Genomic DNA, 48,668 nt, shown 5'->3' on the forward strand with positions numbered 1-48,668 from the left:
TCGCCCTCGTCATGCTCTGCCTCGGCGGCAACCGACCCACCCTGCCCGGCCGCCAACCCGCGTGATCACACCCACAGGTACGTCAGAAGAGCCCCTTTTCGCGTCCGCTGGGCCTGTGGCCGGGGCGGACTCCTGTCCCACGGCAATGCTCCTGACGGTGCGTGCCGTCCTCCAGTCCCCATTCCCGCGTCACCAGGTGGTGTCGTCGGCCGTGCCGCCGAACCGGCGGCCCGCGCCAGCCGCACCCAGTGGCGGGACCACAGCCCCCGAGGGAAGGCCACGGCCCCAGCGGAGCCCACCCGGCGGGCTCGCGGCCCCTGGCGCGTCGTCAAGGACTTCCTGCAACCGGGGACCGTGCGTGAGCCGGTCGAGGAACCCACGTGAGGGCCGGAAAGCCTACGTGAGTTTCACGGATGTCTCGGTGCGCCCATTCACCGCAGGATCGTCCCGAACGGGGATCACCGACAGGGGCGAAACCATGACGACGATGACGGCGCCGGCTGATCTGTACGCCACCAGGGCGTACACCGAGTCGAGGTTGGAGCGGCTCTACGAGGCCAACGCCGCCGGACTGTTGCGCACGATGCTCAGCTGGACCAGGGGCGATCGGCAGGCAGCCGAGGACCTGCTGCAGGAGACCATGCTGCGGGCGTGGCAGAACCTCCCGCGCCTGCACGAGAACCCGAAGACGGTGCGGCCGTGGCTGCTGACGGTGGGGCGCCGGCTGTCGATCGACGCAGTACGGGCCAGGGCCGCCCGCCCGCCGGAGGTCGACGACGCCCCGCTGGCGCGGGTCCCGGCGGACGGCGAACCGTACGAGCAGGTGGTCAACCGGCAGTTGCTCGAAGGCCCACTGGCCGGGCTCAGCCAGATGCACCGTGACACGCTGTTCCAGGTCTACTACCTGCAGCGCTCGGTACGGCAGGCCGCCGAGGCCCTGGGGGTGCCCGAGGGCACCGTCAAGTCCCGTACGCACACCGCCCTGCGGGCACTGCGGGACGCGCTGGGGGAAAGTGCCCGCTGAGCCGGCCCGGCCACGGCCACGGCCACGGCGACGGCGACGGCGAGCAGGTTCATCCCTCTCCAGGGCTGGGGCTGGCCATCAGGTGCAGGGCCGGCAGGCTGCGGCGGCGGATCATCCACTCGGCAACCACCAGGTTCGGCAGCCAGCACAGGAACGGCAGCGGGGCGTAGGCGTGCGGCATGATCGTGTCGATCGGGTCGACGCCGTGCACGAACGGGATCTGGACCAGGATCAGTACGCCGTACCACAGACGCAGGGTGACCGCGGCGTAGGTGAGTGCGAAGTTGCGGATCATCCAGGCCTGGTGGCTGCGGACGTCGCGCTCGCGAATGGCCCGGTAGGCGCGCCAGGCGGTCCAGCCCCACAGCACCGCCAGCGTTCCGAAGCCGAAGAACCCGAGCAGGCCGACGGTGCTGAAGAACGACATCACGAACGCCGCCACCGCCCCGACCCCGACGCCGACCAGGTAGACCCGCCCGATCCCCCGGTGCACGGCCGCGCGCCGCACGCGCAGCCGGCGGGAGAACTGCCAGGGGCCCAGCGCCAGGGCCAGCCCCGCGAAGACGATGTGGAAGTAGAACGCCGCCTGGACCGGCCAGGGCTGGGTGGCGTAGTCGGGCGCCAGCCCGACGTGCTGCCGCCCGAGGGAGGACAGCGTGCCCTGGGCGTACTGGCCCACGAAGTAGCCGGCGATCGCCACCGACGAGAAGGTGACCCAGGCCCAGCTCCAGCGCCCTCGCCCCTTCCGGGGACGCGACCGCTGCTGGGGCGGTGCGGGCGGTGCGGGCGGCGCAATGGAGGCCATGCGTAACTCCCGGTTCTGGGTGACACCCGATGTAAGCGCCTCTAACATACACTGATGTTAGAGGTATTTACATAGCCGCGAGGCAGAACGCAGGTTCGACGTCGGAGGTGCCGGGGCGACGACAGGATGGGCGCGGATCGGAGCCGGCAGCCCGCCGTATCAGCGCCGTCCAACACCACCGGGCACCGCCCACAGGCGCGGCACCCGGTCGTTTTCCCTCGCCGGACCTCCTCGTCCAGCGCGCATCTCGTCGGCGCCGGCTCGAACTACCGCCAGATCAGAACGACGCACCCCCGGCCAGGGGGGCGCGCCACATTCCCCATCCCCCTCCCTGATCGAGGACCTGCCGGCACCCCGGTCACAGCCCCAGCATCGCCGACAGCGTGGCAGCGGCCAGCTCCTCGGGTGAGCCGTCCATCCCGAAGCGCTCGTGCGGCTGCCGCAGACTGAGCACCGCGAGGCCGTGCAGGGTCGCCCAGATGGACCTGGTCAACAGCTCCGCCGAAGGGACGGTAGTCACCACTGCGGCCCGCTGAGCCTCCTCGACCGCACACAACAGCACCTCGAACGAGTCGTGCCCGACCGGCTCGGCGCCCGACCGACTGCGGAACATCGTGACGAACAGACCCGGGTGCTCCTGCGCGAACCGCACGTACGCCCCGCCCAGCCGCAGCAGCCGTTCCGCCACGCCACCGGTGGCAGCGGCCACCTGCTGGAGATTCCGGTACAGCGTCGCGTAGCCCTGGTCGGCCACGGCCGCCAGCAGTTCGTCCCTGCTCTCGAAGTGGCGGTACGGCGCAGCCGTGCTCACCCCCGCCCGCCGGGCCACCTCGTTGAGGCTGAACTGCTCGTGCCCCCGCTCGGCCAGGATGTCCCGGGCCCCCTCGATCAGCGCCTGCCGCAGCGCCCCGTGGTGGTAGCCGGTACGCGACGCCTGCTTGGATTCCACCCGTCCACGCTACCGCCACGCCGGCACCCAACTCGCACGCGGCCCGGCTCGCCTCGGCTGCGAGCCGGGCCGCGGGGGAGCAGGCCGGGGGCGAGGGGCCCGCTCCGAGGCCCGGGGGAGGTGGCCTCACCGGTGAATTACGGGGAACCTGCCCGTTCGGTTCACCCACCACCGGACGGGGCGACGGGGGTGGCGTTCCTGACGGCCTGACCGGCCCGTCGACTCCCGGCCGCCGGCCAGTACGCGATGAAGGCGCGAAGGCACGCGTCGGCCCCGGTCATCGCACAAGCTCGTAGGCGATCTCGAGGGCGGCGTCCATGCGCTCAGCCGTGGAACCTCCCAGTTGTGCGCTGCGGGCGTTCGCCATGAACAGGGCGCTGAGGGCCAGGCGTCCTTTGATTCGGCCTTCGACGGTGTCGCTCGGACTCAGCAGGGTGCCGACGTCGTCCATCCGCTGGCTGAACTCGGCAGCGGCGGACAGGTCGCGCATCGCGGCCTCGCTCGCTTGAGCGAAGCGGGTGAAGATGCCCCAGGGCCCGGACATGAGCGCGTGCAGGCGGCGGAGCACCTCCTGGCGCGTGGCTCCGGTCGCGGGTTGCGCCTTCGCCCAGGCGAGGAGTTCATCGACGCTGTAGGCGAGATCGCGGTGGACGGCCGCGAGGATGTCCTCCTTGCTGCGGTAGTGGTAGTAGAGCGCCGGGCGGGTGATGCCCAGGCGGTCGGCGATCTGCCGCATCGTCGTGCGTTCGTAGCCGAGTTCCGCGAACAGTTCCAGGGCCACCTCGTGGATGCGGGTGCGCGTGTTGGTGCGCCTGCCGTCGGCCTTGCCCTCTGCTCCGGCCCGGACGGGGATGCCTTGACCTGTCATGCCGACTAGCTTACGTTGGCGTCAGCTATTTAGCTTACAGTCACGTAAGTCAGTTCAGGAGTGGCATGCCATGAGATACCGGCTCTTCGGGCGGCGCTCGGGCCTGAGGGTCTCCGAGATCGCGTTGGGCACCGGCAAGTTCGGCACCACCGTGCCCGCGCAGCAGGCGGCCGCAGTCCTGGCCGGATACGCGGATGCCGGGGGCCGCTTCCTCGACACGGCCCCCGGCTACCAGGGCGGGCAGGCCGAGCTCCTGGTGGGGCGCTTCCTCGGCCGGGAGCGGCAGCAGTGGGTGATCGCCACGAAGTACGGGATCGGCACCGAGCGCACCGAGGGATTCGTCGAACGCGGCAACGGCCGCCGGGTGATGATCCGCTCGGTCGAGCAGAGCCTGAAGCGGCTGGGCACCGACTACATCGACCTGCTCTTCACGCACGGCTACGACGCGCACGTGCCGGTCGAGGAGACGCTCGCCGCCTTCGACTCCCTGGTGACCTCGGGGAAGGTCCTCCACGTCGGACTCGGCAACTATCCCGCGTGGAAGATCGCACGCGCGGCGACGATCACCGAACTGCGCGGCCTGACCGCCCTGGCCGGGATCACCACCGAGTACGGACCGGCCGAGCGCGACGCCGAGCGCGAGATCCTGCCCGCCGCCGAGGCACTCGGCCTGGGGGTGACGGCCTGGTCCGTGCTCGGTGGCGGCTTCCTGGCCCGGGAGCCGGATCCCCCGGGCACCCCGCCCGCCTCCCATCTGCCGCACTGGACCGAAGCAGGCCGCCCGGGGCCGCGTGAGGCCGGGGTCCACGAGGCTGTCGCGGCCGTGGCCGCCGAGACCGGACTGCCCCGCGCGACGGTCGGCTACGCGTGGCTGCTCGAGCGTGCCCGCACATCCAGCACGGCCCTGATCCCGGTCCTGGGAGCCTCCAGCCCGACACAGCTCGCCGGGAGCCTCAACGCCTTGAGCGTGACGCTCTCCCCCGAGCACCTCGCGCGGATCGACGACGCGGGCACGCCGGCCCTCGGCGAACCGCACGTCCACAACTTCCACAGCGACCCACTGGTCGAGGGCGGGCCCTACCACCGTCCCGCGGTGCCCGTCGCCTAGCTCCCGCTCCGCTCCACAGCTCCCAGGAGTCCAGAAATGCAACAGCGCACCCTACTGATCACCGGCGCGAGCAGCGGGCTCGGCCTGGCCGTCGCCCACCGGGCACTCGCAGCGGGGCACACCGTCATCGGCACGGTCCGCACGGACGAGGCCGCCGCGAAGTTCGAGGCCCTCATTCCCGGGCGTAGTCACGCTCGCCTGCTCGACGTCAGCGACCACCAACACACCCAGGCCGTCATCACCGAGGTCGAGCACACGCTCGGGCCGATCGACGTACTCGTCGCAAACGCCGGATACGGCCACGAAGGCAGCCTCGAGGAATCGAGCATGGACGAATGGCACCGCCAGTTCGACGTGAACGTCTTCGGTGCGGTCGCCGCCTTCAGGGCTGTCCTGCCAGGCATGCGACAGCGCCGCGCGGGACACATCATCGCCATCACGTCTGTCGGGGGACTCATCCCTTCCCCCACCCTCACCGTCTACAACGGCAGCAAATTCGCCCTCGAAGGCATCACCCGATCGCTCGCCGCCGAAGTCGCCAGCTTCGGGATTCACGTCACCGCCGTCGAACCCGGCGCGTTCCGCACCGAGTGGTCAGGGCGATCCATGCACCGCGCCACCCGCTCCGTCCCCGACTACGACGAGCTCATCGATCCGATCAGCACTGCCCGTGCCGGCTTCTACGGCCGCCAGCCCGGCGACCCCGACAAGGCCGGCGAAGCGATTCTCAAGCTCATCGAGCTTCCCGATCCACCCACGCACCTCCTGCTCGGCTCGGACGCCCACCGCGCCGTCACCAGCGCGCTCGCCACCTTCAGCGCCGAGATCGAACAGTGGAGCGAGCTCACGCTGTCCACGAACTACGCCGCAGACCCCGGACGCGCCGGCTGAGGCTGCGCGGCCGGCGCAGCCGGTCACAACAAACGCCCTCTCGGCTCGTGCACGGCCAGTGGACGGTTGAGACCGTGCGCGTGATCCGCCCACCGGAGTGCCACTACGGCGGCGGGCGGGGCCTCAGCGCCTGGTGCCGGCCCGCCAACGCTTCGACCGTGAGCGGCAGTTTGCCGCCCCCGCAATCGTCTCGGACGCCGAGGTGATCTCGCCGCGACTGATCAACAAGGTGCGCGCACCGGTGGGTGTGCTGGGGCTTCAGCCCGCGGCGGACTTCGCCGCCCAGTGGGCGCGGCACGTACACGAGACCGCGCGCTCCGCCAACGCCCCTGGCGCCAGCCCCACAATCGCCGCCCGCCGCATCCACACCGCGAGAAACCTCGTCCGGAATCGTGCTGGCCCAGCGCGCCTCCCGCGCGCATCAGCGCGCCGCGATGTGACTCCCGCGCCGCCGTCTCCCGATGCCGTACGACCACTGCCGCCCCTGAGGGCGACGCGCCTGCGGCCCAGAAGCAAACACCACACAGCGTCACCACGTGACCGCACGACGATCACGAAAATGGCGAAACTTGAGTTCCGCTCAGCCACGGATGAGGGTGGCTGCCCGGTGTCCGATGACCATGCACGGCGCCATGGTGTTGCCGGAGGTCACGCGGGGCAGCACCGAGGCGTCGGCGACCCGGAGGCGCTCCAGGCCACTGACGCGCAGTTCGGAATCGACGACGGCATGGCGGTCGACGCCGATCCGGGCTGTTCCGCACTGGTGCCAGAAGGTGTTGGCCGCTGCGCGGATGTAGGCCGCGACCTCGGCGTCGGAGGCGTTCCCGGGGATCGCGCCTGGGCCCTGGTAGGGGCGCATCGCTTCCGAGTCGGCGATCGCCTCGGCGAACCGGTAGGCATCCACGGCGTCACGCAGGTCGTCGGGTTCGTCGAAGTAGCCGGTCTCGATCACGGGCGCACTCGTCGGGTCGGCGTCGGCGAGCCGCACCGAACCGCGGGAGCGCAGGCGCATGCCGAGCAGGAAGGTGGAGGCCGGCTCCGGCCTGCCGTACCGCGCCTGCGCCTCGGGGCTCATGAACGCGCTCGCGCCGGAGTACATGACGAACTGCGGCGACTCGGCGCGGCCGTCGCTGCCCCAGAAGCACACGGCCTGGGCGCGCGGCGGCGGGGGCAACTCCTGTGCGCCGGCCTCCCAGACGCAGCCGAAGAGCAGGTGGTCGTCGAGGTTGGCGCCCACGCCGGGGAGATCCTCCAGGACCTTGATGCCGAGCGGTTCGAGGTGCCCGGCGGGCCCGACGCCCGACTGCATGAGGATCTTGGGGGTCTGGACCGCCCCGAGGCTCAGTACGACCTCGCGCGCGGCACGGAAGCGGATCGGACGGCCCTGTGCCACCGCCTCGACGCCGACCGCCCGGTTGCCCTCGAACAGGACCCGGGTGACCAACGTGTGCGTGAGCACCGTCAGGTTGCGCTGTCCGCGCCGTGGGGCGACCAGCGCACGGTAGGGCGAGCGCCGCGTCCCGTCCTCGACGATCTCGTCCCGGACGGCGCACCCGCTCCCCAGCTCGGCCAGCTCCCCGTTCGGGCTGTCGTAGCGATCGAGGCCGACTGACTCGGCTCCCTCGAGCATCGCCGAGAAGAACGGATGGAGCGGCTGCGCCGGCCGGATGTGCATCGGTCCCGCGGTGCCCCGCCGGTCGGGGTCGGGAATGCCGTTCCAGGTCTCGAGTTCGCGGTAGGCGCCGAGTGTCGAGCGGTAGTCCCACCGTGGATCCTGGCAGCTCGCGGCGAGGTCGTCCCAGTCGCGCCGATGGCCGCGCGACCAGACCCCGACGTTGATGCTCGAACCGCCCCCGAGCCCCTTGCCCATCGAGTACGGCAGGCACCGCTGGTCGATGTGGCGGCCCGGCTCGGTGACGAAGCCCCAGTCGCGTTCGCTACCGAGATTCTCGAACCACCGGTCGGGATCGGACACCCGCTCGTCGACGTCGTCGGGACCCGCCTCCAAGAGCAGCACCCGCAGGTCCTCGTCGGCCGCAAGCATCCCCGCGACCGTCGATCCCGCCGAGCCCGCGCCGCAGACGATGACGTCGAACTCGACTGCCGGGGCTGCCCCGTTCGCGGCGCTGGTGAATCCGGCCTGCGTCACCTGTTGTTGCCGTTCGTCCACTGTCCGCGCTCCTCACCAAGGCCCGTACGGTCGGGCCATCCTCGTGGTTGTCCCCGCCCGATCACAGCAGCGGTTCCGATCGATCAGTTATTGACACAACGACAATGTGCCCCGCCCGGGCCGTTCATGGTGCCTTGAGCGCTGCCGGAGCGGGCGCTGCTGGTGGCCGTGCACGACTGCACGAACCTGACCATGCGGCAGTCGGCCCCGACTTTCGGCGTCCCGCCGGCGACGGTCTGCCGGGTCGTGCAGCGCATCGGGCCGGTGCTCCTGCCCGGCGGCCGGCTCACGGGACGATGCGGGGCTGTCCGCTCGCGGCGCTGAGGCCGCCGTCGACCGGGAGCTGAGCGCCGGTCACATAGCGTGCCTGCGGACCGGCGAGGAAGGCGACCACGGATGCGATCTCCTCGGGGAACGCGACCCGGCCGAGCGGGATGCGCTCCGCGAAGGCCTTGACCACCGGCGTCTCGGCGGCCAGGCCTGCGGTGATACCGGTGCCCAGCGTAAATCCCGGGTGGACCGCGTTGACACGCACCTGCGGGGCGTGGTCCAAGGCCATGGCCCGGGTCAGGTTGACCACCGCGCCCTTGGCCGCGTTGTAGGCAGCCATGCCGTAGTCGCCGCCCAGGCCGCCCGTGGAGCCCACGTTGACGATCGAGCCGCGCGCGGCCCGCAACGGCCCGAGCGCAGCCCGGCTGGCGTGGAAGACCGCGTCGAGGTTGAGCGCCATCGCGGCTCGCCAGGCGTCGGGGGTCACCGCGTCGACGGCGCCGAACGCGGGCGCGCCCGCGTTGTTGACCAGGACATCCAACCGCCCGAGTTCGGCCTTGATGGAGGCGAACAGCGTGTCGACCTGGTCGGGCACGGTGAGGTCGGCGGTCCGCGCGAGGACCTTCGCGCCCACGGGCGCCCCGGCAGCCGTCCGGTCGAGCTTCTCCCGCGTCCGACCGACCACCACGACCGTCGCGCCCTCGACGGCGAAGCGGCGGGCGATCGCCGCACCGATCCCCGACCCGCCTCCGGTCACCACCACGACCCGCTCGGTGTCCGCGCTCACGACTTCCTCCTCGGCACAGCTCTCGCGATCCGACCCTTCTCGCGGCAGGCAGGGAAATCCGGCCCGACCGGTTCGACTCACCCTAGGAAGGGCGCGGCCCCGTACGCTTGAACGGCAGTGCCACGTCGACAGGACTTCAGCGCCAGGCAGGGGAGGCGACGCGACGGTGTCGGGGACGAGCGGGGCAGGGAGCGGCAGGACCTTCGCGGTCGACGTCAGAGCCCCCGGCGCACCGGAGCGCGGCTTCGACCGGTTCCGGCGCGGCTGGGAGGCGCAGGTCGGCGAGGCCTACCCCGCGCCCGCCTTCACGCCCGGGGCCGCAGGTGAGTTCAGGATCAGCGCCCGTGCCGTCCTGGCGCACGAGTCGGTGGTCGCCGACGTCCGCAGCGAGTCGCTGGTCGGCACCAACGGCAGCGCCCTGGACCAGGGTGACGACCTGGTGCTGTTACACGCGGTGACGCGCAACGCCTGGGACTTCACCCGGCGGCGGGACGGCCGCCTCACCGTTCCCACTGGGGACTTCATGCTCCAGCGCAGCGGGCCGCCGACCTTCGAGGTGGCCCGGCAGGCCAGGGCGACGGTGCTGATCCTGCCCGCCCGCGCGCTCGGCCCGCTCATCGGCGACCGGCTGGTCACCGGCTCCTCGGCCGCGGCCGAGGCGCGGTTGCTGCTGGGGCACGCGCGGCTCGTGTCGCGGACTGCTCCGGACCTCTCCCCGAGTGGCGCGCTGGCCGCCCACCTGGCCCTGATCGAGCTGGTCCGGGGCGTGCTGCGGCAGCGGCCCGACGGCACCGAGCCCGCCCACGCGCCCGCCCTGGCCCAGGCTGCCAGGGATCTCGCGGACGCCCGGCTCACCGACCCGGAGCTCTCACCCGCCCTGCTCGCCAGGGAACTCAGCGTTTCCGTCCGGACCTTGCACCGGGCATTCGCCGGCGCCGAGGAGACCGTCGCCGGATACATCCGCCGTCGCAGGCTCGAACACGCCAGGACCGCCCTTCTGTCCACGACCGGCCGACCGAGCATCTCGGGGCTCGCCGCGTACTGGCAGTTCGCCGACAGCAGCCACTTCAGCCGGGCGTTCAAGCGCCACTACGGCCAGACCCCAGCCGAGTTCGCCCGCGCGTCGGCGAGTCACGCGGTGCCGGGCGGGCACGCCGTATGACGAGGCGGGGTGCGGCACCAGGACGCCGCTGCACCATCCCCCGTGGGGCGGCCGCGGAGTGAGCCGGAGCGGCAGGTCCCGGTGGTCCACCTCCCTGGCATGTCGGCCCGGGCCCGCACTGTCCCGTTCCGCTGGGAAAACCCGGATCCCTACGAGAGGAACAGACTCCCATGACCGGCGACCCGGCGGGCAGTGCCGCAGGCCACCGTCGGCCAGGGCGACGGCAGTGTGTCGGCTGTGCGCGGGGTCGGAGTATCCATGCGTCCTCCTCTGACAGAGCGTGTAGGTGCTTCACGTGGTGACGGGGACCGGGCGGGCGCGCGGCACAACCCAGCGCGGCGCCTTGTCTCGGCGAGGGGCCTGCGGTGTTCATCGCGCCGGGCTGCCGTTGACGGAGTTGGGAGCGGCGCTACGGCCGGATATTGGTACGGCCCCGAAGGCGGGTGGACCGTATCTGACCCATTGCCAGGGTGCTGAGGCCGAACATCATGACGCCCAGGGGGATATGGAGCGAGGGCGTGTGCGCGATGCCCAGCACGACCTGCACCGACGCGAGTACGAGGAAGCCGAAGGCGTACAGGATGGGACGGGGTGTGCCGCCGCCCGGCCGCCAGGCGAGGATCGCGGCGAGCACGTACAGCATGGACGCGCCGTACATCACGCGCGCTCCCACGCTGTACAGCGTCTCGCCGCAGGACGTGGACAGCAGCAGTCCGGCGGTGGCCGCCTGAAAGAAGACGGCCAGGGTCTGCAGGACGAGCATCAGCGCCAGCGACACGCTCTCGGCGAGCTCGACGTCCTCGGCCACGTCCGGCGTGGTGAGCAGCGGCTCGGGCAGCCACTGGCCCACGTACGCCTCCCTGCGGCGCTTCAGGGTGCGCAGTCGGTTGAGGGCCTGACGGGTGGTGATCCGGACCAGGTAGGCGCGCTGGTCACTCACCTGACCGAGGTCGACCTTGACCCATCGCAGCCAGGTCTCCTGGAGGACGTCCTCGGCGTCGGCGGCCGAGCCGAGCATCTCGTAGGCGACGGTGAACAGCAGGTTGCGGTGGGCGACGAACGTCTCGGTCGCCCTGTCCGTGGCGTGGTCGGTCATCTCTCGTGATCTCTCCTCGGCGGCCGGCCTGGCTCCAAGCGGCGTTCGAACATGTGTCAACGGCATGGTCTTTGGCCCGCCGTGCCGCCGGTCGGCCGGGCCGGCCACGAATGCCTGGCTACGCTGCCCGTTCAGCGGCGGCCGCCGCCTTGCCGCGCCTGGCCCGCAGCAGCTGCGGCCGGTGCTTGTCGTCCTTGGGCCAGGTGTGCGAACCGGGCTTGCGCGCCTCTTCCACCAGGTGCTTCACGCTGAACGCGCAGGAGAGTTCCTTGAGCTTCGCTCCAGGTCGGCCGGTGGCGTAGAGCCTCCTCGCGGTGTCGTCCTTGTGGGCGAGTTGGAAGACGGCGGCGTGACGACCCAGGCTGATGCACATGGCGGGGAACGACAGGTTGATGGGCGCAGGCCGCCCTCCCGCGATCCGGCTCAGCACCGTGTCGGCGGCGTGTGCGCCCAGGCAACCCGCGGTGTAGGCGCTCATCCGGAACGGCAGGTCCGACGGTGCTGCCGAGTCCCCGGCCGCGATGATGCGCTCGTCGTCCACGCTGGTCAGCGTCTCGTCCGTGAGCAGGCGCCCTGCGGCGTCGGTGTTCAGCCCGCTGCACATGGCCAGATCGGGCACGCCGAAGCCGGCGGTCCAGATGGTGACCTCGCTCGGCAGTTCGCGGCCGTCAGCGAGGTGCACGGCGTCTCGGGTCACGGCCGTGACCTTGGTGCCGGGGCCGTCGAGTACGGTCAGTCCGAGCTTGGCGAGCCGCTTGGAGGCCGTGCGTCGGGCCCGGGGGTGCAGGTGCGGGCCGAGCACGCCTCCGCACACCAGGGTCACCCGGCGGCCCTGCTCCGCCAGCTCGGCGGCGGTCTCGATGCCGGTCGGACCGCCCCCGACCACCGTTACCGTGGCCGTGGCGGGAGCGGCGTCGAGGATCGACCGCAGCCGCTGCGCCTTCTCCAGGGTGGCGATCGGGTGGGCAAACTCGGCTGCTCCGGGCACGCCCGGGTCGGCGCTGCCACTGCCCGCCGCGTAGATCAGGTAGTCGTAGCCGACCGTGCCGCCCGTCGCCAGCGTCACGCCGCGTTCGGCCGCGTCGATCCGGGTCGCGCTGTCGATCACCAGCCGGACGCCGTCGGCCAGGACGTCCCGGTAGTCGACGACCGCGTCGTGGGATCCGCCCACCAGTTGGTGCAGGCGCAGCCGCGGGACGAAGACCGGACGCGGGTTGATCAGCGTCACGGTCACGTCGCCGCGCTGCGTCAGGCGGTTCGCAGCCATCACGCCGGCGTACCCGCCGCCGATCACGACCACGTCGGTGCTGTCAGCCATGGTGTCTCCTCCGTCTCCAGGGGGGTTCGGCCTCAAGACACCGCGCTGTCGATGACTGTGACAGCATGTGGCGCAGATCACTTTACGGGTGTGGGCTCGGCGCTACGGTCGGTCGGCTGGAGGACAGCCCTCCTCCCCGGCAGGACGGACACTGCCGATGCGGCACCAGCCTGACGCGCTTGCACGCTCGCGGCGTTCACCGGTTGCGATGACGTCCGGTCGAAGCCTGGCCGCGGTCGGCGTCGGGTCACCACTGGGCGATGAGCGGCGTGTCCGGTTCGTGCTGCCGCCAGGCTTCGTTGAGGCGGGTGAGGCAGCTGGGGGCGGCGATGCCGCGCACGGTCGCGATCCTGTCGCCCGTGATGTCGAATGTCACGGCGCCGACGACCTGGTCGCCGGGCACGAAGAGGATGGCGGGGGCGCCGTTGACGAGCGCGTAGTGGACGGCGGACGTGCCGCCGGCGAGTCGCCGCTTCGCGGCTGTGGGTTTGAAGCCGGCCCGTGCGATGGCGGCGATGCGCTGCGCGGTGTCGTACTGCAGCAGCTTCTCGGTCAGGCCGGCGCCGTCGGAGATCGCGGTCGCGTCGTCGGTGAGCAGTGCCACCAGCCGTTCGGTGCGGCCGGAGGAGGCGGCGGCGAGGAATTCCTCGACGATCCTGCGGGCGGCTGCCGGGTCGGCTTCGCCGCCGCCACGGCGCGCGGTGGTGATGCGGCGCCGGGCCCGGTGAAGGTGCTGCTGGCTCGCGGACTCGGCGATGCCGAGGATCTCGGCGATCTCGGCGTGGCTGTAGGAGAACGCCTCGCGCAGGACGTAGACCGCCCTCTCGAGGGGTGACAGGCGCTCCATGAGAGTCAGCACGGCCAGGGAGACCGATTCGCGCTGCTCGAACGTGTCGGCCGGGCCGAGCATCGGGTCGCCGTCGAGGAGCGGTTCGGGCAGCCAGGCGCCCACGGCGCGTTCGCGGCGAGCCTGCGCCGAGCGAAGCCGGTCCAGGCACAGGTTGGTGACGACCTTGGTCAGCCACGCCTCCGGCACCTTGATCCGCTGCCGGTCGGCGGCCTGCCAGTGCACGAACGCGTCCTGCACGGCGTCCTCGGCGTCGGTGGCGGAGCCGAGGAGACGGTACGCCAGCGAGGCCAGCCGGTTGCGGCCGGCCTCGAACCGACTGGTGTCGAAGCGATCAGTGGCGGCGCTGTCCACGCGGACCACCCTAGGCGGCTACGCGACCGTCTTCGCGCCGGACGAGACTACGCTATCGGCAGTCGCGTCCGGAGCGGCGGCCAGGCGGTGCTTGCGCTTGGGCATGCCGAGGGTCGGGTGCGAGGTGGCCCAGCAGGAGAGTGCGACAAGGCGCACCTTGAGCCGCGCGGACTTCCGGCCGCCCATGTGCTTCGGCTTCGGCTGCCCTTCGTCGTCGACCCCCTGCCAGATCGCGTCCCCCTGCCCAAGGCTGATGTGGTTGTACGTGTAGACCAGCTTGGTGTTCGCGATCTTGCGGCCGGTCAGGCGCCCCAGGATCGTCTCGATGGCCTGCTGGCTGGTGCAGGCGGCCGAGGCGCAGGACATCGGCAGCGGTCGGCCGTTGTCGCCGATGGCATAGGCGCCGTCGCCGATGGCGTAGACGTTCGGGTGTGACACCGACCGCATGGTGCGGTCGACGACGATCCGACCGTTCCCGGTGACCTCCAGCCCGCCGGCGGCGGCGATGGGGTCGACCGCGAACCCGGCCGTCCACACGGTCGCATCGGACGCCACGGCGGTGCCGTCGGCGCACAGCACCCGCGTCGCTTCGACGACCTCGACCATGGTGTGCTCCAGGACGGTGACGCCCAGCCGGTCGCAGGCCCGGCGCAGGCGGCTGCGGGCTCCGACGGAGAGCCGGGCGCCCAATTCGCCGCGGGCGATGAGCGTCACCGACAGCCCGGGGCGGGATTCGGCGATCTCGGTGGCGGTCTCGATACCGGTCAACCCGTCGCCGACGACCACCACACTCCCGCCGTCGCCTCGCCTGCCCAGGCTGTCCAAGCGCTCGCGCAGGCGCAGCGCCGAGGGCCGGGCGGCGACGTCGAAGGCGTGCTCGGCCGCGCCGGGAACGCCGTCGACGTCGCCGTGGCTGCCGAGCGCGTAGAGAAGCGTGTCGTAGCCGAGCTCGCCGCCGCCGTCGGCGTCGGCCACGGCGACGACCTGGCGCTCGGGGTCGACGGCGGTGACCCGGGCCACGCGCAGCCGGATCCCCGTGCCCGCGAACACGCCGACAAGCTTCGGAGCCTCGACGTCCCGGCCGGCCGCCAACTGGTGCAGGCGCATCCGCTCGACGAAGTCCGGTACAGCATTGACCACGGTGATCTCGACGTCCGCCGGCGACAGCCGGCGCGCCAGATTCCCGGCCGTGTAGGCCCCAGCATAGCCGGCGCCGAGAACGACAATGCGGTGCTTCATGAGTAGCTCCTGTCGGTTCGCTTGCTCCCGGTGACTTGAGCGGAACAGCGCCCCGATCCCTGACAGGAACGGCATGTGACGCGAGTCACAGTGCGACGGGTGGCTTTGGATGCGTGACCGGACAGCACTCGAACCCGGGTCCGGGATGCGACCGGCGTACGCCGGTGAGTCGGTTCGTGAGCTTCGGCAGCACGGACACTCGCCGGAGCGCGGTCCCATGCGCTGGTGAGCTGGTCAGCCGGCGCGGCGGGAGCGGGTCAGCGCCCGCCCGCTGAGGGCTGTGCCGGTCAGTCCCGCCAGCAGGGCCACGCAGGCCCCGCCCAGGCCGTTTCCGGTGCCGAGGCCGCCGGAGGCGGTGGCCGCCACCAGGGCGCCGAGGGCCGTGCCGGTCAGTCCCGCCAGCAGGGCCACGACGGCTCCGCGTCGCCCCGGGCCGGCGCCGATCCGGCCGGTGGAGCGGGCCAGAGCCAGCCCGCCGACGACCACGCCGGTCAGCGCCGGCGTCGCGGCCGCGATCGCCCCGAGTCGCCCGGCGCTCAAGGTGTACACACTGACGGCGACCGGATGCACCGAGGTATGAGCGGCCGCCGGTTCGGCGAACACGACACCTCCGGCGTCCGGACCAACCTCGAAGTCGCCCGCCGGCAGGCGACGTGCTCGGCCGGGACCCGGCGGCCGGGGGTACCTGAGCCTTCATCCAGGCCGATGGATCCTCCCTCTACCACCCGCCGTCCCCGGCGAACGACCAGACTCCGCTCGACGTGGACTGCGCGATCGCGCTCAACGGTCCTGGCGTGGGCCCGAGAGGTGTGACCCTGCCGCGGCTGGAGAGCGGCCGCATCTACTTCTCCGTCGACGCCAAGCTCACCTTCCTGATGAACCGCGACGGAGGCCTGGTCCTTCCCTCCGTGAGTAACCCCGGCGACCCCAACACGAACGTCCGCCACGGCTTCTGCGAATTCACCTACAACAACGATCAGCTGTACGCCAACATCACCTTCGTGGACCTGGTCTGCCTTCCGATCGCCTTCCAGCTGGAGACCGGCCAGGCCACCCAGACGGTGCGCGGGCTACCCTCAGACGGACTGGCCCGGGTCGCCGACGCCCTGCGAGCCCAGTCCGCCGCCGACGGCAGCGACTGGAGCCGGCTGATCGTCAGCGGGGACGGCGGCGACCTGCGAGTTCTCAGCCCCAACCTGGCGATCACGGTTCACCACGTGCCCGGGACCGATTGCATGAGCACCCGTCAGAGTCCGGACTCGCCGAGGCGAGGTTCTCCTCGAGCAGGGCGGCGAACGGCAGACTGTCCGGTGCGGTTGGTCGGGTCGGCGTTGGCGCCCGAGCACCGGCGCGGGCACGGCGCTCTGAACCGGGGCCTCATCGAGATCGGCCGGCTACGGCGCTCCTTGGCCCGGGGTGTCGCTGCCGCGGGCTGCGGATGGCCGGCTGGTCCTGGCCGTGGACGTCTCCCACTCACTGGCTGCGGCCCGATGCCGCCACCAGCGACGAGTTCGGTCGATCGCACGAGGTGAATTCGGCCTCAGGACAGTTTCGCTTCGGGGGCGAAGGCGGGCAGCTTCTCAAGACTGCTGCGCACGGCCTCGGCGCCGTACTCGAACATCTGCCGCTCGTAGTCGTCGACCGCGCTGAGCAGATCCTGACGGCCTTCGTTGGCCTCGATCAGGCAGCGGCGCAGCAGGTCGGCGTCGCGCAGCGCGGTGTTCGCGCCGTTGCCGCCGGTCGGGGAGGTGGCGTGGATCGCGTCGCCGAGCATTGTGACCGGGCCGGAGGCCCAGCGCTCACCGGGCTTGACCGCCCGGATGGACAGCAGCGTGCTGTTGTCCGGGTCGGCCTGCTCGATCAGCGCGCGCAGCTCCGGGTGCCAGCCTTCCATCCTGGACAGCACGGCGTCCTGCGCGGTCAGGTATCCCAGCGAGCCGTTCGGCGGCAGGATCATGGCCCAGCGCACGTAGTCGCCGATGTCGGGCAGCGTGACTTCGGGGGCCAGTTGCTCGGCGGCCTGCTTCGGCGGGGTACGGAAGCGCATCGCGCCGAGCAGCAGGCTGACGCCGCAGCCCGTGATCTTCGAGCCGTAGGCCCTGGACAGGTCGGCGAACTCGTCGGTCAGCGGGGTGCGGCCGATGACGAACCGGACGCCGGTGTCGGTCGGGGTGGTCTGCGGCGACAACACCCCGCGGATCGCGGAGGTGACGCCGTCCGCGCCGACGAGCAGGTCGGCGGTGGCCGGGTCGCGGCGGGCGAACCGGGCTCGGACATTGCCGTCGGCCAGCACGTCGTAGCCGGTCAGCGCGGCATCGGTGTGCACGGTGAGGCCGGTCAGCAACAGGTGCCGCAGCACCTGGCGGTCGACCACGATGCCGGTCCGGCCCGCGCCGAGCCTGCCGATCTCGTTCAGCTGCGGGTCCAGGACCAGTTGCTCGGCGGAGGCGTCCATGACGATCTCGTCCAGCAGCGGGTGCCAGCGTGTCGGCAGGCAGTCGCGCACCGCACGGAAACCGATCGGGTTCAGCACGAGCCGGTAGCGCGGCGGGCCAAACCAGGGAGCGCCGCAGCGCCTACTCCGGGACCCGCCGCTGGCCCGTCGGCCGCCCGGTACCGGTGCGCTACCAGCCCGACGCCCCGCAGACCGCAGTAATCGACACCCGAGCGCAGAAGACGGCGGTCATCGGCGTCATGGTGCTCGTGGGCACGACCTTCACCGCGATTCCGCTGCTGCTTCTGACGCACGTCGTGTGACGCCGCGGATCCTGTGGGTACCGATTCGCCTTGCCCAACAGCCGGAAAGGAACGCCTCGTTCACGAAAGACAGCTTGCCCTGTCAGGTGTCGAGCGTGGAGATCCAGTCGCGCAGGGTCCGGCTGTAGAGCTGCGGGTCGCTGCCGTGCATGACGTGGCCGGCCTGCGGGAACGACAGGTAGTCGAATCGTTGGCCGGCTTTGGTGATCAGCTCGCGGGCGTGCCGGACCTGCAGGTCCGAGATGGCGCCCTGGAGCCGGCCCGACTCCTCGTCGACGTGGTGGAAGTGGTGGGTGAAGAGCACCGGAACCTTGACCGCCGCGAGCATCCGGGCGTGGTCGGCCGAGGCGCTGGCCGAGCCGCTGGCGAACGCGCGGGCCCACTCGGGGTCGTACTCCTTGAACGTCTGGGGCGGTTCGTCCCCACCGAGGAAGTCACCCATCGCCGCGAGGCCCCGGGCGAGCGCTGGCGGCAGGTCGGTGGCGATGGCCTTCTTCAGGCCCGGCCAGTCGCCGACCGACCACTGGTCGCCGAGGTACTTGTTCATCAGCTCGAACCACGGGCCGATGGCCTGGTGCATGCCCTGGCCGTACGCGGGCTGGATCTCCGAGGAGAAGAGCGGTGCGTCCTCGCAGTACGCGCCTCGTAGCATGCCGGGCGGCGCGTAGGCGGAGAGCCACGCGGCGATGACGCCGCCGGAGGACAGGCCGCAGGCGACGACCGGTCGCCCGATGCGTCCGCTGACGAACCGGACCAGGTCGTTGCCCATGTTGTCGAGCGTGTAGCGCCCCGGGGTACGGGTGGAGCGGCCCTGGCCGCGCAGGTCGACGGCGAAGACCTCGAAGTCGTCCTCAAGCAGCTGCATCGCCGCCTCGTAGCCCCACCAGGACTCCCCTTGCGCCGGGATGAGCAGCAGGGCCGGGTTCTGGGGCGATCCGGTGGTGGCGTAGTTGAGCGTGATCTCCCCGGTGTCGAAGCCGTGCTCGGGGTAGGCGTGTGTGACGTAGGTGGCCTCTGGGTTGTGCGGTCCGTAGGTCATGGGCTTCTCCTCTCTCGGGGCCCCGGATCCGGTGCCGTCAGTGGCCGGGCGCGGGCGCCGTGAAGTAGTCGCAGGTGTCGAAGTCGGCGAACAGGTCCGGGTGGGTCGGTGCCCAGCCGAGGACCTGCCGGGTGACCTGGGTGCTGGTGGGGTTGTCGAGGGCGACGAACATGGCCAGCGGCCCGAAGTGGGCCTGGACCTGGTCGGCCGGGATGCTCACCGCCTGGATGCCGAGGTGCTCGGCGATGCGTCCGGCGATCTCGCGCATCGTGATGCCCTCCTGCCCTGCCGCGTGCCAGCGGGTGCCGGCCGGCGCGTTCTCCAGCGCCAGGCAGAACAGGTGGGCGACGTCGCGGGTGTGGCCGGCGGGCCAGCGGTTCGCCCCGTCCCCGGGGTAGCCGGAGACACCACTGCGGCGCGCGATGGCGATCAGGGTCCTGGCCAGGCCGGTGCGGTCGAGTTCGCTGTGGGTGATGGGCGGGACGCGCACGACCGAGGCGCGCACGCCGCGTTCGGCCAGGGCGATCACGGCGTTCTCGTTGCCGGAGCGTCCGCTGGGGCCGCCCGTGTCGTGCTCGGTGCCGGGCCGGCCCAGGCCTGCGGTGGCCAGGCCGAGCGTGCCGGAGGCGGCGACCAGCGGCTTGCCGGTTCCGGCGAGCGCGTCGCCGAGCGCGTCGAGGGCGGCGCGTTCCGCGCCGACGGCGGCGGGGAGGTTTCCGGAGCGCAGCTGCTCGTGGTCGAACGCGAGGTGGATCACGCCGTCGCACGGTGCGGCGGCCCCGCCGATCGACTCGGGGTCGGCGAGGTCGCCGCGGTGCACGCGGGCGCCGTACCCGGCCACGGTCGCCGCGGCGGCCTCGGAGCGGGCGAGGCCGAGGACGTCGTGTCCGGCGGCGATGAGCTCGGGGATGACTGCCGCGGCGAGGTGGCCGGACGCTCCGGTGACGAAGACACGCATGGAGACTCCTTGAATGTGGTGGCCTGGGGCCGGTGAAAGTGATGGGAGCTTGTCCCATCACTTTCACCGTAGCAGCTGATGGGACTTGGTGCCATCACTCGGGTAGGGTGGCCACATGGCCAGATGGGAACCCAACGCGCCGGAGCGCCTCGAACGCGCCGCGCTCGCCCTGTTCACCGAACAGGGCTACGACGCGACCACCGTCGTCCAGATCTCGGAGCGCGCGGGACTGACCAAGAGCACCTTCTTCCGCCACTTCGCCGACAAGCGGGAGGTGCTCTCCGGCCGCCAGGGCCTGCTGGCGGAGCGCTTCGGCTCGGCCATCCGCGACGCTCCGGCCGCGGCCACGCCCGCCGCCTGCCTGGCCGCGGCGCTGGAGTCGGCCGCCCCCGGCTTCACCCCGGACCGCCACGACCTCGCGGTCCAACGGCTGGCGATCGTCGCCGCCCACAGCAAGCTGCGAGAACGCGAACTGCTCAAACTCGCCGGCCTTGCCACCGCCGTCGCCGACGCACTCCAGGCGCACGGCACCGAGGAGACCACCGCGCGCCTCGCCGCCGAGATCGGCGTCCTCGCCTTCACGCTCACCATCTCGCGCTGGGCCGCACCGGAGAACGAGCAGCCCTACACCGAGATCGCGCGCACCACCCTCGCCGACCTGTGCGCCCGCGCGGCCACCCTCGACGCGTAGCGGCGAATCGGCGCCACCACCGTTGACGCGTGGCCTCCCTGCCGGTGCGCCAGATCCGCGTGGTGGTCGCCGCCGAGGGCGCGTGCTAGCGTCAACGGTGGACGTACGAAAGTCACGGTCCGGTAGGTAGTCCGGATGGCGAAGCAGTGCTCGCACACTGCCTGGCTCGTACAGTGCCCGTGCGGCACACCCGGTGCGTCCCTTTTCGTGAAATCACCGAGAAGGGACCGATCATGTCGGATCTTCATGTCATCATCGCCGGCGGCGGGCTCGGCGGCCTCGCCCTGGCACAGGGTCTGCACCAGGCGGGGATCAGTGTCGCCGTCTACGAGAGGGACCCGAGCCCGGCCTTCCGCAACCAGGGCTACCGCATCCGCATCAACCCGGACGGCATCACCGCGCTGCAGGCGGTGCTCGCCCCGGCGGCGTTCGAGCTCTTCGCGGCCACCGCGGGCCATCCCGGAACACGCATGGACGCGTTCGACCACCGGCTCGACCTGGTGCACGGCCAGCAGCTCGCGCCGGTACCGGGCCTGCCCGGTGCCGGGCGCCTGGCGGTCAACCGCAGGACGCTGCGCGAGATCCTGCTGTCCGGGCTGGAGAAGTCCGTGCACTACGGCGCCCGGCTCACGCACTACCGCACCGAGCCCACCGGCCCGGTGACCGCGCACTTCGCCGACGGCACCAGCGCCACCGGCGACGTGCTGATCGGCGCCGACGGGGTCAACTCCGCGGTGCGCGCCCAACTCCTGCCCGAGGCCCGGGTCGTGGACGCGGGACTGCGGCTGTTCTACGGCAAGGTCCCGTTCGCCGGCGAGGCGGACCGGGAGCGGATCCCGGCCGAGCTGCTCGGCCTGTGGACCACGGTGATCGGCCCGGACCGACGCTTCATCGGACTCGCGCCGGTGCAGTACCCCGAGGCCCCGCACGACGCCGCGGCCCGGCTGGCCCCGGACATCGCGCTGGGCGCGGGCACCGACTACCTCGCCTGCGTCTTCGGCGCCCGCCGCGAACTGCTGCCGTGCACCGACGAGCAGCTGTTCGCCATGACCGGACCGGACCTGCGGGAGCTGGCCCTGGGCCTGCTGGAGAGCTGGCATCCGACGCTGCGTGAGATCGTCTCGCGCCAGGATCCCGCCTCGGTCTTCCCGGTCTCGGTCCGCACCAGCGTGCCGGTCCCGGCGTGGGAGACGAGCGCGGTCACGCTGCTCGGCGACGCCATCCACGTGATGAGCCCGGCCATCGGAGTCGGGGCGAACACCGCGCTGCGCGACGCGCGCGTGCTCGCGAACCGGCTCGTCGAGGCCGCCGGCGGTGCGGACCTGCTCGCGGCGCTGCACGCGTACGAGGCCGAGATGGTCGAGTACGGATTCGACGCCGTCCGCGAATCCGCCGAGCGCGGCCACCAGCTCGTGGGTCAGGACCCGCTGCCCACCGCGTGACCCGCCGGGCCGACCGGGCCGGACCGCGAACCCGCAGCACCTCGCAGGCCACCGGTGCCGCCCCGACCCTGCCCCGAACCGCTGCTACTCGGCAGTCCGAGCCTCGTTCAGGCTGGAGACCTGGTAGTGCGCGATCGCCCAGCCGCTCTCCACCTGCCGCACCAGCACGCTGAGGTACACGCTCAACGTCGGCCGATCGGTGAAGGAGAAGTCCACGCTCAGGTAGCCGAGCACCAGGCCCTCGGCCGGGCGGCGGATTTCCAGGATCCGGTAGTCAGCGGTCAGACCGAGCGGCTGCGAGTCGTAGTAGGCGGCGACGCCGGACCGTCCGGTGCTGTAGGGGTGCAGGCCCTGGAAGATCGCGTCCTCGGTGAAGTGGGCAGCGACCTGCTCGGGTTGGTGGTTGTCGACGGCTGCCTTCCAGCCGTCGAGGACGCTGCGCAGGATCGTCTCGTCGTCCGTGGTGGTGGTCCGGTGCATGGCGGTTCTCCAGGGCTGAGGGGTGGTCGGGACTCAGTGACCGGCGCTCATGCCGCCGTCCACGTGGAGGATCTCGCCGGTGACGAACAGCGCGTTCTCCAGGTAGACGACCGCGTCGACGATGTCGTCGATGTCGCCCATCCGGCCGACGGGGTGCAGGTCGGCGAGGAACCGGTGGCTCTCCTGCGGATGCATCGGGGTCCGGATGGTGCCCGGGGACACGGCGTTGGCGCGGATGCCGCGGGTCGCGTACTCGATGGCCAGCGACTTGGTGGCGGACTGCAGGCCGCCCTTGGTCAGCGAGGCCAGCACGGAGGGGACCCGGGCGTCGGCGTTGTCGACCAGGCTGGTGGTGATGGTGACGATGTGTCCGCCGCCCTGGGCGAGCATCTGACCGACCGCCAGCTGCGTGAGGTGGAAGAACCCGGTCAGGTTCACCCCGGTCACGGTGGCGTAGTCGTCGGCGGTGTAGTCGGTGAAGGGCTTGGCGACGAAGACGCCCGCGTTGTTGACCAGCGTGTCCACCCGGCCGAACCGCTCGACGGCGCCGGCGATGACTCGTTCGGCGGTGGCCGGGTCGGCGATGTCGCCTTGGACGGTCAGAACACCCGCGTCGTCGGCGGGGGCGATGGTGCGCGAGGTGGCGACGACGGCGTGACCGAGCTTGCGGTACGCGTCGACGAGGCCGGCGCCGATGCCCTGCGAGGCGCCGGTGATGACGGCGACCTTCCGGTTCTGCATGCCCATGATTTTCCTCCAGGATGCGGCCGAGCACGGGCTCGGTGGCGGGGTGGCCGAGTGGGATTACCGGGCCTCGACCTCGGCTCCGGCCGCCGGTCGACGCTTCGACGGTAGACAGGCCGACGGGCAGCGGGCAACGCCGCGCCGGGACCGGTTGCCTCCCTGCTGGAAGGCCCGGCCTCCCAGCCCTGGTCAGGGCAGCTCGCGCTACCGGCGCCGGTACGGGTCGCCCGCCGGCAGCCAGGTATCCGGGTCGTGCAGCCCGAGGTCCCCGACGGCGTCGCAGAGCGCGTCGACCACTGCGAGCACCGCCGGGCGCTCCTCGTCCGCGCGCCGGACCAGCGACCACGTCCAGTGCACCCGCGGCCCCACCAGCGGGCGCTGGATCAGGTCCGGCGGCAGTGGGGTGCTCTGGCCCTTGGGGCAGTTGACGACCGGTCGGCCGAGGCGGCGGACGTGGTCGAAGAACGCGGGGCCCGTGACACCGCCGTCGGAGATGCGCTCAGCCCGGGCGCCCGTATCGCGGGCGAACTCCTCGGCGTAGACGTTCCACGACGCCCAGGAGGTGACGTCGTCGTCGAGCAGCACGACGGCGTCCCGGGAGCGCACGGCGCCGGTACCGGCCCCCGCGGACACCGCGTGGAGCCGGTCCGCGCCGGCCAACCGGGCCACCAGGCCCAGCTGCTCCAGGTCCTCGTCCCGCACCCAGCACACCGCGAGGTCCAGACTGCCGTCGGCGACCCGGGCGGCCTGGGTGTGGGAGGGTGCGACCCACGCGTCGATGTGCACCCGGGCCACCGCGGAGGTGCGGGCGATCAGGTCGGGCGGCAGCCAGTTGACGTACCCCAGCCGGACCGGCTCCGAACCGGACAGCCGCCCGGCCCGGCGCCGCAGGTCGTCGGCCCGGTCCAGCAGCGCGCGCACGTGCGGGAGCAGCGAGGTGCCCGCCGGAGTGAGTGCCACCGAGCGCCGGTCGCGGTCGAACAGGCGCACCCCGAGGTCGCGTTCGAGTGCCTTGATCTGCTGGGACAGGGAGGGGCCGGCGATCAGCAACCGGGCAGCGGCCCGGCCGAAGTTCAGCTCCTCGGCGACCGCGACGAAGTACCGCAGTTGGCGCAACTCCACGCCCCTCATGCTACGGCCCGGTAGGAGGCTGCGCCTAACAGCATGGAGGACGTCGGTCGTGGCGCCCGGTCCGGCCACGCGCACACGATGAGAGCACGCGGCGCCCGAACCCGCGGAGCACCGCGCAGCGCCCCGGCCCCTCGCCGGGCGCCCCGAGAACGGAGCCTGACCGTGAACGAGTTCCTGGTCGAGATCACCACCACCGTGCCTGAGGGCACCAGTTCGAACGAGGTCGGCCGCCGTCGCGCCGCCGAGGCCGTTCGCGCCCGGGAACTGGCCGCCGCCGGCCACCTGGCGCGGCTGTGGCGCCCGCTCGGCGAACTGCGCAGCATCGGCATCTGGCGGGCCGCCGACGAGGACGAGCTTCGCGAGAAGGTCCTCGACAGCCTCCCGCTGCGCCCGTGGATGACCCTCACCGTGACCGCCCTCGAATCCCACCCCAACGACCCGGGCCAGTCATGATGATCCACCAGCCGTCGGCTCCGTGCCGGCAGTGTGGCAGCGCAGTTCCCAGTCGTCCCGGACGTTCCGGCCGGATACGGCTCCGGGGCGGCGGTGCCAGGACCACAGGTGTTCGGCGTCGGGCTCGGCCAGTGCCGCGACGACCCGCAGGGTGGTGAACTCCCCGCGCCCGTGGAGCCCCTCGTGCGGGCCGGTCAGGCCGCGGATCGCCGCCGGGGCGGTGTGCAGGACCGTCACCCCGTACCGTCGGGCCGTTTCGCTCAACCCGTCCACTTCGGGCGTCACCGGGGCGCCCTCGTGCAGCACCAGGGCGGCTCCACAGGCCAACGCCGCGTACATGGCGTGGACGCCGGCAGCCGAACCGGGATCGGCCGTACACCAGTAGACATCGTCGGGCCGCAGGCCGAGCACCGCCCGGAGGCTGCGGGCGGTGCGCACCGGAAGGTCCTGTGTGGCGTACGGGCCGCCGGCCGCGGGTGCGAACAACGGTTCGCGGCCGTCTCGTAGTGCCGACGTGTTCCGCTCGGAGTGGCGCGCCGTCTCTTCATGCCACCACAGGTCGCGGCCGTTCCGCCAGGGGACCGGCTCCGCCGTGCGCCGGACGACGAGCACCTGTCCGATCCGGTGGGAGCGCGCCAGCGCGGGGTCGAGTGCGGCCTTGTACGGCACCGTGCCGCCCCGCCGGTGCGCTCCGTCCGCGGTGATCACCAGCCGGAGGTCGGACACCGCCGAAGGCCCGGTGTCGGGTTTCATCGTGGTGTGGACGGCTCCGATCCGGGCGCACGCCAGCATCGCGACCACCAACTCCGGCACTGCCGGGAGGGCACAGTGCGACCCCCGGCGTCGTGCGCCTGGCTCGCTCCGCTCTGCAGACCTGCCGCTGCGGTGACTGGTTCGGTGGTCAGGTGGGGGCGGGGATCCAGGCGCCTCGGCCGTCGAATAGTAGTCGGATGACGGCGTCGAGCAGGTTGCGGCCCTGCTCGACGGCAGTGGACAGGTAGCCGCGCACGGCGAAGAAGCGCTCGGCGCCGAGTGCCGTGCGCCAGCCGCCGGAGACCTTCTGCTGGATCGGCCATTCGGATGGTGATGAGCGACGTCCGGGCGCTGGACGGCCGTCGCACTCGGGCGTGCGGATGTCAGCACTGCCCGTTAACCTGCCGGGTATGCCACACCGCGCCATCCCGCGCCGCTCGGGCGGCCTTCTCGCCCTGGCCGCCGCGGACGCCTTGTGGGTCGATTTGACGGCCGGCAGTGCTGTGCCGACGGCTTCCGGGGCGTTCAGCCGCTCTCCTGCTGATCCCGGGGCGGGGTACGTACTCCTCGGCGAACGCGCGGTGGCGACGATGAGGGGACCGGGCGGTCGGTGGAGCGTTGACGAGACCGACGTACGGCGGGCGGCGACGGAGCTGAACGCGGTCGAGGTGAACCGGGAGGACCTGGTCCGCGTCGGTCCTTTCCGCGGCTCCCTGAACCTGGAGCACAACGACCCACCCACACTGCGGTGGCGTCAGCGCATCGCCCGGGAACAAACCAGCGCACACGACCCTGGCAACCACCGGCCCGCACCACGGCACGACAATGGCCAGTTGCACCATCTGGGCGGGATCGACTGGCGCCGGACCTTCGTGGAGCGCACCCGTGACCGGACGGCGCGAACATGGTGGCTGCCACGGGCCGTGGTCAGGGTGCTGGACGCGGCCGAGCACACCGAAACCCAGTGGCTCCAAACTGCACGAACCTGCCGGGAATGCGCGGCCGTCACCGACCGGCCCTCCAGCCAGTGGCACGTCCACACCGCCGACGGCCCGCAGACGATCTGCCCCGACTGCCGCACCACCGTGCTGCGCCCGTACAACGGTGAGCTGGAAGGCCACCTGTACTCGACGATCAGCAGGAAGCACGGCTTCTCCCGCAAAGTGGCCGGGTGGGGATGCGCCGTCTGCCGGACAGCACCCGCTGCCGTGCTCGACCACTGCCACGAACACGGCTACGTCCGCGCCCCCGTCTGCCAGTCCTGCAACACGCAGGAACGACCCGATCACCTGTACAGCAACGACGTACGCGTCGGCGACCGCTACGCCCGCCTCTTCCACACCCACGCCGACACCTGGCTCCGCCACTGGCACCGCTGCCCCGGCTGCCGCGCCCGCACCACACTGCCGCTGCCACACCTGGCCGCATGGACCGCCCACACGGCCGGCCAGTCACTGCGCCCGACCCACCGCGCCCCGGGCAGCTCTCGCGGGCGCAAACCCTGCGGTGCGCTGCGCGCGTCCTGGACGGGCAGCCAGAACACGCCCGGCTCCTGCCTGATCACCGTCGCCGTCGAATTCTGCCCCTCCGGCGAACACCGCGTCCTGGCGCAAGTCCCCTACCGCGAAGCCGTCGAACGGTTCCGTACCTGGCTGGCCATCACCGCCCCTGTCGTGGCTGCCGCGGCCGGACCCGGCCGCCTGGACGGCATCCCCGCCCAACAGTTCCGGCCCGTCATCGCCGACACCAGCAGCGGGGGCCTGATGATGTTCTGAGCCAAGAGCGGCATGCGCATCGGACGGTGACGGGGCTCGCCGGTGGCGCCGCGCGGCGAGCATGGACGGGAACGGGACCTGGGGCGCGGTCCGGATCGAGCACGGCGCGGTCCGCGCGGGACGGCTGGGTCGTGCTGGTCGACCGCCGCCGTACATGTCCTGACAACGGCGAGGCTGTGCAGGGCGCGGGACATCCGCCCGTTGCCATCGGACCACGGATGGATTGCCACCAGATTCAGGTGCGCCATCGACGCCCGGGCCAGCTCCGGCGAATCCAGGTCGCCCTCATCCGGCCGGCCCACCAGCTCCCCGGTCAGGGCCCGCACCTGCTCGGTACCCGGGACGGTGTACGCGGCGATGGCCGGATCCTCCGCCGACGTGACGTGGACCGGGCCGCTGCGCCACCAACCAGGCCGCTTCAGCGAGTGGTGACCGGCGGCAGCCCTGTGGACCGTGTCGTCCGTGCTCCACGACCGCCGCCGCGAAGCTCCATAACCTACCCCGGCAGGAGTCCGGTCAACCGAGTTTCCCGCTCCCGCCCGCGCAGGCAGCCGGATCTGCGAGACTGGAGCGCGTGTCCAGCGCTCCACACCCCCAGCCGTTCGCCTACCTCCAGGCTCCGAACGCGGTCCTGTACGGCCAGGTCCTGGCGGTCTTCGCCCAGGCGAGAGAGCGGTTCATCGTCCATCTGCGGCCGGAGGACGTCGCCGCCGAGCTGCGCCGGGACACGGCGGAGGACTTGGCTTCGGCGATCGTGCCGATCGAGGCGGTCGGCGGCGCGCTGGAGCAGTTGGTCGGCTGGGGGAATCTCCGCGCGGACGCCGACACCGGCCGGGTGACGTCGGTCGAGGACTTCCACCGGGCCCGCTACCTCTACCAATTGACCCACCACGGCCAGGCCGCCCTGCGCGCGCTCGCCGTGTACGAGCAGGCGCTGGGCCAGCGCGGCCAGTTGCAGTCGGTCGCGCTGGCGGACATCGCCGAGCAGTTGGGGTCGCTGCTCGTCCTGGCGGAGCACCCGGATCCCGATCCGGGGAAGGCACATCTGCTGCTGCTCCAGATCGCCGAGCGGTTCGGGAGTCTCGCGGACAACGCCCAGGCGTTCATGGCCTCGCTGCGTCGCACCATCGACTTCCAGGACGGCGACGAGGCGGCGTTCATCGCGTACAAGGACCGCCTGGTCGAGTACATCGAGCGCTTCATCGCCGATCTGGCGAACCGCGGCGCGCAGATCGCGAACCTGCTCACCCGGCTGAACGCGGCTGGTGTGGAGCGGCTGCTGCTGGCCGCCGCGCAGCGCGAAGCCGGTGATGCCCTGCCGGATGCCGTACCGGGGGCGGACCACGACGGTCAGCAGGCGGAGCAGGCCCGCGCGGCAGCGACGAACGCCGCGCTGACGGCCTGGGAGAACCGCTGGCGGGGCCTCACCGACTGGTTCCTCAGCCGCTCCGGCCGGCAGCCCTCCCAGGCGAAGCTGCTGCGCGGAGCGGCGGTCAGCGCGATCACCGCGCTCGTCAACACGGTGGCCGCGCTGAACGAGCGGCGCGGTGGCCGCTCGGACCGGTCGGCCGACTTCCGGGCGCTGGCCCGGTTCTTCGCGCAGGCCCCGGACGACGACGCCGCGCACCGGCTCTGGCGGGCGGCCTTCGCCCTCACCCCGGCCCGGCACCTGACGGTGGACACCGCCACCGAGACCGCCTGGCAGCAGGCCGATCTCCCGGCCAACACAGCCTGGGCGCAGGCCCCGCCGCTGGAGATCAGCCCCCGGCTGCGCGAGACCGGTTCGTACGAGCGGCGCGGCATGCCCAACCGGGTCGCCGACCGTGCGGCGGCGCGCCAGGTGCTGGCCGAGCAGGTCGAGCGGGAGGCCGCCCAGACCGCCGCTGCCCGGGCCAGGCTTGCCACCGACGGCCCGGTCCTGCTCTCCGAGCTGGCCGGCCCGGACGGGCTCGACCCGCACGCCTTCCGGCTGTTCCTCGCGGTCCTCGGTGACGCGCTCTCGGCCCGGGTGCCGGGCGAGAGCGAGTCCTCGGCGATCACGGGCGACGGCACCATGGAGGTCCGACTGAAGCTGGTGGACCCGGATACGGTGGTGCGGATCCCGACGGCGGACGGTGTGCTGCACGGGCCCGAGCACGTCATCGAGATCATCGACCTCGCGCCCGCCGGGAGCGCGGCATGACCGACCACGACGACCTCCAGGCCGAGCGCCGGCGGGCCGCCCGCGCGCTGCTGGCGTCGCCGCTGATGACCGGTGGCGACGATGCCTTCCGACTGGTGCGCAAGCACGCGGGCGAACTGGCGGCCTGGTTCACCCAGGAGACCGGCTGGCGGCTGGTGGTCGACACCGAGACCGCGCGGCTGTACAAGACGCCGGCCCGCCTGAACGACGCGACCCGACCCGCCCGCGCCCCGCGCACCAAGGTGCCGTTCACCCGCCGCCGTTACGTGGTGCTCTGCCTGGCGCTGGCGACGCTGGAGCGGGCGGACGCGCAGATCACCCTCGGCCGGCTGGCCGACGGCGTGCTGACGGCGGCGGGCGACCCCGTGCTGGCGGCCGCCGGAATCGAGTTCCGGATGGACCGCCGGGAGGAGCGCTCCGACCTGGTGGCCGCCGTCCGGCTGCTGCTGGAGTGGGGAGTGCTGCACCGGGTGGCCGGTGACGAGGAGGCGTACCTGTCGGAGGCGTCCAACGACGTGCTCTACGACGTCCGCCGCCGCGTCCTGGCCACGCTGCTCGCCGCGACCCGGGGCCCGTCCACCGTCGACGCCGCCGACCCGGACCACCGTCTCACCGCGCTCACCGCCGAGGTCGCGCCGGACACCGAGGAGCTGCGGCTGCGCGCACTGCGCCACCGGCTGACCCGCAGACTCCTGGACGACCCGGTGGTGTACTACGCCGAGTTGCCCGAGGACGAGCGCGCCTACCTGGTCTCCCAGCGCCACGCGATCACCCGCCGGATCACCGAACTCACGGGACTGGTCGCCGAGTTGCGCACCGAGGGGATCGCCATGGCGGACCCGGACGACGAGCTCACCGACGTCCGGATGCCCGAGCAGGGCACCGACGGCCATGCCACCCTGCTGGTGGCCGCCCACCTCGCCACCGCCGACGGCCCCCGCACCGAGCCGCAACTGGTGGAGCTGGTGCGGCAGCTGGCCGTGCAGCACCGCTCGTACTGGCGCAAGACCGCCGCCGAGCCCGCTGCCGCGGCCGAGTTGCTCGCCCAGGCGCTGGACCGGCTGACCGCCCTCGACCTCATCACCCGCGACGGCGGCTCGGTCACCGCCAAGCCCGCCCTGGTCCGCTACGCCCTGGCCGCCCCGACCATCCGAAAGGCCCGCTCCCGCTCATGACCCTGCCGCAGCCCACCAAGAACCGCTGGCAGCCGCTGCGCGCGGGGCTCGTCGACATCTTCTACTACGACGCCGAGGAGTTCCGCTTCCACGACGGGCGGCTGCTGTTGCGCGGCAACAACGGCACCGGCAAGTCCAAGGTGCTCGCCCTCACGCTGCCCTTCCTCCTCGACGGTGAACTGGCCGCCCACCGGGTCGAGCCGGACGGCGACCGCGCCAAGCGCATGGAGTGGAACCTGCTGCTCGGCGGAAAGCACCCGAACGACGAACGCACCGGCTACACCTGGCTGGAGTTCGGCCGGATCGGCGACGACGGCCGCCCGCAGTACCGGACCATCGGCTGCGGGCTTAAGGCTGTCAAGGGCCGCGGCATCGCCAAGCACTGGTTCTTCACCACCACCCTGCGCATCGGCCCCGATCTGCCGCTGCTGTCCGCCACCCGCGTCCCGTTCACCCGGGAGCGGCTGCGCGACGCACTCCACGGCCACGGCCTGGTGCACGACACCGCCGCCGAGTACCGCCGTGCCGTGGACGAACAGCTCTTCGGCCTCGGCCAGGGCCGCTACGAGGCCCTGGTCAACCTGCTGATCCAGCTGCGCCAGCCGCAGCTGTCGAAGAAGCCGGACGAGAAGCTGCTGTCGAAGGCGCTCACCGAGGCCCTGCCGCCACTCGATCCGGCCCTGGTCGGCGAGGTCGCCGAGGCGTTCCGCGGCCTGGACGAGGAGCGGCACGCCCTGGAAGCGCTCGCCGAGGCGTCCGGCGCCGCCGCCAACTTCCTCACCCACTACCGCCGTTACGCGCAGATCGCCGCCAAGCGGCAGGCCGGCGTGCTCCGCGTCGCGCACAGCCGGTACGAGCATCTCGGCCGCGACCTCGGCGAGGCGGAGACCGAACACGCCACCGCTGAACAGCAGTTGACGCAGACGGAAGCGCAGCTGGAAGAGCTTGAGAGCACCCGGGCGACACTGGCCGCCACCCGGGAGGCCTTGAACCGCAGCCCGGAGATGGACGCGGCCCGGGAGCTGGAACAGGCCGGCAAAGCAGCCGAGGCGCTGCGCGCCGTCGCCGACGACCGCGCCGACGCCTGCCGCACCGCCCGCCGCCAGGCCGACGACTGGCAGCGCCGTGCCGCCGCCGCGCACACCCAGCACGACCACGACCGGGCCGCCCTCGCCGAGGCCGACTCCGCCGCCCGGCAGGCCGCCGAGGCTGCCGGCATCGACCATCCGACCGTGGCCGAGGCCCTGGACCGGGACCGCGCGCCCTTCCCGGAGACCCGCCGGGCCGGTGACCGGGCCGTGGAACGCCGCCGCCAAGCCGTCACCGGCCTCACCGCACTGCTCACCGTGGCCGAACGCGCCCATGGACACGCCCACACCGCACAGGCCGAGGCCGCCCGCCGCGCCGCCGACCTGGAAGCCGCGAAGGAGCGCGCGGCCGAAGCCGGAACGGCGGTCACCGAGCAGGGCGCAGCCCTCGTCACGGCCTGGCGCACCTGGGCCGACGGTACGACCGAACTGCGCCTGCCCGACCCCGATCAGGCCCTCGCGGCTCTCGAGGTCTGGACGGACACCCTCTCCGGCCCCAACCCGGCGGCCGACGCCGCCGCCACCGCCTACCGCGCAAGCATGGCAGCCCTCACCCGCCAGGAGGCCGCGCTCGACGCCGAGCACGCCACCACCCGGCGTCAACTGACCGCTGTGGACGAGGAGATGGCCCGCCTGGAGTCCGGCGGCCACGACACCCCGCCGCCGGCACACACCCGAGACCCCCACTCCCGCGCAGACCGCCCCGGAGCGCCGCTGTGGCGGGTGGTCGACTTCGCCGACGGCGTGCCTGCCGAGCAACGGGCCGGGATCGAGGCCGCGCTGGAGGCCGCGGGGCTGCTCGACGCCTGGCTCACCCCGGACGGCAGCCTGCTCGACGCGGACGACGCCGTCCTGCTGTCCGGCCCCACCACCCCCGGTGTCGACCTCTCCTCCGTCCTGCGCCCGGCCGTCGACCGGGCAGACCCGCTGGCCGCCGCTCTCGCCGACACCGCCGTCCACGCCACCCTGGGGGCGATCGGCCTCGGAGCGGACTCCGATCACCACACCTGGGTGGCCGCCGACGGCCGCTACCGGATCGGCGCGCTCGTCGGTCGCTGGACCAAGCCCGCCGCCCACTACATCGGCGAGGGCGCCCGGGAGGCCGCCCGCCGCGCCAGGCTTGCCGAACTCACCGCCCAGCATGGCGAACTCACCGACGAGCTCGCCGAGTTGGACCGACAGCGCGGTGCCGTCCGGGCCCGCGCCGGCACGCTGGCAGGCGAGCAGCAGAGCGAGCCCGCCGACCACGAGCTGCGCGAGGCGCACGCCCGCCACGGCCACGAGGCCGAGGCGGTCCGCCGCCTGACGGAACGCCTCGGCGAGGCGACCCAGGAGGCCACCGCCCGGCAGGAGGACGCGGTCCGCGCCGACCTGGAGGCCGGCGACTACGCCCGGGACACCGACCTGCCCGCCGACCGCGAGCAGCTCGACCTCGTGCGCGACGCCGTCTCCGGCTACGCCGCCGCCCTCGCCGCGCTGCTCCCTGCCGCCTCCGCCCGGGCCCGCTCCGCCGCCCTCGCCACCGAGGTGGAAGCGGAGGCCGAGGCCGCCGCCGGCGCACTCGCCGAGGCCGAGGACGCCGAGACCGGCGCCCGCCGGACGGCCGACGCGGCCTCCGAGCGCCACCGCGTCCTGGCCGAGACCGTAGGCGCGAGCGTCGAGGAACTGTTCCGCCGACTGGCCGAGACCGATGCCGCGATCGCCGCACGGGACGCCGAGGAGAAGACCACCCGGCGCGCCCGCGACGCCGCCATGACCGCCCGCGCCCGGGCCGAGGGCCGGCGCAGCGAGATCCGCGCCCGGATCGAGGAGGCGACCGCCGAACGCGACCGCGCCGTGACCGCCCTGCGCTCCTTCGCCGCCACCGGCCTGCTCGCCGCCGCGCTGCCGGAGATCGCCGTCCCGGCACTCGACGAGCCCTGGGCACCGACTCCGGCCGTGGCGCTGGCCCGTACCGTCAACCAGGACCTCGACGGCACGGACGACTCCGACCGCCGCTGGGAGCTGATCCAGCAGCGGATCTCCACCGAGCACAAGGTGCTCACGGACGCACTCGGCCGCCACGGCCATTCGGTCGGCATGACCCTGCACGACGGCATCATGATCGTCGACGTGGTCTTCCAGGGCCGCACCCACGACGTGCCCGCCCTCGCCGACTCGCTGCGCGAGGAGGTCGAGCAGCGCGGCCTGCTGCTCTCCGCCAAGGAACGCGAACTACTGGAGAACCACCTCGTCGGCGAGGTCGCCGGAGCGCTCCAGGAGCTGATCACCGGGGCCGAGGAGCAGGTGGCGGCGATGAACCAGGACCTGGCGGCCCGCCCCACCTCGACCGGCATGACCCTGCGCCTGCAGTGGCAGCCCGCCAAGGACGCGCCGGCCGGGCTCGACGCCGTCCGCGCCCGCCTGCTGCGCCAGTCCTCGGACGCCTGGACGCCGGCCGACCGCGCGCAGGTCGGCGCGTTCCTCCAGGCCCGGATCGCCCAGGACCGCGAGGAGCACCCCGCCGACTCCTGGGCCGACCAGCTCACCCGCGCCCTGGACTACCGCGGCTGGCACTCCTTCACCATCCAGCGCCGCCAGGACGGCCAGTGGAAGCCCGCCACCGGTCCCGCCTCCGGCGGCGAACGGGTGCTCGCCGCCTCCGTCCCGCTGTTCGCGGCGGCCTCCTCGCACTACTCCTCCGGCAACCCGCACGCCCCGCGCCTGATCGCGCTCGACGAGGCGTTCGCGGGCGTGGACGACGACTCCCGGGCCAAGTGCCTGGGGCTGCTGGCCTCGTTCGACCTGGACGTGGTGATGACCAGCGAGCGGGAGTGGGCCTGCTACCCGACCGTGCCCGGCATCGGCATCGCCCAGCTGAGCCGCCGCGAGGGGATCGACGCCGTCCTGGTCACCCCCTGGCGCTGGGACGGCGCCACGCGCGCCCGGGAGGACCGGCCGGTCCCGTACGTTCCCACCCCGAAGGCGGCCGAAGACCGGGCGCAGCCGTCCCTCCTCGACGCGAGTAGCCGGTGACCGATCTGCCGAGACTGCGCCGCCTGCTCGGCGGTCCCGAAACCGCCTGGCTGGTGGACCGGATACGCGACCGCCTGGCCAACGGGCGGGCCCTGGACACCCCCGCCACGCTCAAGGCCGCCACCGCCGAACAGCGCCGAGCGGTCGAGCTGCTGCTCGGCCGCCGCCTGCGCACCGGCACCTCGATGAGCGTGCCCCTGGCCGAGGTCGACCGAGTGCTGCGCGAGTCCCTGGCCTGCCCGGACGGCCTCGCGGCGGCGGTGGTGGCACTGACCGGCCCGGTCACCGACCGACGAGCCCAGGACGCCCGCCTCTCGGTGGCCTGGCAGCAGGCATGGGCCGAACTCGACCACCCGGCCGTCAACGGCCGGCCCGAACTCGCCTCCTGGCGAGCCAAGGTGGAGGCGACCGGCCTCCTCAAACGGATCTCCGGAGGCGATCCCGCAGCAGCCCGCCGCCTGGCCGCCGACGCGGTCCAGGCGCTCTCCCAGCTCCCGGCGGACGGCCTCACCCTTCCCGTCTTCTCCGCCCGCACCCTCGGCGACACCCACGCGCTGGACGAAGGCCGCCCGCTGACCGCGCTCGTCCACTCCGCCGTCCGGGCACTCGCCGCCATGCCCGCCGACGCGGTGTCCGGCGCCACGAGCCGCCGCGCCGCCTGGGCCGCCGTCGGCGTGGCGCTGGACGAGCTCTCCTCCCGCGTCCTGACCCTCGGCCTGCCCGGTTCGCCCGCCGACACCACGGGCTGCGTCCTCGCCGCCGCCCGTGAAGGCGGCGAGCCCTGCCTGCTGACGCTCCGCCAGCTCACCAGGCGGCCGCCCGGACTCGGGCTCGACGGGCACACGGTCCACGTCTGCGAGAACCCCGCGGTCCTCGCCGCCGCCGCCGACGAACTGGGACCGGACTGCCCGCCGCTGATCTGCGTCGAGGGCAACCTCTCCGTCGCCGCGCGCACCCTGCTCACCCGGATCGCCGACCATGGCTGCCCGATCTCCTACCACGGGGACTTCGACTGGGGCGGCATCCGCATCGCCGCCGACGTCCTGCGCCTGCCCGGCGCGACGCCCTGGCGGTACGACGCCCCCTCCTACCTCGCCGCCGTCGAGCGGGGCCTCGGCACCCCGCTCACCACCGGCACCCCGGCCCCCAGCCCCTGGGACCCGGCGCTCGCCCCGGCCCTCGCCGAGCACTCCACCCGCGTCGAGGAGGAGCACGTGCTCGACCAGCTACTCGCCGACCTCCGACAACATGCCGTGCGGCCTTGAGACCGTCCCGAACGGCAGCGCGCACGCCGGCAGGTTCGTCGACGGCGATGTGTTCCATTGCATGCCATGCCGTGGGCGAACTCTCACAGATGGTGCCCGCGATGCCGGAGCGGACCGCGTAGCGCGTGTGCCAGGCCGGTTCCTTGCACTTGGCTCGGACGGGGCGGGGCTGACAATGGCTCTTGGTGAAGCGGACACACCCCGTCACCGACCCGGAGCTGAATACCGCAGCCGTGCCCGCCACCGCCGACGCCCCCGCCCACCCGTACAGCTGCTCCCTCATCAAGCAACATGCCGCCGCCTCTACGGACCGGCCAAGAGAACATGCGCCATCTGCTTCGGCGGGTGGCGCTCGTAGGGGCGAAGCGAGACCGGCGCGGCAGCGTCACTGTTCCTTGGCGCGGTTGCCATCGCCCCGACGGCGACCGCGAGACGCCGGACGACGGCCATCGATTTACTGAGTAAAGCCGATCCCGCCCCGTTCAGTTTCAGGGCCGACCGGACAGACCGCTGGCGGCAACGGCAAGCCGATGACTTCCGAGCGTTCCTCCTACCTGCGGCGATGCCGCTGGTAGGTCGCCGGGCGGCAAGCACTGCGGCCCGTCGGTTGCTCGCGGCCGAGGGAGAGCAACGAGGGCAGTGGAGCGCATAGGGGCGGCTTCTGTGGTGCGGTTGGATGCGGGGTTGCGACTGACGTGCTCGATACGGCCGATGAGGACCTCAGTGGGCAGGCAGGCGGTGGTCAGTTCATGGAGGGCGGCGGCCCCCCTTGGAGACGAGCTCCAGCAGATCGCCGACAACCCGGACATCAAGTCCGGCAACAACGGCACCATCGAGATCTACGAGCCGCCGTACCTGGGGCGGCCCGTCCCGGCCGCCCTGACCTGGTCCGGTCAGCGGTGTGGCCAACCGGGCGAACTGCGCGGGCCCGGTCCGCGCCGCGAGCCAGGTCCGGCGGTGCTACGCGGCGCGGGTGGCGCGCCTGGGCGTCCGGCGGCGGCCGGAGGAGCCCCGGTCGTCGCGGCCGGTGGCGGCCCGGGTGTCGCCGGTGGTGTGGGCGGGGCGGCCGCCCCGGGCGCGACTCGTGGACGGGCTGCGGCGCGGCCGCTCGACGACGGGGTCGGGGATCACGGTGGGGATGCCGGTGGGCACGCGGGCGCCGGTGATGCGGGCCAGGTCCTCGCTGCCGGCGCTGACCCTGGTGGTGACGGGGGTGATGGCGGCTGTTGTCATCAGGCGGGCCATCGCGCGGCGCTGGTTGGGCAGCACCAGCGTGACGACGGTGCCGGGCTCGCCGGCCCGGGCGGTGCGGCCGCCCCGGTGGAGGTAGTCCTTGTGGTCGATCGGCGGGTCCAGGTTGACGACCAGGTCGAGCCCGTCGACGTGGATGCCCCGGGCGGCGACGTTGGTCGCGATCAGGGCCGTGACCTGACCGGTGCGGAACTGTTCCAGGATCCGGGTGCGCTGGGGCTGGGACTTGCCGCCGTGCAGGGCCGCGGCCTTCACCCCGTTCGCGAGCAGGTCCTCAACCAGGCGGTCCGCGCTGTGCTTGGTGTCGATGAACATGATCACCCTGCCGTCACGGGACGCGATGTGGGCGATGGTGGCGTTCTTGTCGAAGTTCTGCACGTGCAGCACGTGGTGCTCCATGGTGCTGACCGCTCCCGCGGACGGGTCCACCGAGTGGGTGACCGGGTCCTTGAGGAAGCGCCGCACCAGGCGGTCGACGTTGCGGTCCAAGGTGGCGGAGAACAGCATCGTCTGGCACCCTTCGGCGACCTGGCCGAGGAGTTCAGTGACCTGCGGCAGGAAACCCATGTCGGCCATCTGGTCGGCCTCGTCGAGCACCGTGATGCCGACCCCGTCCAGCTGGCAGTCGCCGCGCTGGATCAGGTCCTTGAGACGGCCGGGAGTGGCCACCACGACCTCCGCCCCGCGGTTCAGCACCCATGCCTGGCGTCCGATCGGCATCCCGCCCACCGCGGTCGCCATCCGCAGCCGCACCGATTGGGCGTAAGGGGTGAGAGCCGCGGTGACCTGCTGCGCGAGCTCGCGGGTGGGAACCAGCACCAGGGCCAGCGGGCGGCGCGGCTCGGCCTTGCGCCCGGCGGTGCGAGCCAGCACGGCGAGGCCGAACGCGATGGTCTTGCCGGAGCCGGTCCGGCCCCGTCCGAGGACGTCGCGGCCGGCGAGCGAGTTCGGCAGCGTCGCGGCCTGAATCGGGAACGGCGCGGTGACGCCCTGGCGGGTCAGCACCGACAGCAGCGCCTTCGGCATGTCCATCTCGTCGAAGGACTCGACGGCCGGCAGTGCCGGGGTGGTGCTCACCGGCATCGCGAACTCGCCCTGCGCAGACGAGCCCTGGCCGGCACCCCGATCGGAGGTCCACCGGACTCCGGCGGGCCGGACGCCATAGAAGGAGCTGCCACCGGAGCGGGAGTTGGCGTTATGGTACGAGGAGCGACCGGAGCGGCTCATACGGAGAAACCTTCCTCAGACCGGCACGTCACGAGGAAGATTCCGTGGCGCGGGGCGCCGGCGGAGACCGCAAGGGAACGGGCCGAAAGTGACGGGGGGGGAGCGTGCACGGCAGAACCGTGCAGCACCTCACCTACGGTCGGCGCTCACCACCCAGCGCGGGGCGAGGAACCTCGAACCGTGAGCTGTCACGGCAGAGTTCCGATCCGGACGCGACGCTGTGCGTCTCGCGTGGGGATGGCCGCCGGTGGCGGAGCCAGGGGCCTGAATGGCCAGGGGATGCGCCGTGGCGCGATGCCGAGGGGCCCGCACCTGTACGCGGTGCGGGCCCCTCGCTGCTTGGCGGGTGCCGTGGCAGGAAAACTACAGCGGACGAATGTTCTCGGCCTGCGGGCCCTTCTGACCCTGCGTGACGTCGAACTCGACCTTCTGGCCCTCGAGCAGCTCACGGAAACCGTTGGCGTTGATGTTCGAGTAGTGGGCGAACACGTCCGGACCGCCACCCTCCTGCTCGATGAAGCCGAAGCCCTTTTCCGAGTTGAACCACTTCACAGTGCCATTAGCCATAAAAATCTCCTTCAGAGGCTGTCCGAAGCACGCACAGCGCGGTCTTCGAGTCGCCACATAAGCACCCACCCGGGGAAGAGCCGGGAAACAAAAATGCGCCTGCGATACATCAGCAGGCGCACACAAAATTCATGGGAACCACTACTGCAACTAAAACGACTCTAGCAGGCCCGAGCTCGCTGCGGGCGGATATTTCACCCTCAGTTTCAAAAAAGTGTCCCCGCGGCCGCGGGCCCCGAGCTGTCACGCCCCTCAACGCGCCTCGGGGGCAAGCCGGTTGGCATGGCCGCGCGCCGTCCGAGCTGCCGACCAGGGAGGGCGATTCCTGTGGGCACGGCGCGGTCGGCCCTCGCGGCGACAACGCCGCGCAGGCAATGCGCCCCACCCACCGACGCCGTCCCGGGTGCACTGGACCGCACATGCGGCATTCCGGCCTCCCTCGAACTCGAGTGCGCCGAAAAGGCTCGCTCCCGCGGTTTCCGGCGCATACTGGAGGCGATGACGAAATTTTCAGCAGTCCGCCGCCCCCTGCCCAGCAGCCCCTTCAAGGCCCCGGTGGAGGCGCCCCGCAAGCATTTCGCCGTCGGCGACCGGGTCACCCATGACAGGTACGGCCTCGGCCGCGTCATCGGCGTCGAAGGTGACGGCGACACCGCCGTACTCGTCGACTTCGGATCACGGCAGGAACGCATCACCCCGCCGTACAGCGCGATGTTCACACTCTGACCTCGAGGCCCCGGCTCCTCGGCCGATTGTGCCGCACACCTCGCGAGCAGACGGCGCCGTGCGGGACGGCGTACCGGTGTTCCGTCCAGGGACCTGGAGCGGATGGAGGGCCGGTTCGCCGCGCATCGACAACGCGTCCAAGGCCGCGGTGTCGATGCCGACCATGCAGTACGCCAAGGTGAACCCGCAGATACGAATCAACCTGATGAACCCCAGCTCCACCGCGACCGACCTCAACGGCAACACCGGCATCCAGACGGTCGGCGAGGGCGCCGAGGCCATCGTGGCCGCCGCCCTGATCGACGCCGACGACCCCACCGACACCTTCCCGACCGCAAACGGCACCATCCCCTGGTAGCCCACCGAGCTCGTTCCTGGCCAGGTGCTGATCGCTCGCTCCGGTTTCCGGCCGGATGCGTCGCCTGGGGGCCTACCCAGCACCGTCGCCGTCCTGCGAATGCGGGACGGCGACGGTCTCGGGGACACGCCCTTGCGCACCTGGAGCCAGTACTCCGCGCCCTTGCCGCCGTCGCCGGGCCGGGGCGTGGAAGATGCGCGGCACCGTGGGCGAGCTCATGGCGGCCTCCTGGTAGATGCCGGAGAGGGGGAAGGGTTCAGTCGGCCTGGTGATGGACGGCGAACTGGTCCAGCAGGCCGTGCGGGGCGTCGTCGCGGAAGCAGACCGAAAGGCTCTGCGCGGACATCGCGGCCGCTGCTTCGCTGCGCGGGAAGAGTGCGTGTTCGTAGGCTGCCAGGGCGGCCTCGACATCGCCCGGGTGGGCCGCGATCGCCTGGCCGAGTTCGGCGCCGTCGAGCATGGCGAGGTTGGCGCCCTCGCCGGCGAACGGGGACATCACGTGTGCGGCGTCGCCGAGCAGGGTGACACCGGGAACGCGGTCCCAGCGGTGACCGACCGGCAGGATGCGGATCGGCCGCGGCACCAGAGCGCCGTCGGCCTCGGCGACCAGCGCCCGCAGGTTGTCGTCCCAGTCGGCGAAGTGCTCCAGGACCGCCGCCTTGGCCGCCTCGGTGTCGGTGAAGTCGATGGTGTCGAGCCAGATCTCGGGGACCTTGAGCGTGGTGTAGACATGCAGACTGCCGTCGCTCTCCCGGTGGGCGAGGAAGCCGCGACCGTCGCCGAGCGCGAAGAGCATGCCACCGCCGACGACGGCCGCGCTCGCGGGGTGGCGGGTGTCGGCATCCAGCAGGTCCGACTCGACGACGGACACGCCGCTGTAGGCGGGGGTGGCGTCGGAGAGCAGGGGGCGGATCCTCGACCAGGCGCCGTCCGCGCCGACCAGCAGGCCGGTGGTGAACGTGGTGCCGTCAGCGAGGGTCACCTCGTGGCGCCCGCCGCCGAGCGGCCGCGCAGCGGTGACCTTCGCGCCCCAGTGCACGGTGCCGGCGGGCAGCGAGGCGAGCAGGAGGTCGCGCAGCCTGCCTCGATCGATCTCGGGGCGTCCACCGGTGCCGTCGTCCGTCTCGGCCAGGTGGACGGTGGCGTGTTTGTCGAGGATCCGCATCGCCTCGCCGCCGGGGAGGACCAGCGGGAGGAAGTCGTCGTGGAGCCCGGCGGCGCGCAGGGCCGCTTGGCCGGAGTCCTCGTGGATGTCGAGCATGCCGCCCTGGGTGCGGGCGGCCGGTGAGGCGTCGAGGTCGAACACGGCGGCCTCGACGCCGTGCACGTGCAGGACTCGGGCCAGGGTGAGGCCGCCGAGGCCGGCGCCCACGATCGCTATCGGGTGATGGGTGGTCATACGCGTGCTCCTTCGGGTAGGGACGGGCGTGGCCCCGGTCACTCGCACGAGTCGCCGGTCGGGGTGGGGATGTGCCCGATACCGTCGATCAGCACGTGGAATCCCCAGGACAGCCGCTGTCGGGGTTGTCCGGAGAGCAGCTGCGGGCCGAGTGCGGCGATGTGCGGGTGGGTGTCGGCGGACGCGCCGCGCAGGGCTCGGGTGAGGGCGTCCCACTCGGCGTCGGCATCGGGAGACTGATCGCGCGTGGCCTGCTCGGCCGCGGTCGCGGTGGCGTACTGCAGCAGCACGTCCACGCCCCAGGCCGCCTGCCCGGGCGGGATACCGCCCTCGGCCAGCAGCGCCAGCAGCGTTTCGATCAGGTTGAGATAGCGCTCTCCGCTGGGACGGGCTGCCAGGGCCGCGCGGGCCAGGCTCGGGTGCTCGAAGAGCATGGCGGTGTACGAGGTGAGCAACGCTTCCAGGCGCTCGCGCCAGGTGCCCTCGGCCGGGGCCCGCTCGATGGTGCCCAGCAGTTCGTCCAGGATCGCCGCGTGCAGTTCGGCGGTGTTGGCGACGTAGACGTAGAGCGAAGCCGGGCCGGTGTCCAGCTCCTGCGCCAGGCGGCGCATGGTGACCTTCTGCAGGCCCTCGGCCCGCATGATCTCCACGGCTGCCGCGACGATGCCCTCTCGCGCCAGGGCGGGCTTCGCGGGCCGCTCCCGGCGGCTTCTCGGTGCAGCAGGATGCTCTGTCATATCCACCAGGGTAGCGAACACGTTCGTTACGAACATGTTCGTCGGTGTGGGGGGGGGGGGGGCGGGGCGCCCCCCCCCCCCCGGGGGGGCGCCCCCCCCCCCCGGGGGCGGGCGGGGGGGGGGGGGGGGTGGGGGGGGGGGGAGTTGGCGGCGGGGGCGCGGTGATCCTCTTGCTATAACAACCACCCGCGGGCCCCCACAGATCTGTGTTTCCCCGGGGGGGGGGGGGGGGGGGCGGGCCCCCCCCCCCCCCCCCCCCCCACGATTCAGGTGCTACCGCCCACGCAGGAGCCGGGCGGAGAGCAGGTTCGGATCGGTGGCGGTGAAGTAGGCGGCGTCGGCGATGTACACGGTGTCGCCGCGTCGCGCGAGGGAAGCGGGGTTCTGCAGACCGTCGGCAGCGGTCAGCACCACGGTGTGCGAGCCGTCGGTGCGGACGAGTTCGACCTCACTGCCCTGGATTTGACCGTCAGCCCCGCCCCCCGGCCAGTCGATCCCGCACGCGTTGCGCGAGCACATCCTGCTGACGCAGACCCGGCTCGCCGTCAACACCGCGGCCCCGCGCTTTGCCGCGTTCGCGCGCATGGTGCAGGAGACCCCGGCCCTGCGCGACTACGCCCACCACATGTGGACGCGCCACGAAAGGGCCTTGGCACGCGCCATCGCGAACGACATCGGCGCCCCCGAGGACGACATCACCTGCGCGGCGCTGGCCCGTTATGCCCTGGAGGCCCGCGTCCTCATCCAGCGCCACCCCAACGACTCACCGCGCGCCGCCGAAGAAGCCTTCGCCCTGCTCGAACACGGCTGGGCAGCCCTGCATCCCCACCGCTGACCGGCTTCCCCCTTCGGACCGGTGCCAGCCGTCAGGGCTGTCGAGTCGACGGTTTGCTCGGAGCTTCCGCGTCCGGCTCCTGTCCGGTCGTGGCAGTCTGCCGTTGCCTCGGTTCATCGCGACGGCCTCGGGATGGTCAGCCGGTCCAACAGCGCGTGGTACCCGTCGAGTTCGGAGCCGTGCAGGGCGCTGCCGTGGGCGAGTCCGACCGCGGCGACCGTGCGCGGACGCCGGGCCAGGCTCGCCGGGCGTTGGGCGGGATCGGCGGCCAGGGCGGCCGGGCCGAGGCTGAGTCCGGCGCCGCAGTTGAACACGGCGTCGCCGACGAGCAGTGCGTTGCCGGGTTCGTAGTGGAGGGCGATGTGGCCGGGCGTGTGCCCGGGTGTGTGGATCAGGCGGGCGGTGGACCGACGTGAGGTCAGGCCGCCGATCACCAGGTTGATCAGCAGACTCCGGGCGCCACGATCAGCTGCCCGGCGCCGAGCCGTTCGCGCAGCGCGGCCCGCGGGGTGGTGGTCGTCATCGGACGGTTCCGTTCCGATCGAGGGTCCCGGCGACGGGCCCGGCGAGCAGCTCGCCCAGCTCACCGATGTCGGACAGGCCGTCGAGACCGAGCACCGCCCGCTGGACGGCGTCCAGCCGCGTGGTGGGCATCAGCGGGCCGACCAGCGTCCGGTACTTGGCGACGATCTCCTCGTTCGTCACCGGGTCGAGCGGGCCGCCGTGCGGCTGTACGACCCGTCGGCACAGCTCGGTGCCGTCGCGCAGGGTGAGAGTGAGGTCGGTGGCGAAGCGCTCGTGCACCGGGGCGCGCTGAACGGCCTCGTCGAGGTGCACCCGCACCCGGCCCAGCAACTGCCACACGTCGTCGGCGTCCAGGCGCTCCTCGGTGAACTGAGGCGGCATCACCGTGCCGTCCAGCAGCGCCACCGCCGCGGCGTAGCCGAGGTTCATCTGCGCGCCGACCGCGGTCAGCGGACGCTCCGGCGTCCACCAGCCGTGGTGGTAGACGGTGTGGCCGACACGGATGTCGACGCGTTCCACCGTGGCCGGGTCGACGGCGTACTCGGCTCGCAGCTCCAGCACGGCCTGGATGGTGCCGTGGAGCCCGCCCTGGGCCGCGTACGACTTGACCGCGATCAGCTCGGTGTGCCAGGCCTCGCCCAGCCCCGCGATGATCTGCCGCGGGTCGGGGTCGTGGCCCTCGCGGAAGACTGCCAGGTAGCCCCCGTAGGGGCGGTCGAAGACCTGCTTGATGCCGGTGTAGCCGGCGGCGGCCAGCGCGGCGGCGTAGTAGCCGCCCCGCGCCGCGAAGCCGTGCTGCATCCGCTTGGACATCGCCTCGTACTGCGCGGCCATCAGCCCGGCCGACTGGGTGCCGGCCAGGCCCAGCGCGTCCTCCATTCGCTCCGCGTCCAGGCCGCGCAGCCGGCCCGCCGCCACGGCCGCGGCGTGCGTGCCGAACACCGGGCCGCTGTGCCAACCCCGGGAGAGCATCTGCGAACCGTGCAACGCCATGCCGACCCGCGGGCCGACCTCGAACGCCGCGACCGCGGCGGTGAGCGCCTGCGCACCCGAGGCCCCGCCCTGGTGCTGCGCCGTGGCCAGCAGTACCGGCAGCACGAGCGAGGCGCTGTGCAGCGGGGCCACCGGATGGAAGTCGTCCAGCTCGAAGCCCTTGCCGAAGGTACTGTTCAACAGGACGGCAGCGGGCCCGCTGGTGGTGCGCCCGGTGCCGACGACCACCGCGTCCCCGGCACCCTCCAGGTCCAGCACCGCCCCGGTCGCCACCCGCGACCAGGGCAACTGCGCCCCCACCAGCGCGCATCCCACGCCGTCCAGCAGCAGGTGCGTGGCCCGCGTCCGCACCCGTTCGGGGACCGCGTCCGGCGTCAGCCCCGCGATCCACCGCGCCAGCGGAACGGTGACATCAGAAATCGTCGCCTCGCTCATGCGGGTAGTGAACCGGCCGGCCCGCGACCGCTCCCGAAATCGAAGGGACCGCCGCCCCAGCGCCGATCGGGGAACGGAATGCGACCCCTCAGCGGGTTCGGGGTGGGAAAGCGACGCCGGATGGGGCCCAGGGATCGACCGGTACCACCCCGGTGGCACGCCCGGCCGGGTCCAGCATCCGGCCCCACGACTTCAACGGCCGCAGCACCACCCGCTGGTCGCGCACCCTGGCCTCCGGGAAAGCCGTGCCCAGCCGCTCCAGGATCCGGCCCAGCTCCGACAACTGGTGCACCTGCGCCATCAGCAGCATGTTCGCGGCCCCCACGGTGGACATGCACACCCGCGTCTCCGGCCAGCCACTCAAGGCCATCCCGGCCTGCTCCAGCCGGCCGTGCGGCACGGACAGCCACAGCACCAGCGTCGCCGGCCATCCCCCCCTCCCCGCGCGCGAACCTGTTCGCCCATGAGCGCCGCGGCACCGTCTGGCGCCACCACGGGCCGGCCCCCGCCGCCCTGTAGTCACCACCCACTCCAGCACCTCCCAGCCGCACACCACCGTGAGGAAGAACCCGAACATGTCCGTCGAAGGCACCTGGGACCTGACCGTCTCCACCCCCATCGGCAGGATCAACGCCGCCGTCGACCTCCGCCAGGGCGGGGACCAACTGACCGGAACCGCCCACGGCGCAGGGGAGGACGTGCCGCTCACCGACGTCACCCTCGACGGCAACCTGCTCACCTGGAAGCAGGCCGTCACCAAACCCCTTCGCTTGAACCTCGCCTTCACCGTCACGGTCGACGGCGACACCCTCACCGGCACCTCCAGGGCCGGACGCCTGCCCGCCTCCAAGGTCACCGGCCGGCGCCGCACCGCCCGCGCCACCGCCACGAAGCAGACGTGACCGAGCTGTTGCTTCGATTCTCCCAACCGCTGCCGCAGCTGCCATGTTGGCCCTGCTGATCCTGCCGGCCCAGGACAACGCCCTCGCGGCGGCGCACAGCCCCGGCCTGGACACCGTCCTCCCAGCGGCCGGCCGCCTGGCCATGGCTCACCGGAGTGTTCAACCTGATGTGGCCACCGCCACCATCCTGGTGATCATCCGCCCAGACTCCATCGCGGGAACATGACGGCGCCCGCATTCCCGTTGCATGACAGCGCACGACCATCCCAGGTTTTGCTCTCCGAGGTTGGCGCCGCGTCATCGCGCGCCGCCAGCCAGGGCACTGGCTTCCGGCGGCCGGATCGAAGTGCCGCCCCGACAGGCCAGCGCGCTGCGCCAGTCGACGATCGGCGGGCGGCCAACCGAGCGGCCTGAGCACCCAATCACTCCCAGCCTCCAGGCAGTTGTCGTCTCTCATCCCCCGAACGTTTCAGACCAACCGGAACCACCTACTCAAGGAACAGAGGGATCCCCATGCCCGAGAACACGATCACGCAGACCGACACGCTCGACTTCTCCGCCGGGCGCCGCAGGCCCCGCGTGGCCATGCTGGTCTTCCCCGGCATGACATTGCTGGACTTCGTCGGTCCCCACACAGCGTGGGCACCCTACTGCGACATCGACATCGTCTGGGAGACGCTCGATCCGGTCGCCACGGACACCGGCCTCACCGTGGTTCCCACCACCACGTTCGACGACTGCCCCGCCGACCTCGACGTCCTCTTCGTGCCGGGCGGTGCCGTGCACACCCACGCCCTGCGAAACGACACCGCACTCGCCTTCCTGGCCGACCGCGGCGCACGGGCGGGATACGTGACGAGCGTGTGCACCGGATCACTGCTACTGGGAGCGGCTGGCCTGCTGCGCGGCTACCGAGCCGCGACCCACTGGGCGACCCGGGACCTCCTCACGCTCGTCGGGGCCGTCAACTCCACCGACCGGGTGGTGATCGACCGCAACCGCATCACCGGCGGCGGGGTGACCGCAGGCATCGACTTCGGCCTGACCCTCCTCGCCCGGATGCTCGACGAGGAGGCGGCCCAGGTGAGCCAGCTGGCCATGGAGTACCACCCCGCTCCCCCGTACGAAGCGGGCTCCCCCGAGCAGGCGCCGTCCTCCCTGGTACAGGCGGTCACCGGCATGCTGGCCGACTTCTCCGCGGATCTGACCGCGGTTCTGAAAGACGTCGCCTCCGCAGGGGCGCTCCGCGGCTGACCTCAACTGGCACCTCACCGGTCAAGCGCGGCCCCGGAAGCAACGTGCCGCTGAAGCCTCGTCACGGTAAGTACCGTTGCAGTACCAGGGCGTGGGCGTAGTTCGCCACCGTCCGCTGGAGTTCGGTGATCACGAGATCACCGTCAGCACGATCTTGCCTTGGAGGTGGCCCTGCGCGGCTCGCGTGTGTGCGCTGCCCGCCTCGGGCAGCGGGTAGGTGCTGTCCACCCCGACCTGGAGCTTGCCCTCGTCGAACAGGCGCCCGATCTCGGCGAGCTGGGGGCCGTTGGAACGCACCTGAATGTCCGAGACTGTGATGCCCAGACTCGCCGTCTCTTCCGGGTCGTACTGGGCGAAGAACACCGGAAGCATGGTGCCGCCGCGCTTGAGCACGGTCAGGAAGCGTGAGCTGTCCGGGCCGCCGACGGTGTCGATCACCAGGTCGACACCGCTGACCACGTCCGCGGCCTGCGTCCTGGTGTAGTCGATGAACTCATCGGCGCCGAGCTTGCGCAGGAACTGCTCGTGCCGGCCCGAGGCCACCGCGATGACGTGTGCCCCCTTCCATTTCGCCAGCTGCACCGCGAAGTGGCCCACTCCACCGGCGGCCCCGTTGACCAGCACGGTCATCCCTGGCGTGATCGGCACCGGCTGGTGCACCTGGCCGGTGAAAGGAGACGGCACGTCGTGGCCGAGATCAACCAGGTACTGCCAGGCCGTAAGCACGGCCATCGGCGCCCCGGCCGCCTGCACGTGGTCGATACCCGCCGGCTTGTGAGCCAGGTCCGAAGCCGGCGCGGCCACGTACTCGGCGTACGTTTGGCCGTCGAATCCGGGGAATCGCAGCATGCCGAAGACCTCGTCACCGACGGCGAACCCCAGCACGTCCGGAGCGACCGCCTGGACCACGCCCGACATGTCCGTTCCGGGGATCAGGGGGAACTCCAGCGCCGGCCTCATCTCGGCCGGCATGACCTTCATCCCCTCACGCAGGTACCAGTCCGGCGGGTTGATGCCCGCCGCGTGCACCCGGACGAGCACCTCGCCCGGGCCGATCTCGGGAACCGGCACCTCGTCATACTGCAGAACTTCCGGCCCGCCCGCTTCGTGGAACTGGATAGCCTTCATCGCGCCTGTCGCTTTCTTGGGGAAACGTTGCTCCTTCAGTCAAGGCCCAGGACGGCATGGCCGTCCAAGACCGGTTCGGCAACCTCATCATTCCGAAACGGCATGACGCGTACGCTGGAAGGGTGAACGATCTCGGACAGGACCTGGAACTGCGGCTGGTGCGCTACTTCACCGTGGTGGCGGCGCACCAGCACTTCGGCCGGGCCGCCGCCGACTTGCACGTGGCCCAGCCGGCTCTGAGCCGCCAGATCCAACGGCTCGAGAAGTACCTCGGCGCACGACTGCTGGACCGGGTATCCCAGGGCGCCCGGCTCACTGCGGCCGGCCAGAGGTTCCTCCCCCGAGCCCAAGCCCTGCTGCAGGCCGCCCGCCAGGCCGAGTTGGCCGTGCGTGAACAAGCCGAGACCGAACGAATCGCCATCGGCTACGTTGAGGACCTGGTGATCACTGCCGCCGTACGGGAACTGCGCCGCCGTTACCCGGACGCCGAGATCG

46 protein-coding genes and 2 pseudogenes are annotated in these 48,668 nt (G+C 72.2%); 21 read left to right on the forward strand and 27 right to left on the reverse strand.

All coding sequences use genetic code 11. The annotated features are described in order from the left end of the window. Nucleotides 1-478: 478 nt before the first annotated feature. A complete protein-coding gene (locus ACGF12_RS28750) occupies nt 479-1,024 on the forward strand; it encodes a sigma-70 family RNA polymerase sigma factor (RefSeq protein WP_393036091.1) in 546 nt (181 codons plus the stop codon). 49 nt (nt 1,025-1,073) lie between these two features. Here the strand turns inward: ACGF12_RS28750 and ACGF12_RS28755 are convergent, their stop codons facing one another. The 3 genes from ACGF12_RS28755 to ACGF12_RS28765 form a co-directional block, all read right to left on the reverse strand. Continuing rightward, nucleotides 1,074-1,724, reverse strand: a complete 651-nt coding sequence (locus ACGF12_RS28755) for a DUF2306 domain-containing protein (protein ID WP_393036094.1) — start codon at nt 1,722-1,724, stop codon at nt 1,074-1,076. A gap of 463 nt (nt 1,725-2,187) precedes the next feature. After that, entirely contained in the window at nt 2,188-2,778 is a 591-nt protein-coding gene (locus ACGF12_RS28760; RefSeq protein ID WP_393036097.1) for a TetR/AcrR family transcriptional regulator, read from the reverse strand. Nucleotides 2,779-3,055: 277 nt separating this feature from the next. Further along, nucleotides 3,056-3,646 (reverse strand): TetR/AcrR family transcriptional regulator, encoded by a 591-nt coding sequence (locus ACGF12_RS28765; protein WP_393036099.1) that lies wholly within the window; start codon nt 3,644-3,646, stop codon nt 3,056-3,058. 70 nt (nt 3,647-3,716) lie between these two features. Between ACGF12_RS28765 and ACGF12_RS28770 the strand changes: the two genes are divergently transcribed. Together ACGF12_RS28770 and ACGF12_RS28775 are read left to right on the forward strand one after the other, a co-directional pair. Further along, complete coding sequence (locus tag ACGF12_RS28770; protein ID WP_393036102.1) at nt 3,717-4,754, forward strand: aldo/keto reductase; 1,038 nt, start codon at nt 3,717-3,719, stop codon at nt 4,752-4,754. 36 nt (nt 4,755-4,790) lie between these two features. Further along, nucleotides 4,791-5,645 carry an oxidoreductase gene (locus tag ACGF12_RS28775; RefSeq protein WP_393036105.1) on the forward strand — a complete coding sequence of 285 codons (855 nt, stop codon included), beginning with the start codon at nt 4,791-4,793 and terminating at the stop codon, nt 5,643-5,645. A gap of 580 nt (nt 5,646-6,225) precedes the next feature. Here the strand turns inward: ACGF12_RS28775 and ACGF12_RS28780 are convergent. Both ACGF12_RS28780 and ACGF12_RS28785 read right to left on the reverse strand, forming a co-directional pair. Next, nucleotides 6,226-7,815, reverse strand: a complete 1,590-nt coding sequence (locus ACGF12_RS28780) for a GMC family oxidoreductase (protein ID WP_393036108.1) — start codon at nt 7,813-7,815, stop codon at nt 6,226-6,228. Between the two features lie 286 nt (nt 7,816-8,101). Further along, the gene (locus ACGF12_RS28785) at nt 8,102-8,872 is read right to left on the reverse strand and encodes an SDR family NAD(P)-dependent oxidoreductase (protein WP_393036113.1); all 771 of its coding nucleotides are present in this window, start codon (nt 8,870-8,872) and stop codon (nt 8,102-8,104) included. A 166-nt stretch (nt 8,873-9,038) separates the two neighbouring features. Between ACGF12_RS28785 and ACGF12_RS28790 the strand changes: the two genes are divergently transcribed. Beyond that, nucleotides 9,039-10,034, forward strand: coding sequence for a helix-turn-helix domain-containing protein (locus ACGF12_RS28790; RefSeq protein ID WP_393036116.1), 996 nt, complete (start codon nt 9,039-9,041; stop codon nt 10,032-10,034). A 739-nt stretch (nt 10,035-10,773) separates the two neighbouring features. Here ACGF12_RS28790 and ACGF12_RS28795 read toward each other — a convergent pair. The 5 genes and pseudogenes from ACGF12_RS28795 to ACGF12_RS28815 all read right to left on the reverse strand — a co-directional run. Further along, nucleotides 10,774-11,130, reverse strand: a pseudogene (locus ACGF12_RS28795) (sigma factor); the annotation flags it as partial. Between the two features lie 118 nt (nt 11,131-11,248). Then, nucleotides 11,249-12,448, reverse strand: a complete 1,200-nt coding sequence (locus ACGF12_RS28800; RefSeq protein ID WP_393036119.1) for an NAD(P)/FAD-dependent oxidoreductase — start codon at nt 12,446-12,448, stop codon at nt 11,249-11,251. 247 nt (nt 12,449-12,695) lie between these two features. After that, nucleotides 12,696-13,649 (reverse strand): sigma-70 family RNA polymerase sigma factor, encoded by a 954-nt coding sequence (locus ACGF12_RS28805; protein ID WP_393036122.1) that lies wholly within the window; start codon nt 13,647-13,649, stop codon nt 12,696-12,698. Between the two features lie 18 nt (nt 13,650-13,667). After that, complete coding sequence (locus ACGF12_RS28810) at nt 13,668-14,888, reverse strand: NAD(P)/FAD-dependent oxidoreductase (RefSeq protein WP_393036125.1); 1,221 nt, start codon at nt 14,886-14,888, stop codon at nt 13,668-13,670. A gap of 234 nt (nt 14,889-15,122) precedes the next feature. Further along, nucleotides 15,123-15,491, reverse strand: coding sequence for a DUF6223 family protein (locus ACGF12_RS28815; RefSeq protein ID WP_393036128.1), 369 nt, complete (start codon nt 15,489-15,491; stop codon nt 15,123-15,125). A gap of 92 nt (nt 15,492-15,583) precedes the next feature. On the opposite strand from ACGF12_RS28815, the gene ACGF12_RS28820 reads away from it, so the two are divergent. Then, nucleotides 15,584-16,420 carry a beta-1,3-glucanase family protein gene (locus tag ACGF12_RS28820; protein WP_393036221.1) on the forward strand — a complete coding sequence of 279 codons (837 nt, stop codon included), beginning with the start codon at nt 15,584-15,586 and terminating at the stop codon, nt 16,418-16,420. A gap of 8 nt (nt 16,421-16,428) precedes the next feature. Here the strand turns inward: ACGF12_RS28820 and ACGF12_RS28825 are convergent, their stop codons facing one another. After that, nucleotides 16,429-17,421 (reverse strand): FAD-dependent oxidoreductase, encoded by a 993-nt coding sequence (locus tag ACGF12_RS28825; protein ID WP_393036131.1) that lies wholly within the window; start codon nt 17,419-17,421, stop codon nt 16,429-16,431. Between ACGF12_RS28825 and ACGF12_RS28830 the strand changes: the two genes are divergently transcribed. Continuing rightward, complete coding sequence (locus tag ACGF12_RS28830) at nt 17,373-17,645, forward strand: DUF3592 domain-containing protein (protein ID WP_393036134.1); 273 nt, start codon at nt 17,373-17,375, stop codon at nt 17,643-17,645. The genes ACGF12_RS28825 and ACGF12_RS28830 overlap by 49 nt on opposite strands. Before the next feature lie 82 nt (nt 17,646-17,727). Here the strand turns inward: ACGF12_RS28830 and ACGF12_RS28835 are convergent, their stop codons facing one another. Next, nucleotides 17,728-18,684 (reverse strand): alpha/beta fold hydrolase, encoded by a 957-nt coding sequence (locus ACGF12_RS28835; protein WP_393036137.1) that lies wholly within the window; start codon nt 18,682-18,684, stop codon nt 17,728-17,730. Nucleotides 18,685-18,721: 37 nt separating this feature from the next. Continuing rightward, nucleotides 18,722-19,642 carry an SDR family oxidoreductase gene (locus ACGF12_RS28840; protein WP_393036139.1) on the reverse strand — a complete coding sequence of 307 codons (921 nt, stop codon included), beginning with the start codon at nt 19,640-19,642 and terminating at the stop codon, nt 18,722-18,724. A 115-nt stretch (nt 19,643-19,757) separates the two neighbouring features. On the opposite strand from ACGF12_RS28840, the gene ACGF12_RS28845 reads away from it, so the two are divergent. Next, nucleotides 19,758-20,333, forward strand: coding sequence for a helix-turn-helix domain-containing protein (locus ACGF12_RS28845; RefSeq protein WP_393036142.1), 576 nt, complete (start codon nt 19,758-19,760; stop codon nt 20,331-20,333). A 233-nt stretch (nt 20,334-20,566) separates the two neighbouring features. Beyond that, nucleotides 20,567-21,775 (forward strand): FAD-dependent oxidoreductase, encoded by a 1,209-nt coding sequence (locus ACGF12_RS28850; RefSeq protein ID WP_393036146.1) that lies wholly within the window; start codon nt 20,567-20,569, stop codon nt 21,773-21,775. 84 nt (nt 21,776-21,859) lie between these two features. On the opposite strand, the gene ACGF12_RS28855 is transcribed toward ACGF12_RS28850, so the two are convergent. From ACGF12_RS28855 to ACGF12_RS28865, 3 genes are all read right to left on the reverse strand, one after another. After that, entirely contained in the window at nt 21,860-22,255 is a 396-nt protein-coding gene (locus tag ACGF12_RS28855; RefSeq protein WP_393036149.1) for a YybH family protein, read from the reverse strand. A 33-nt stretch (nt 22,256-22,288) separates the two neighbouring features. Beyond that, the gene (locus ACGF12_RS28860; RefSeq protein WP_393036152.1) at nt 22,289-23,002 is read right to left on the reverse strand and encodes an SDR family NAD(P)-dependent oxidoreductase; all 714 of its coding nucleotides are present in this window, start codon (nt 23,000-23,002) and stop codon (nt 22,289-22,291) included. Between the two features lie 201 nt (nt 23,003-23,203). Beyond that, nucleotides 23,204-24,130 (reverse strand): LysR family transcriptional regulator, encoded by a 927-nt coding sequence (locus ACGF12_RS28865; protein WP_393036155.1) that lies wholly within the window; start codon nt 24,128-24,130, stop codon nt 23,204-23,206. A gap of 162 nt (nt 24,131-24,292) precedes the next feature. Here ACGF12_RS28865 and ACGF12_RS28870 point away from each other — a divergent pair, with 162 nt between their 5' ends. Continuing rightward, complete coding sequence (locus ACGF12_RS28870; RefSeq protein WP_393036158.1) at nt 24,293-24,583, forward strand: muconolactone Delta-isomerase family protein; 291 nt, start codon at nt 24,293-24,295, stop codon at nt 24,581-24,583. Here ACGF12_RS28870 and ACGF12_RS28875 read toward each other — a convergent pair. Then, nucleotides 24,578-25,396: an AMP-binding protein gene (locus ACGF12_RS28875; RefSeq protein WP_393036161.1), complete on the reverse strand. Its 819-nt coding sequence runs from the start codon at nt 25,394-25,396 to the stop codon at nt 24,578-24,580. The two genes, ACGF12_RS28870 and ACGF12_RS28875, sit on opposite strands and share 6 nt — an antisense overlap. Nucleotides 25,397-26,169: 773 nt before the next feature. On the opposite strand from ACGF12_RS28875, the gene ACGF12_RS28880 reads away from it, so the two are divergent. Beyond that, nucleotides 26,170-27,111: an endonuclease domain-containing protein gene (locus ACGF12_RS28880; RefSeq protein WP_393036164.1), complete on the forward strand. Its 942-nt coding sequence runs from the start codon at nt 26,170-26,172 to the stop codon at nt 27,109-27,111. Nucleotides 27,112-27,293: 182 nt separating this feature from the next. Here ACGF12_RS28880 and ACGF12_RS28885 read toward each other — a convergent pair. Then, nucleotides 27,294-27,701, reverse strand: a pseudogene (locus ACGF12_RS28885) (Fic family protein); the annotation flags it as partial. On the opposite strand from ACGF12_RS28885, the gene ACGF12_RS28890 reads away from it, so the two are divergent. The 4 genes from ACGF12_RS28890 to ACGF12_RS28905 are packed head-to-tail and all read left to right on the forward strand — an operon-like array spanning nt 27,686 to nt 35,836. Then, nucleotides 27,686-29,293: a TIGR02677 family protein gene (locus ACGF12_RS28890; RefSeq protein ID WP_393036167.1), complete on the forward strand. Its 1,608-nt coding sequence runs from the start codon at nt 27,686-27,688 to the stop codon at nt 29,291-29,293. The pseudogene ACGF12_RS28885 and the gene ACGF12_RS28890 overlap by 16 nt on opposite strands. After that, the gene (locus ACGF12_RS28895) at nt 29,290-30,468 is read left to right on the forward strand and encodes a TIGR02678 family protein (protein ID WP_393036170.1); all 1,179 of its coding nucleotides are present in this window, start codon (nt 29,290-29,292) and stop codon (nt 30,466-30,468) included. Before ACGF12_RS28890 ends, ACGF12_RS28895 begins: the two co-directional genes overlap by 4 nt. Next, on the forward strand, nt 30,465-34,571 hold the full coding sequence (locus ACGF12_RS28900; RefSeq protein ID WP_393036173.1) for a TIGR02680 family protein: 4,107 nt from the start codon (nt 30,465-30,467) through the stop codon (nt 34,569-34,571). The genes ACGF12_RS28895 and ACGF12_RS28900 overlap by 4 nt, the downstream gene beginning before the upstream one ends. Beyond that, nucleotides 34,568-35,836 carry a TIGR02679 family protein gene (locus ACGF12_RS28905; RefSeq protein ID WP_393036175.1) on the forward strand — a complete coding sequence of 423 codons (1,269 nt, stop codon included), beginning with the start codon at nt 34,568-34,570 and terminating at the stop codon, nt 35,834-35,836. Before ACGF12_RS28900 ends, ACGF12_RS28905 begins: the two co-directional genes overlap by 4 nt. A 960-nt stretch (nt 35,837-36,796) precedes the next feature. On the opposite strand, the gene ACGF12_RS28910 is transcribed toward ACGF12_RS28905, so the two are convergent. After that, nucleotides 36,797-38,314, reverse strand: a complete 1,518-nt coding sequence (locus ACGF12_RS28910; RefSeq protein WP_393036178.1) for a DEAD/DEAH box helicase — start codon at nt 38,312-38,314, stop codon at nt 36,797-36,799. Between the two features lie 363 nt (nt 38,315-38,677). Beyond that, nucleotides 38,678-38,881 carry a cold-shock protein gene (locus ACGF12_RS28915; RefSeq protein WP_045694210.1) on the reverse strand — a complete coding sequence of 68 codons (204 nt, stop codon included), beginning with the start codon at nt 38,879-38,881 and terminating at the stop codon, nt 38,678-38,680. A 498-nt stretch (nt 38,882-39,379) separates the two neighbouring features. Between ACGF12_RS28915 and ACGF12_RS28920 the strand changes: the two genes are divergently transcribed. Both ACGF12_RS28920 and ACGF12_RS28925 read left to right on the forward strand, forming a co-directional pair. Continuing rightward, complete coding sequence (locus ACGF12_RS28920; RefSeq protein WP_393036181.1) at nt 39,380-39,607, forward strand: hypothetical protein; 228 nt, start codon at nt 39,380-39,382, stop codon at nt 39,605-39,607. Between the two features lie 154 nt (nt 39,608-39,761). Continuing rightward, complete coding sequence (locus ACGF12_RS28925; protein WP_393036184.1) at nt 39,762-39,965, forward strand: hypothetical protein; 204 nt, start codon at nt 39,762-39,764, stop codon at nt 39,963-39,965. A gap of 256 nt (nt 39,966-40,221) precedes the next feature. Here the strand turns inward: ACGF12_RS28925 and ACGF12_RS28930 are convergent, their stop codons facing one another. From ACGF12_RS28930 to ACGF12_RS28940, 3 genes are all read right to left on the reverse strand, one after another. Beyond that, a complete protein-coding gene (locus ACGF12_RS28930; protein ID WP_393036187.1) occupies nt 40,222-41,364 on the reverse strand; it encodes an FAD-dependent oxidoreductase in 1,143 nt (380 codons plus the stop codon). A gap of 38 nt (nt 41,365-41,402) precedes the next feature. Beyond that, nucleotides 41,403-42,101, reverse strand: a complete 699-nt coding sequence (locus ACGF12_RS28935) for a TetR/AcrR family transcriptional regulator (protein WP_393036190.1) — start codon at nt 42,099-42,101, stop codon at nt 41,403-41,405. Nucleotides 42,102-42,374: 273 nt separating this feature from the next. Beyond that, complete coding sequence (locus tag ACGF12_RS28940) at nt 42,375-42,620, reverse strand: hypothetical protein (protein ID WP_393036193.1); 246 nt, start codon at nt 42,618-42,620, stop codon at nt 42,375-42,377. On the opposite strand from ACGF12_RS28940, the gene ACGF12_RS28945 reads away from it, so the two are divergent. Beyond that, nucleotides 42,607-42,936 (forward strand): hypothetical protein, encoded by a 330-nt coding sequence (locus ACGF12_RS28945; RefSeq protein ID WP_393036196.1) that lies wholly within the window; start codon nt 42,607-42,609, stop codon nt 42,934-42,936. The genes ACGF12_RS28940 and ACGF12_RS28945 overlap by 14 nt on opposite strands. 113 nt (nt 42,937-43,049) lie before the next feature. On the opposite strand, the gene ACGF12_RS28950 is transcribed toward ACGF12_RS28945, so the two are convergent. The 3 genes from ACGF12_RS28950 to ACGF12_RS28960 form a co-directional block, all read right to left on the reverse strand. Continuing rightward, nucleotides 43,050-43,370 carry an MBL fold metallo-hydrolase gene (locus ACGF12_RS28950; RefSeq protein ID WP_393036198.1) on the reverse strand — a complete coding sequence of 107 codons (321 nt, stop codon included), beginning with the start codon at nt 43,368-43,370 and terminating at the stop codon, nt 43,050-43,052. Between the two features lie 85 nt (nt 43,371-43,455). Beyond that, complete coding sequence (locus tag ACGF12_RS28955) at nt 43,456-44,889, reverse strand: MmgE/PrpD family protein (RefSeq protein ID WP_393036200.1); 1,434 nt, start codon at nt 44,887-44,889, stop codon at nt 43,456-43,458. 88 nt (nt 44,890-44,977) lie between these two features. Then, nucleotides 44,978-45,304, reverse strand: coding sequence for a hypothetical protein (locus ACGF12_RS28960; protein WP_393036203.1), 327 nt, complete (start codon nt 45,302-45,304; stop codon nt 44,978-44,980). A gap of 160 nt (nt 45,305-45,464) precedes the next feature. On the opposite strand from ACGF12_RS28960, the gene ACGF12_RS28965 reads away from it, so the two are divergent. From ACGF12_RS28965 to ACGF12_RS28975, 3 genes are all read left to right on the forward strand, one after another. Further along, nucleotides 45,465-45,791, forward strand: coding sequence for a hypothetical protein (locus ACGF12_RS28965; RefSeq protein ID WP_393036206.1), 327 nt, complete (start codon nt 45,465-45,467; stop codon nt 45,789-45,791). A gap of 43 nt (nt 45,792-45,834) precedes the next feature. After that, a complete protein-coding gene (locus ACGF12_RS28970) occupies nt 45,835-46,017 on the forward strand; it encodes a hypothetical protein (RefSeq protein WP_393036209.1) in 183 nt (60 codons plus the stop codon). Between the two features lie 287 nt (nt 46,018-46,304). Then, on the forward strand, nt 46,305-47,045 hold the full coding sequence (locus ACGF12_RS28975) for a DJ-1/PfpI family protein (protein WP_393036212.1): 741 nt from the start codon (nt 46,305-46,307) through the stop codon (nt 47,043-47,045). Nucleotides 47,046-47,174: 129 nt separating this feature from the next. Here the strand turns inward: ACGF12_RS28975 and ACGF12_RS28980 are convergent, their stop codons facing one another. Further along, nucleotides 47,175-48,173 (reverse strand): NADP-dependent oxidoreductase, encoded by a 999-nt coding sequence (locus ACGF12_RS28980; RefSeq protein ID WP_393036215.1) that lies wholly within the window; start codon nt 48,171-48,173, stop codon nt 47,175-47,177. Nucleotides 48,174-48,295: 122 nt separating this feature from the next. On the opposite strand from ACGF12_RS28980, the gene ACGF12_RS28985 reads away from it, so the two are divergent. Next, a partial coding sequence (locus ACGF12_RS28985) for a LysR family transcriptional regulator (RefSeq protein WP_393036218.1) occupies nt 48,296-48,668 on the forward strand: 373 nt, incomplete at its 3' end.

Origin of the sequence: Kitasatospora sp. NPDC048296 (genome assembly GCF_043201815.1) — a bacterium.
Lineage (GTDB): Bacteria > Actinomycetota > Actinomycetes > Streptomycetales > Streptomycetaceae > Kitasatospora.

Excerpts from the sequence above, each read along its gene's own strand:
- ACGF12_RS28750 (WP_393036091.1), top strand. The coding sequence starts at position 479 with ATGACGACGATGACGGCGCCGGCTGATCTGTACGCCACCAGGGCGTAC.
- ACGF12_RS28765 (WP_393036099.1), bottom strand. The coding sequence starts at position 3,646 with ATGACAGGTCAAGGCATCCCCGTCCGGGCCGGAGCAGAGGGCAAGGCC.
- ACGF12_RS28770 (WP_393036102.1), top strand. The coding sequence starts at position 3,717 with ATGAGATACCGGCTCTTCGGGCGGCGCTCGGGCCTGAGGGTCTCCGAG.
- ACGF12_RS28775 (WP_393036105.1), top strand. The coding sequence starts at position 4,791 with ATGCAACAGCGCACCCTACTGATCACCGGCGCGAGCAGCGGGCTCGGC.
- ACGF12_RS28800 (WP_393036119.1), bottom strand. The coding sequence starts at position 12,448 with ATGGCTGACAGCACCGACGTGGTCGTGATCGGCGGCGGGTACGCCGGC.
- ACGF12_RS28810 (WP_393036125.1), bottom strand. The coding sequence starts at position 14,888 with ATGAAGCACCGCATTGTCGTTCTCGGCGCCGGCTATGCTGGGGCCTAC.
- ACGF12_RS28835 (WP_393036137.1), bottom strand. The coding sequence starts at position 18,684 with ATGACCTACGGACCGCACAACCCAGAGGCCACCTACGTCACACACGCC.
- ACGF12_RS28840 (WP_393036139.1), bottom strand. The coding sequence starts at position 19,642 with ATGCGTGTCTTCGTCACCGGAGCGTCCGGCCACCTCGCCGCGGCAGTC.
- ACGF12_RS28845 (WP_393036142.1), top strand. The coding sequence starts at position 19,758 with ATGGCCAGATGGGAACCCAACGCGCCGGAGCGCCTCGAACGCGCCGCG.
- ACGF12_RS28850 (WP_393036146.1), top strand. The coding sequence starts at position 20,567 with ATGTCGGATCTTCATGTCATCATCGCCGGCGGCGGGCTCGGCGGCCTC.
- ACGF12_RS28855 (WP_393036149.1), bottom strand. The coding sequence starts at position 22,255 with ATGCACCGGACCACCACCACGGACGACGAGACGATCCTGCGCAGCGTC.
- ACGF12_RS28860 (WP_393036152.1), bottom strand. The coding sequence starts at position 23,002 with ATGGGCATGCAGAACCGGAAGGTCGCCGTCATCACCGGCGCCTCGCAG.
- ACGF12_RS28865 (WP_393036155.1), bottom strand. The coding sequence starts at position 24,130 with ATGAGGGGCGTGGAGTTGCGCCAACTGCGGTACTTCGTCGCGGTCGCC.
- ACGF12_RS28895 (WP_393036170.1), top strand. The coding sequence starts at position 29,290 with ATGACCGACCACGACGACCTCCAGGCCGAGCGCCGGCGGGCCGCCCGC.
- ACGF12_RS28900 (WP_393036173.1), top strand. The coding sequence starts at position 30,465 with ATGACCCTGCCGCAGCCCACCAAGAACCGCTGGCAGCCGCTGCGCGCG.
- ACGF12_RS28910 (WP_393036178.1), bottom strand. The coding sequence starts at position 38,314 with ATGAGCCGCTCCGGTCGCTCCTCGTACCATAACGCCAACTCCCGCTCC.
- ACGF12_RS28915 (WP_045694210.1), bottom strand. The coding sequence starts at position 38,881 with ATGGCTAATGGCACTGTGAAGTGGTTCAACTCGGAAAAGGGCTTCGGC.
- ACGF12_RS28920 (WP_393036181.1), top strand. The coding sequence starts at position 39,380 with ATGACGAAATTTTCAGCAGTCCGCCGCCCCCTGCCCAGCAGCCCCTTC.
- ACGF12_RS28925 (WP_393036184.1), top strand. The coding sequence starts at position 39,762 with ATGCCGACCATGCAGTACGCCAAGGTGAACCCGCAGATACGAATCAAC.
- ACGF12_RS28930 (WP_393036187.1), bottom strand. The coding sequence starts at position 41,364 with ATGACCACCCATCACCCGATAGCGATCGTGGGCGCCGGCCTCGGCGGC.
- ACGF12_RS28935 (WP_393036190.1), bottom strand. The coding sequence starts at position 42,101 with ATGACAGAGCATCCTGCTGCACCGAGAAGCCGCCGGGAGCGGCCCGCG.
- ACGF12_RS28940 (WP_393036193.1), bottom strand. The coding sequence starts at position 42,620 with ATGTGCTCGCGCAACGCGTGCGGGATCGACTGGCCGGGGGGCGGGGCT.
- ACGF12_RS28955 (WP_393036200.1), bottom strand. The coding sequence starts at position 44,889 with ATGAGCGAGGCGACGATTTCTGATGTCACCGTTCCGCTGGCGCGGTGG.
- ACGF12_RS28965 (WP_393036206.1), top strand. The coding sequence starts at position 45,465 with ATGTCCGTCGAAGGCACCTGGGACCTGACCGTCTCCACCCCCATCGGC.
- ACGF12_RS28970 (WP_393036209.1), top strand. The coding sequence starts at position 45,835 with ATGTTGGCCCTGCTGATCCTGCCGGCCCAGGACAACGCCCTCGCGGCG.
- ACGF12_RS28975 (WP_393036212.1), top strand. The coding sequence starts at position 46,305 with ATGCCCGAGAACACGATCACGCAGACCGACACGCTCGACTTCTCCGCC.
- ACGF12_RS28980 (WP_393036215.1), bottom strand. The coding sequence starts at position 48,173 with ATGAAGGCTATCCAGTTCCACGAAGCGGGCGGGCCGGAAGTTCTGCAG.